Source organism: Acinetobacter gyllenbergii (assembly GCF_001682515.1).
Lineage (GTDB): Bacteria > Pseudomonadota > Gammaproteobacteria > Pseudomonadales > Moraxellaceae > Acinetobacter > Acinetobacter gyllenbergii.
This window is the reverse complement of record NZ_KV575271.1, coordinates 1-57,671: the sequence shown is the minus strand read 5'-3', so window position 1 is coordinate 57,671 and position 57,671 is coordinate 1. Positions and strand designations below refer to the sequence as shown.

The 57,671-nt window shown below is 40.9% G+C and carries 56 protein-coding genes and 1 pseudogene (1 of these 57 running past the window's edge); 31 read left to right on the top strand and 26 right to left on the bottom strand.

The window, feature by feature from the left end; all coding sequences use genetic code 11:
• The 14 genes from pgi to pseB all read right to left on the bottom strand — a co-directional run.
• A protein-coding gene (pgi, locus tag NG55_RS19000) for a glucose-6-phosphate isomerase (RefSeq protein ID WP_016542516.1) crosses the window boundary here: on the bottom strand, positions 1-1,662 show its 5' portion. The gene continues 12 nt to the left of window position 1, outside the view; the window shows 1,662 of its 1,674 coding nt (coding positions 1-1,662); it begins with the start codon at positions 1,660-1,662; its stop codon lies beyond the left edge, outside the window.
• Positions 1,663-1,664: 2 nt separating this feature from the next.
• Positions 1,665-2,924, bottom strand: coding sequence for a nucleotide sugar dehydrogenase (locus tag NG55_RS18995; RefSeq protein WP_023271027.1), 1,260 nt, complete (start codon positions 2,922-2,924; stop codon positions 1,665-1,667).
• A gap of 17 nt (positions 2,925-2,941) precedes the next feature.
• On the bottom strand, positions 2,942-3,817 hold the full coding sequence (galU, locus tag NG55_RS18990) for a UTP--glucose-1-phosphate uridylyltransferase GalU (protein WP_032861086.1): 876 nt from the start codon (positions 3,815-3,817) through the stop codon (positions 2,942-2,944).
• Positions 3,818-3,844: 27 nt separating this feature from the next.
• Positions 3,845-4,465 carry a sugar transferase gene (locus NG55_RS18985; RefSeq protein ID WP_065344122.1) on the bottom strand — a complete coding sequence of 207 codons (621 nt, stop codon included), beginning with the start codon at positions 4,463-4,465 and terminating at the stop codon, positions 3,845-3,847.
• A 12-nt stretch (positions 4,466-4,477) separates the two neighbouring features.
• Positions 4,478-5,308: a glycosyltransferase gene (locus NG55_RS18980; RefSeq protein ID WP_065344121.1), complete on the bottom strand. Its 831-nt coding sequence runs from the start codon at positions 5,306-5,308 to the stop codon at positions 4,478-4,480.
• Positions 5,309-5,379: 71 nt separating this feature from the next.
• Entirely contained in the window at positions 5,380-6,363 is a 984-nt protein-coding gene (locus NG55_RS18975) for an EpsG family protein (protein ID WP_228704202.1), read from the bottom strand.
• Between the two features lie 48 nt (positions 6,364-6,411).
• On the bottom strand, positions 6,412-7,842 hold the full coding sequence (locus NG55_RS18970) for a capsular polysaccharide export protein, LipB/KpsS family (protein WP_065344120.1): 1,431 nt from the start codon (positions 7,840-7,842) through the stop codon (positions 6,412-6,414).
• On the bottom strand, positions 7,820-9,073 hold the full coding sequence (locus NG55_RS18965; protein ID WP_016542509.1) for a lipopolysaccharide biosynthesis protein: 1,254 nt from the start codon (positions 9,071-9,073) through the stop codon (positions 7,820-7,822). Before NG55_RS18965 ends, NG55_RS18970 begins: the two co-directional genes overlap by 23 nt.
• The gene (gene pseI / locus NG55_RS18960; protein ID WP_065344119.1) at positions 9,070-10,122 is read right to left on the bottom strand and encodes a pseudaminic acid synthase; all 1,053 of its coding nucleotides are present in this window, start codon (positions 10,120-10,122) and stop codon (positions 9,070-9,072) included. Before pseI ends, NG55_RS18965 begins: the two co-directional genes overlap by 4 nt.
• Position 10,123: 1 nt before the next feature.
• Positions 10,124-10,639 carry a UDP-4-amino-4,6-dideoxy-N-acetyl-beta-L-altrosamine N-acetyltransferase gene (gene pseH / locus NG55_RS18955; RefSeq protein ID WP_065344118.1) on the bottom strand — a complete coding sequence of 172 codons (516 nt, stop codon included), beginning with the start codon at positions 10,637-10,639 and terminating at the stop codon, positions 10,124-10,126.
• Positions 10,633-11,730, bottom strand: a complete 1,098-nt coding sequence (gene pseG / locus NG55_RS18950; protein WP_065344117.1) for a UDP-2,4-diacetamido-2,4,6-trideoxy-beta-L-altropyranose hydrolase — start codon at positions 11,728-11,730, stop codon at positions 10,633-10,635. The genes pseH and pseG overlap by 7 nt, the downstream gene beginning before the upstream one ends.
• A gap of 3 nt (positions 11,731-11,733) precedes the next feature.
• On the bottom strand, positions 11,734-12,426 hold the full coding sequence (gene pseF / locus NG55_RS18945) for a pseudaminic acid cytidylyltransferase (RefSeq protein ID WP_065344116.1): 693 nt from the start codon (positions 12,424-12,426) through the stop codon (positions 11,734-11,736).
• A 2-nt stretch (positions 12,427-12,428) separates the two neighbouring features.
• The gene (pseC, locus tag NG55_RS18940; protein WP_016542504.1) at positions 12,429-13,589 is read right to left on the bottom strand and encodes a UDP-4-amino-4,6-dideoxy-N-acetyl-beta-L-altrosamine transaminase; all 1,161 of its coding nucleotides are present in this window, start codon (positions 13,587-13,589) and stop codon (positions 12,429-12,431) included.
• Position 13,590: 1 nt separating this feature from the next.
• Positions 13,591-14,589, bottom strand: coding sequence for a UDP-N-acetylglucosamine 4,6-dehydratase (inverting) (pseB, locus tag NG55_RS18935; protein WP_016542503.1), 999 nt, complete (start codon positions 14,587-14,589; stop codon positions 13,591-13,593).
• A 633-nt stretch (positions 14,590-15,222) separates the two neighbouring features.
• Between pseB and NG55_RS18930 the strand changes: the two genes are divergently transcribed.
• The 6 genes and pseudogenes from NG55_RS18930 to NG55_RS18905 all read left to right on the top strand — a co-directional run bounded on the left by NG55_RS18930 (position 15,223) and on the right by NG55_RS18905 (position 21,259).
• Positions 15,223-16,323: a polysaccharide biosynthesis/export family protein gene (locus NG55_RS18930; protein ID WP_065344115.1), complete on the top strand. Its 1,101-nt coding sequence runs from the start codon at positions 15,223-15,225 to the stop codon at positions 16,321-16,323.
• A gap of 5 nt (positions 16,324-16,328) precedes the next feature.
• Positions 16,329-16,757 (top strand): low molecular weight protein-tyrosine-phosphatase, encoded by a 429-nt coding sequence (locus NG55_RS18925; protein ID WP_065344114.1) that lies wholly within the window; start codon positions 16,329-16,331, stop codon positions 16,755-16,757.
• Between the two features lie 17 nt (positions 16,758-16,774).
• On the top strand, positions 16,775-18,961 hold the full coding sequence (locus tag NG55_RS18920) for a polysaccharide biosynthesis tyrosine autokinase (protein WP_065344113.1): 2,187 nt from the start codon (positions 16,775-16,777) through the stop codon (positions 18,959-18,961).
• A 177-nt stretch (positions 18,962-19,138) separates the two neighbouring features.
• Complete coding sequence (locus NG55_RS18915; protein WP_016542499.1) at positions 19,139-19,846, top strand: BamJ family beta-barrel-assembly machinery protein; 708 nt, start codon at positions 19,139-19,141, stop codon at positions 19,844-19,846.
• A gap of 96 nt (positions 19,847-19,942) precedes the next feature.
• A pseudogene (locus tag NG55_RS18910) lies at positions 19,943-20,533 on the top strand (FKBP-type peptidyl-prolyl cis-trans isomerase); the annotation flags it as partial.
• Positions 20,534-20,575: 42 nt separating this feature from the next.
• Positions 20,576-21,259 carry a BamJ family beta-barrel-assembly machinery protein gene (locus NG55_RS18905; protein ID WP_016542497.1) on the top strand — a complete coding sequence of 228 codons (684 nt, stop codon included), beginning with the start codon at positions 20,576-20,578 and terminating at the stop codon, positions 21,257-21,259.
• A gap of 47 nt (positions 21,260-21,306) precedes the next feature.
• Here NG55_RS18905 and murJ read toward each other — a convergent pair whose 3' ends face one another.
• Both murJ and ampD read right to left on the bottom strand, forming a co-directional pair.
• The gene (gene murJ / locus NG55_RS18900; protein ID WP_171258009.1) at positions 21,307-22,857 is read right to left on the bottom strand and encodes a murein biosynthesis integral membrane protein MurJ; all 1,551 of its coding nucleotides are present in this window, start codon (positions 22,855-22,857) and stop codon (positions 21,307-21,309) included.
• A 62-nt stretch (positions 22,858-22,919) separates the two neighbouring features.
• Complete coding sequence (gene ampD / locus NG55_RS18895; protein WP_065344167.1) at positions 22,920-23,513, bottom strand: 1,6-anhydro-N-acetylmuramyl-L-alanine amidase AmpD; 594 nt, start codon at positions 23,511-23,513, stop codon at positions 22,920-22,922.
• A 145-nt stretch (positions 23,514-23,658) separates the two neighbouring features.
• Here ampD and nadC point away from each other — a divergent pair, with 145 nt between their 5' ends.
• Entirely contained in the window at positions 23,659-24,504 is an 846-nt protein-coding gene (nadC, locus tag NG55_RS18890) for a carboxylating nicotinate-nucleotide diphosphorylase (protein WP_065344110.1), read from the top strand.
• Here the strand turns inward: nadC and NG55_RS18885 are convergent.
• A complete protein-coding gene (locus NG55_RS18885; protein WP_065344109.1) occupies positions 24,501-24,692 on the bottom strand; it encodes an ABZJ_00068 family colistin stress protein in 192 nt (63 codons plus the stop codon). The genes nadC and NG55_RS18885 overlap by 4 nt on opposite strands.
• 195 nt (positions 24,693-24,887) lie before the next feature.
• On the opposite strand from NG55_RS18885, the gene NG55_RS18880 reads away from it, so the two are divergent.
• On the top strand, positions 24,888-25,124 hold the full coding sequence (locus NG55_RS18880; protein ID WP_065344108.1) for a hypothetical protein: 237 nt from the start codon (positions 24,888-24,890) through the stop codon (positions 25,122-25,124).
• Positions 25,125-25,192: 68 nt separating this feature from the next.
• Here NG55_RS18880 and NG55_RS18875 read toward each other — a convergent pair whose 3' ends face one another.
• The 4 genes from NG55_RS18875 to NG55_RS18860 all read right to left on the bottom strand — a co-directional run bounded on the left by NG55_RS18875 (position 25,193) and on the right by NG55_RS18860 (position 30,696).
• Positions 25,193-27,373, bottom strand: a complete 2,181-nt coding sequence (locus NG55_RS18875; protein ID WP_065344107.1) for a phosphocholine-specific phospholipase C — start codon at positions 27,371-27,373, stop codon at positions 25,193-25,195.
• 307 nt (positions 27,374-27,680) lie between these two features.
• Positions 27,681-28,397, bottom strand: a complete 717-nt coding sequence (rph, locus tag NG55_RS18870) for a ribonuclease PH (RefSeq protein WP_005277792.1) — start codon at positions 28,395-28,397, stop codon at positions 27,681-27,683.
• Positions 28,398-28,494: 97 nt separating this feature from the next.
• Positions 28,495-29,637 (bottom strand): fatty acid desaturase family protein, encoded by a 1,143-nt coding sequence (locus NG55_RS18865; protein WP_171068325.1) that lies wholly within the window; start codon positions 29,635-29,637, stop codon positions 28,495-28,497.
• A gap of 33 nt (positions 29,638-29,670) precedes the next feature.
• Complete coding sequence (locus tag NG55_RS18860; protein ID WP_065344106.1) at positions 29,671-30,696, bottom strand: flavin reductase family protein; 1,026 nt, start codon at positions 30,694-30,696, stop codon at positions 29,671-29,673.
• 312 nt (positions 30,697-31,008) lie between these two features.
• Here NG55_RS18860 and NG55_RS18855 point away from each other — a divergent pair, with 312 nt between their 5' ends.
• Together NG55_RS18855 and NG55_RS18850 are read left to right on the top strand one after the other, a co-directional pair.
• A complete protein-coding gene (locus NG55_RS18855; protein ID WP_004656756.1) occupies positions 31,009-31,659 on the top strand; it encodes a TetR family transcriptional regulator in 651 nt (216 codons plus the stop codon).
• Between the two features lie 107 nt (positions 31,660-31,766).
• The gene (locus tag NG55_RS18850; protein WP_016542488.1) at positions 31,767-32,402 is read left to right on the top strand and encodes a TetR/AcrR family transcriptional regulator; all 636 of its coding nucleotides are present in this window, start codon (positions 31,767-31,769) and stop codon (positions 32,400-32,402) included.
• A gap of 51 nt (positions 32,403-32,453) precedes the next feature.
• Here the strand turns inward: NG55_RS18850 and NG55_RS18845 are convergent, their stop codons facing one another.
• On the bottom strand, positions 32,454-33,074 hold the full coding sequence (locus NG55_RS18845; RefSeq protein WP_016542487.1) for a thiol:disulfide interchange protein DsbA/DsbL: 621 nt from the start codon (positions 33,072-33,074) through the stop codon (positions 32,454-32,456).
• Between the two features lie 178 nt (positions 33,075-33,252).
• Between NG55_RS18845 and ubiG the strand changes: the two genes are divergently transcribed.
• The 16 genes from ubiG to NG55_RS18765 all read left to right on the top strand — a co-directional run bounded on the left by ubiG (position 33,253) and on the right by NG55_RS18765 (position 48,046).
• Positions 33,253-33,969 (top strand): bifunctional 2-polyprenyl-6-hydroxyphenol methylase/3-demethylubiquinol 3-O-methyltransferase UbiG, encoded by a 717-nt coding sequence (ubiG, locus tag NG55_RS18840; protein WP_016542486.1) that lies wholly within the window; start codon positions 33,253-33,255, stop codon positions 33,967-33,969.
• Positions 33,966-34,664 carry an HAD family hydrolase gene (locus NG55_RS18835; RefSeq protein WP_016542485.1) on the top strand — a complete coding sequence of 233 codons (699 nt, stop codon included), beginning with the start codon at positions 33,966-33,968 and terminating at the stop codon, positions 34,662-34,664. Before ubiG ends, NG55_RS18835 begins: the two co-directional genes overlap by 4 nt.
• Positions 34,665-34,701: 37 nt before the next feature.
• Positions 34,702-35,448: a YciK family oxidoreductase gene (locus NG55_RS18830; RefSeq protein WP_016542484.1), complete on the top strand. Its 747-nt coding sequence runs from the start codon at positions 34,702-34,704 to the stop codon at positions 35,446-35,448.
• A gap of 181 nt (positions 35,449-35,629) precedes the next feature.
• Positions 35,630-36,013, top strand: coding sequence for an RcnB family protein (locus tag NG55_RS18825; protein WP_016542483.1), 384 nt, complete (start codon positions 35,630-35,632; stop codon positions 36,011-36,013).
• Between the two features lie 111 nt (positions 36,014-36,124).
• Complete coding sequence (argA, locus tag NG55_RS18820) at positions 36,125-37,480, top strand: amino-acid N-acetyltransferase (protein ID WP_065344105.1); 1,356 nt, start codon at positions 36,125-36,127, stop codon at positions 37,478-37,480.
• A gap of 313 nt (positions 37,481-37,793) precedes the next feature.
• Complete coding sequence (locus tag NG55_RS18815; RefSeq protein WP_065344104.1) at positions 37,794-38,786, top strand: sulfonate ABC transporter substrate-binding protein; 993 nt, start codon at positions 37,794-37,796, stop codon at positions 38,784-38,786.
• Between the two features lie 13 nt (positions 38,787-38,799).
• Positions 38,800-39,789, top strand: coding sequence for an aliphatic sulfonate ABC transporter substrate-binding protein (locus NG55_RS18810; RefSeq protein ID WP_065344103.1), 990 nt, complete (start codon positions 38,800-38,802; stop codon positions 39,787-39,789).
• 32 nt (positions 39,790-39,821) lie between these two features.
• On the top strand, positions 39,822-40,997 hold the full coding sequence (ssuD, locus tag NG55_RS18805) for an FMNH2-dependent alkanesulfonate monooxygenase (RefSeq protein ID WP_065344102.1): 1,176 nt from the start codon (positions 39,822-39,824) through the stop codon (positions 40,995-40,997).
• A complete protein-coding gene (ssuC, locus tag NG55_RS18800; protein ID WP_065344101.1) occupies positions 40,994-41,797 on the top strand; it encodes an aliphatic sulfonate ABC transporter permease SsuC in 804 nt (267 codons plus the stop codon). Before ssuD ends, ssuC begins: the two co-directional genes overlap by 4 nt.
• A 13-nt stretch (positions 41,798-41,810) precedes the next feature.
• The gene (locus NG55_RS18795; protein ID WP_016542477.1) at positions 41,811-42,611 is read left to right on the top strand and encodes an ABC transporter ATP-binding protein; all 801 of its coding nucleotides are present in this window, start codon (positions 41,811-41,813) and stop codon (positions 42,609-42,611) included.
• A 232-nt stretch (positions 42,612-42,843) separates the two neighbouring features.
• Positions 42,844-43,455 (top strand): TetR/AcrR family transcriptional regulator, encoded by a 612-nt coding sequence (locus NG55_RS18790; protein ID WP_004907340.1) that lies wholly within the window; start codon positions 42,844-42,846, stop codon positions 43,453-43,455.
• 497 nt (positions 43,456-43,952) lie between these two features.
• Positions 43,953-44,729: an SDR family NAD(P)-dependent oxidoreductase gene (locus tag NG55_RS18785; RefSeq protein WP_065344100.1), complete on the top strand. Its 777-nt coding sequence runs from the start codon at positions 43,953-43,955 to the stop codon at positions 44,727-44,729.
• 108 nt (positions 44,730-44,837) lie between these two features.
• Positions 44,838-46,238, top strand: coding sequence for a GntP family permease (locus NG55_RS18780; protein WP_065344099.1), 1,401 nt, complete (start codon positions 44,838-44,840; stop codon positions 46,236-46,238).
• Positions 46,239-46,371: 133 nt separating this feature from the next.
• The gene (locus NG55_RS18775; RefSeq protein WP_081409018.1) at positions 46,372-46,821 is read left to right on the top strand and encodes a cupin domain-containing protein; all 450 of its coding nucleotides are present in this window, start codon (positions 46,372-46,374) and stop codon (positions 46,819-46,821) included.
• An 87-nt stretch (positions 46,822-46,908) separates the two neighbouring features.
• The gene (locus tag NG55_RS18770) at positions 46,909-47,205 is read left to right on the top strand and encodes a DUF1330 domain-containing protein (RefSeq protein ID WP_065344098.1); all 297 of its coding nucleotides are present in this window, start codon (positions 46,909-46,911) and stop codon (positions 47,203-47,205) included.
• Positions 47,206-47,452: 247 nt separating this feature from the next.
• Positions 47,453-48,046 (top strand): LuxR C-terminal-related transcriptional regulator, encoded by a 594-nt coding sequence (locus NG55_RS18765; RefSeq protein ID WP_065344097.1) that lies wholly within the window; start codon positions 47,453-47,455, stop codon positions 48,044-48,046.
• Between the two features lie 211 nt (positions 48,047-48,257).
• Here NG55_RS18765 and NG55_RS18760 read toward each other — a convergent pair whose 3' ends face one another.
• The gene (locus NG55_RS18760) at positions 48,258-48,824 is read right to left on the bottom strand and encodes a phosphorylase family protein (protein WP_065344096.1); all 567 of its coding nucleotides are present in this window, start codon (positions 48,822-48,824) and stop codon (positions 48,258-48,260) included.
• A 63-nt stretch (positions 48,825-48,887) separates the two neighbouring features.
• The gene (locus tag NG55_RS18755) at positions 48,888-50,021 is read right to left on the bottom strand and encodes a TDT family transporter (protein ID WP_065344095.1); all 1,134 of its coding nucleotides are present in this window, start codon (positions 50,019-50,021) and stop codon (positions 48,888-48,890) included.
• A gap of 206 nt (positions 50,022-50,227) precedes the next feature.
• Between NG55_RS18755 and ribF the strand changes: the two genes are divergently transcribed.
• The 5 genes from ribF to NG55_RS18730 all read left to right on the top strand — a co-directional run bounded on the left by ribF (position 50,228) and on the right by NG55_RS18730 (position 55,822).
• Positions 50,228-51,229, top strand: coding sequence for a riboflavin biosynthesis protein RibF (gene ribF / locus NG55_RS18750; protein ID WP_065344094.1), 1,002 nt, complete (start codon positions 50,228-50,230; stop codon positions 51,227-51,229).
• Between the two features lie 88 nt (positions 51,230-51,317).
• The gene (gene ileS, locus NG55_RS18745; protein WP_065344093.1) at positions 51,318-54,155 is read left to right on the top strand and encodes an isoleucine--tRNA ligase; all 2,838 of its coding nucleotides are present in this window, start codon (positions 51,318-51,320) and stop codon (positions 54,153-54,155) included.
• A 4-nt stretch (positions 54,156-54,159) separates the two neighbouring features.
• On the top strand, positions 54,160-54,690 hold the full coding sequence (gene lspA / locus NG55_RS18740) for a signal peptidase II (protein WP_101236801.1): 531 nt from the start codon (positions 54,160-54,162) through the stop codon (positions 54,688-54,690).
• A gap of 1 nt (position 54,691) precedes the next feature.
• Positions 54,692-55,174: an FKBP-type peptidyl-prolyl cis-trans isomerase gene (locus tag NG55_RS18735; RefSeq protein ID WP_065344092.1), complete on the top strand. Its 483-nt coding sequence runs from the start codon at positions 54,692-54,694 to the stop codon at positions 55,172-55,174.
• 105 nt (positions 55,175-55,279) lie between these two features.
• Complete coding sequence (locus tag NG55_RS18730) at positions 55,280-55,822, top strand: NADPH-dependent FMN reductase (RefSeq protein ID WP_016542468.1); 543 nt, start codon at positions 55,280-55,282, stop codon at positions 55,820-55,822.
• A gap of 198 nt (positions 55,823-56,020) precedes the next feature.
• On the opposite strand, the gene NG55_RS18725 is transcribed toward NG55_RS18730, so the two are convergent.
• Together NG55_RS18725 and NG55_RS18720 are read right to left on the bottom strand one after the other, a co-directional pair.
• Complete coding sequence (locus NG55_RS18725; protein WP_065344091.1) at positions 56,021-56,746, bottom strand: AAA family ATPase; 726 nt, start codon at positions 56,744-56,746, stop codon at positions 56,021-56,023.
• Positions 56,747-56,865: 119 nt separating this feature from the next.
• The gene (locus NG55_RS18720; RefSeq protein ID WP_065344090.1) at positions 56,866-57,549 is read right to left on the bottom strand and encodes a dihydrodipicolinate reductase C-terminal domain-containing protein; all 684 of its coding nucleotides are present in this window, start codon (positions 57,547-57,549) and stop codon (positions 56,866-56,868) included.
• Positions 57,550-57,671: the final 122 nt, after the last annotated feature.

Below are 57,671 nucleotides of genomic sequence, written 5' to 3'. Positions count from 1 at the left end.
TTTTCCTAATAATATTTTCAACAAACCTTGTGTTGATGCATCAAATTTAGAGAGATCATCCTGTTCACGGTTCAAAATCGGTAACAGTTGATTGGCAATTTCTTTGCCTTTCTCAACGCCCCATTGATCAAAGGGATTAATATTCCACAACACCGACTGCACAAAAACCTTATGTTCATACATCGCAATCAGCATCCCTAAGCTATAAGGATTCAGCTCTTTGAGTAAAATAGTGGAGCTGGGTTGATTGCCTTCATATTGTTTATACGTTGGTAAATCTTCCAGTTCATCTGCTGCCAAGGCTTGATTCCCAAAAGCCAACAGGCGTGACTGTGCCAAACAGTTGGATAAAGCCAAATGATGCTGCTCAGCCAAGGCCTCTGCACTTTCAGCATAGGTAAACTGATTGGCATTATAGCGTTTCACAGGGGCAATAAAGTCACAACTGACGGAGTGCGTGCCTTGATGCAGCAACTGATAAAAGGCATGCTGTGCATTGGGCCCAACCTCGCCCCACACAATTGGGCAAGTGGCTGAACTGACCTTTTCTCCATTGCGTTGAATCGATTTACCATTAGATTCCATTTCAAGCTGCTGCAAATAAGCTGCAAAATATTTGAGACGGCCATCATACGGTAAAACTGCATGGGTCTGGATATCCAGAAAATTGTTATTCCACGCACCTAAAAGCCCCATCAAAACAGGAATATTCTGCTGAAATGGTGCGGATTGAAAATGCTGGTCAATCGCATAAGCACCTGCTAACAGTTGCTTAAATCCCTCAACGCCAATGGTCAGGGCAATTGGTAAACCAATACATGACCACAGTGAATAACGACCGCCGACCCAATCCCATAACAACAGCTGTTTATCAGCAGCAATGCCCCATTCTGTCATCTTGTCAGGCTTAGTCGAAACCCCGATAAAATGATTTTGCAGAATCTTGTCATTATGCCCCAATGCCTTTTCTAACCATTGACGCACGGTTTGTGCATTGGAAAGTGTATCAATGGTGCCAAAGGATTTTGACGAGATAATAAATAAGGTTGTTTCAGGACGAAGTTGATGCAATAACTCAGATAGCTGGCTGCCATCCATGGTCGAAACAAAATGCACATCTAAAGCTTTTGTGGTCGCGACCTTAAAGTCGGAGAGTGCATGCGTCACCATGAGTGGGCCGAGATCAGAGCCACCCACACCAATATTGACTACATCTTGAATCACCTCACCCGTCGCACCACGATACTGCCCTGCATGGATTTTATCCACCAAAGCATACATACGTTCTAGCTGCTGCTGTACCTGATGATTCACTTCAGTAAAATCTGAACTCGATTGTGGTAAGCGTAAAGCCCAATGCATCGCTGCGCGGTGTTCAGTATAGTTAATCGGTTCAGATGAAAAGAGCTTTTTGATCCAGCCTTTTAAATCTTGCGCCTGAGCCAAATCCACCAAACCATTTAAAATCGTCTGGTCTATACGATGCTTACTAAAATCTAAAACGATTTGATCATATTCAACTGAAAAACGTTTAAATCGTGTTGAGTCTTCTGCAAATAATGCTTTTAGATGGATCTCTTTAAATTGCTGTTTTAAAGATGACAAATGCTCAAGCACTGAAACCTGCTCCTTGACTGCAAAGGGCTGAATCTGCTTTACCATCATTAACGTCCCACCCCCATATATGCAAAACCTTGTGCTTTAACATAGTCCGGATTATAAATATTACGACCATCCAAAATTAAAGGATGCGCCATGAGCTGCTCAAGTTGTTTAAACTCTGGGCTCCAATACTGTTTCCATGCGGTCAGCACGCAAAGACCATGCACATTTTTGACCGCATCATATTGATCTTCACAAAGAATCAAATTCTCGCGTTGTCCATACATCTGTTTTATTTCATCTAAAGCTTGCGGATCATGCAGATGAACCGTTACGCCTTGAGCCCAAAGTGCTGCAAGCATTTGATGAATTGGGGACTGCTGAATACTTGAGGTATTTTCCTTAAAAGAAGCTCCCCAAATCGCAACAGATTTCCCTTGTAAATCACCATGGTAATAATTCCATAGCTTACGAAATAGGATTTCTTTCTGTTGCTCATTAATTTCCCAGACCTGACCCAGCAACTGGCTTTTTACCCCAGTATTTGCAACGGTATTGGAAAGTGTCAAAATATCATGAGAAAAATTTTCACCACCAAAACCCGCACCTGGCGCCAAGTAAGCTGAACCAATCCGGTTATCCGCTGCCATGCCTTGTCGAACAGAAGCAATATCAATTCCGAGTTTCTCAGCGACCACGGCCAAGTCATTGATATAGCTAATTCGTGTCGCCAACATGCCCGAGATACTAAGTTTGGTAAACTCGGCATCTAAAATTGGCATAAACAGATATTGCTGCGCTAAAGGGAAAAAAGGGCGAAGCAGTTCTTTGACTTTAATCTGAACATCGGTTTGAGTACATCCCACAATCAGCTGTTTGGCCTGAGTCAAACTATGTAAAGCATTCCCTTCCTGAATCGTATCTGGCAAATACACCCAGTCATCTTCAGAAAGAATTTGCTTAAAGCGCTCAGTACCCTGCAAACCAAAAGTTGAAGCATTGATCATTAACTTCGGATGAATAATTGGGCGCTGTTTTAAAGATTGCAGTAGTTGAAAAACTTGCTGTTCTTGAGTCTGATTAAAACTAAATAAATAGGCATCAATATCAAGCGGAATACCATCCAACTCACGATAACTTAAGAAACCGCTGTTCCGCTGTTTTTCCAGAAGATGGCTGACATTTTCATCATGAAATGAATATTGCTGCCCCTCCACATTCCCATCAAGTTGAGAACACCAATATACAAAGTGCCCAGATTCGGACAATAATGCAGACATGACGCCTGCATATAAAGTATTACCAAAAATTGCAACTTTCATAAACATTTGCCCCCAATCTAGAGAGCCAGCTCTTTGATTAAGCTTTTAAAATCTTCGCCAAGTTTTGGATGTTCAATGCCATAGTGTAATACAGCTTTTAGATAACCCAGCTTACTACCACAGTCAAAGGTCTGCCCCTTCATACGATACGCTTCAACCGCTTCCGATTGCTGTAATGCTGCAATCGCATCAGTCAGTTGAATTTCATTGCCCGCTCCACGTGGGGTATGTGCTAGAAGCTCCATAATCTGAGCAGGTAGGATATAACGACCGACAACAGACAAGTTTGAAGGCGCGGTACCTACTGCAGGTTTCTCTACAATACCCTGCATGACGATACTTTCACCTTCATTTGGAGAAACAGCTACATCTACAATGCCATACTGGTCAACCAAGTGATCTGGCACGGCCTCAACCATAATCTGTGCAGCCTGAGATTGATCAAACCGTTGAATCATCAGAGATAAATCATTCTCAGCAGTCTGATTTTTAACTAAAACATCAGGTAATAACACGGCAAAAGCCTCATCACCTACAATATCTTTAGCACACAATACCGCATGCCCAAGACCTAAAGGCTGTGGTTGGCGCACACTGATAACACTGACATGTTTTGGTAAAATATCAGTGATCTCTTTCAGCAGATCAAACTTCTTTTTCTGCTCTAAGGTTGTTTCTAACTCAAAATTACGATCAAAATAATTTTCAATTGATGCCTTTGATGAGTGCGTCACTAAAATAATTTGTTCAATACCTGCTTCAACAGCCTCTCGAACTACATATTCAATTGCGGGACGGTCAACAACGGTCACCATTTCCTTTGGAATAGATTTGCTTGCTGGTAGGAATCGGGTACCTAAACCTGCGACGGGTAAAATTGCTTTTTTGATCATCATCATTATTACTTAAAAAATAAATCGTTACTTCACAGATTGGTCAACATTATCTTGAGATCCATTTCCCTTAAACAGTGAGGGTCCAACATGACCAGGAGCATTAATTCCCTCTCTCCTCAACATCACTTTAACGGTCTGGAACATCAATTTAAAGTCAACCCAAGTATTGTGATTATCAACATACCACACATCACATTTGAATCGTTCTTCATAATCCAGTTCATTACGCCCACTCACTTGAGCCAGTCCTGTCATTCCAGGACGGACTTCTAAGCGACGAGCTTGTTCTGGGGAATATAGTTCAACAAAATCTTTGAGCATTGGACGAGGTCCGACCACACTCATGTCGCCTTTTAATACATTCAGTAGCTGCGGCATTTCATCTAGACTGGTTGAACGTAGTTTTTGACCAAACGGTGTTATACGAGCTTCGTCAGGTAATGGATTTCCTTCTGCATCAAAAGCATCCTTCATTGAACGGAACTTGATCATTTTAAATAATTTTCCGTCCTTCCCAGGTCTTTCTTGATAAAAGAATATTGGAGATCCTAGATTCTTACGTACCTTAAAAGCTACAATTATAAATATTGGCGACAACACTACTAAAGCTATTAAAGAGATAACTATGTCGACTAAGCGCTTCATATTTTCATTCACTCATTTTTTAATATCTTTACGAAGAAAGCTATTATAAATTTTCCCTAGCATATTTGCTGGCAACAGCCTAAATGCAGACCTTACCAAGAACAGCATGTTAGCATATAGAGGATTTTGTAACTTTAGCTGTTTCTTTAAATCTAGTAACTGTTTTTCACTTTTAATATATTCGAAACCTTTACGACGTGCATGCATACCATTGCCAACACGAGCATATAGCAGAACATCTGGCAAGTTCGCCACCTTATGGTTGTTACCGATCACACGCAACCATAAATTATAGTCTTCCATGAACAAATGATGTTGGTATCCACCAAGAGCTAAAATAACTTCACGTTTGTAAGCGACGGTCATATGGTTAAAAGGGCATCGTTTTTTTGCAAATTCTTTAATTTCTTCATAAGTTAGTGGTACAGCTTTCAAGACATTGGCATCAGAGATATCCTGATCAAATTCCATCACCTGCCCACTAAACAATACTACATCTGGATGCTGTTGTATGAAAGCAGCCTGCTTTTCAAAACGATCAGCGGTACAGATGTCGTCCGTATCCATACGAAAGACCCAATCGTAACTACAATGTTTTAAACCTTCATTTAATGCTTTTCCAAGTCCAACATTTTGAGGGAGTGCGATAATTTTTAGCGTCTCACCAATTTTTGACTGCCAATTTTGTACGCAAGCAGTAAGTTCTCCACCTATGGGACCATCAAGTACTAATACAATTTCTGTAGGCTTCTGTACCTGTTGAGTCCAAATGCTTTCAAAACATTGATCAAAGTATTCACTTTTTTCCTTATGATATAAGGATAATAAGATAGAAAAAAACACATCAGCACCTCTCAAAAAGAAAATTTATATACTTGGACAATCTCTTACTCAAAAAATTATTTTCACTAATATCACGCTGTTTTATTTAGCAGCATTAAGAATGCAGAAGAAAAAATAAAGGTTGGTATTAAAGAAAAAATCACCAATATGATGCGAAATAATAGAATATTTTTCCTATTATCCTCAATAAACCAATAAATAGAATACAATAAAAATGAGAGTGCTATCATGCAAATTCTTTTTGCTGGTGCACCAGCAAGAAACAAAGACGAAAAAGCTGAAACGAGAACACAATAAAAATTAATATAATATAAATCTATGTTCTTTTTATATAAAACAAGCTTATTTAAAAACAAAAAGATAGTTACGATTACACAAATTACAGCAAGGAATAAAAATGGAGAAACCTCTCCTGTGTCCACTTCGGATTTCGACCCTGAAAATAGAACCATTAAAGCAATAGATATAAAAGAAAAAACTATAAACAAGAATTGAAAGAAAGTTTTTTTAATAAATAGAATCGGTAAAAAAACAATACTCACATTATGTATAAAAAGTGAAATCAAGTATATTAGCCTTGAACCATTGCGATTATGGTACAGCATAAAAAAACAAACAAACAAAGCTATGGTAGCTAAAAATTGACGATAAACATTCAAAAAACCCATCAGATTAGGAAAGAACAGAATAAACAACAAAATAAAATATGGCTTAATTTTATACTTATATCCTGCAAAAACCAAAGCCGATAAAAACACAGTATCTAAAACAATAAATACCAGTACATTGCTATGTAAAAGTTCAAACAAATATTTACTAGAGAGCCAATAGACTGGCTCTCTTAAAGTGTAAAAAGTTTTATAAAAGCTCCAGTCATATGTCATTGCTTCAGAATAAACAAGCATATCTTGTTGCAATACAGCATTTCGAGATACTATAGACCAAGTGATTAGACATGCCCACAAAAACACATAAAGTAATTTTTGCCTACTATCAAAAAAAGTCAATATAATCGTTATTATACACAATACACAATATGCAAATAAAATCACCATCAACCTCTTTTAATATAGTTTAAATAGAAAATAAACATAAGTTAGGTTTTAAACTCGCATATTTTCTTGAATATTCATAGCAAGCTTGTCAAAAAAAACTTTATTAGGCTCATATTCAACCATATTAAAGTTAAGAATCCCCTCATAGGTTACACGTCTATAAGCAACAATATCTGCCACGTTCTCTGTAAAAGCAGTGGGGTTTTCTAAGCAAGATTTAAGACTATCAAAATTTTCTAGACGAACAACATTAGAAAAATTTTGATAGAAAACATTTCCTAATAAATATACAGGCTTACCTAAGATAAGAGCTTCATAACCAGCAGTACTATTAACCGTAATCACACCAGCAGAATATTTTATTAAATCCTTAATGTTATACTCTGCGGGAATTAATCTAACTGCAGGCAATGCTGAAATTTTTCGATAAAACTCATCGGAGTTTAAGCCTATAGCACTTCTATGATCTTTCACATACAAATATTGCCCAAACGGCAAATTATTAGAAATATTTAATATATTGTGATACTCATTCGTATATTGAGGGGCTAATACTGACGTTGATGATTCAGGATGATAGTGCATAGGATAGACATAAAACCTATGTTGCTGTTTAATCTCATTAACCTCACTCACCTTCAAAAAGTATTTTTTTGTTTTTTTATGGTTTAATCTTCTATTTATAGCAACTTTCAAAGCCGACAAAATTCTCAAAAACAGAAGCCCACTAGCATAATCTGAGCTTGCTCCATATTTAATATCAGCTTTTATAGACCTGAGAATTTTATAAAAAATATTAGAACTCACCTTATTCAACAAAGAAACATTATCTAAACCATTTTGTTTCATATAGTCGGGTTCGATTTTATTAATATTAGATTTATAATCTTTATACCAACTTATTTCTTCTTCTGTAAGCGGCTTTTTCTTCACCTGCTCTAAATCTACTAATAAATCATCAATAATAGAAGTTTGAATTTCATAACGTCCAGGTATACGTGATGCAATTAAACCAAAATACTTTTTACCTAACGTTTGAGCTACTCTATATGCTGAGTACTCAAAACTATTGGAAATATTTTCATACAACACGAGGTCGATATTTTTTTCTGTTATAATTTTATAAAAAAAACTATCCATCTTTTTACGGATCTTTACCCACTCTTCAGCATCTTTTTCCAAATTATAACCATGAGTTAAAAATCGATCAAAATCTGAATAAAAATACTCCCCCCAAGTACAATCAAAAAGAAACTCACCATTAGATTGAAAGCTTTCTTCTTGACTATTTTTAAAAAAAACGTCGAAAAAGTAACTATTAGAGGATTCATCTATTTCAGGAATTGGAAATAAAATTTTATTTTTTTCCGTATCATATGCGTAATATACACTATGACCTAAATCCACCAACGATTTAGCAACATTATAGAAAAAATATTTATAATTTTTCGCGGGATTAACTAGAATAAGAATGTTCATATCTCTTTAACAATCTCCAAGAATAGATATATTTCGACAAAAACAAGAAAGAGAATGAAACTAATAGTGCAACAAATATCCCATAATCTTCCCGCAACAATCCAATCAGACCAAAACAGAATAAAAGAAAGATAACTAAACTAGATATTTGAGTTACAATAATAGGCTTATCTGCATCCAAGGCATATAGAATATAATGAGGGATCATGCTAAAAGCATATAAGACCTGCACTAACATTAACAAATAAAAGTAATTTAGATAAGAATTAAAAATATCTTTTCCAATTAGCTTCAACAATAAATCAATAAAAATATATGCGCTAAAATTAATCAAAACCAATAAAAACGCTACTTTTTTATATAGTTTCTTTATAAGTTCCCTATGCTTATTGTCTCGTGTATTCATTGATCTCACTAGTTCAGGGTAATCAAATGAAAAAACTGCTGCATCCATAAAACTCATTGTTGCAGCAGCTAACGAAGCAAAAAAGACATACGCTGCTAAAATATTAGCGTCATAAAAATATTCTAGTATGTAGCGATCACCAGTAAATATTGCGCGTACAGCCAAAGTACCTAGCATAAAAGGCAAGCAAATTTTTAGCCCCTTCCAGATCCAGCTCCAATTCACTTGTTGAAATAAGTAAAGACGAACCTGCTCTCGATAAAGCAGAATAATGCTTAATACAAAACATAATACTTCAGCAATTATCCAAACATTTAAAACATCCATTAAAGTTAAATTAACATGCAAAAAATGCATGAGAATTATAATAAAACTCCAACCACCAGAGCGTACAAACAACAGCAAATTAGAACTAATTGGTTTTTTCAACACAATTAATAAACGCGTAAACTCTTGATTTAAATGCTCAAGTATAATTAGCCCATAAAATGGAATAAGGTATTCCAGTGACAAAAAATCTTTAAAGAAAATAATAGACAAAGTAGGTAAAGCAAATAGATAAGCAAAACATAGCAGTTGTGCATGACTACTCACAATAGTATTTCTTTGAGTATCTGAACTTTTCAGTAGTTCTCGATTGCTGTAAACATAAAAATCAAGCCCGATAAAATACATAGCAAAATTAATTGTCGCAGCAATCAACCCATATAATCCTAGCTCTGCAACTGTTAAAAATTTAGCCAGAAAAACAATTAAAATAAATTTACTGGCTAAATTTAATCCTCGTACTGCTAGATTAAATATGGATAATAAATGTTTTTTCATCTATCAATACAATCAAAACTTGTAGCTGTATTTTTTGAAATATCTTGATTAACTCTTTTTCCTAAAAGTTCATCATAAAATTTTGGTGGTAAACCATAACCAGGTCGTACACTACGAATGCAAGATTCATCAATAATATCGCCAGCTTTTAAATCTTTGACAAAATAAAGTGAACGTCTAAATTGAGCATTTCCTTGTTCACTAGACTTTCTACCGTAATCTACATTGCCCAGTGCTTGCCAAGCCGTTTTAGCACCTTGACACAACTGCTGTAGTTCTTTTGGCTCTAAAGAGAAACTATCATCTGGCCCGCCCCCTTTACGATCTAGCGTAAAATGCTTTTCGATGAGACATGCACCCAAAGCAACAGACGTAATTGCAGTCGTATTATCTAGTGTATGATCAGAAAGTCCGACTGGCACATTAAAAGATTTTGCCATATCAACCATGGTGTATAGATTATAATCTTCTGCAGGTGCAGGATAACCGCTTACACAGTGTAGAACCACAAGCTCCTGACAACCACCATCATAAGCAGCTTGAATTGCCTCACCGATCTCATCTTTGTCTGCCATTCCAGTCGAAATAATCATTGGCTTCCCTGTCGAAGCCACATATTTAATTAATGGCAAGTCTACCGCTTCAAAAGAAGCAATTTTATATGCAGGGGCATTCAGATCTTCAAGTAAATCTACTGCTGTTTTATCAAATGGGGAACTAAAAATCGTGATATCTAAAGCACGTGCATGCTCAAAAAGTGGCTTGTGCCATTCCCATGGCATTTGAGCTTTTTGATAAAGTTCATATAAAGACTGGCCGTCCCATAGACCACCACGAATCATAAACTCTTCAGTTTGGCTATTTAGTGTGATGGTATCTGCACTATAAGTTTGTAATTTAATCGCATCGGCACCACAGCGCTTAGCTTCTTCAATAATTTTAAGTGCCGTATCTAAGCTGCCGTTATGATTTGCAGAAAGCTCAGCAATAATATACGGTGGAAAGCCTGTACCAATATCACGATTATTAATTGTAATTTTTTTGCTCATTTCATTTATCCTCTAACCATTCTGCTTGTAGCAAACCAAACTGATATATATCAAATGTGCCTCGATGATCTTTGAAATGCTTTCTCAACAAACCCTCTTGGACAAAACCCATTTTTTTATGGAAACTTAATGATTTTTCATTAAATGCCAAAACCTGACCAAAAATCTTATCGAGTCCAAGCTCCTCAAATGCAAGGGTTAATGCAGCGCTCCCTAATAAATGCCCCATTCCCTTTTCTGCATCAGGTTTCACATAGAAGCCCCACTCATATGCCGTACTATTTGGAATAGCAACAAAAGAGATGTAGCCTTGCGGTCGCTGCTGATATTCAAAAATATAGAACAAGCGGTCAGCTCTATTCTTATTTCTCTCAAACCAAGCAAGATGGTCACTTAAAGCAATTACATCCGAGTTAACCATCCACTTGCGAATATCATCATGGTTACGCCATTGCAGTACCATTTCCAGATCATCATCACTCAATACTCTGAGCTGTGCATCTTTTAGATCTAACATGCATTAAATTCCTCAGAAAAAATGATTTGCAACAATAAATCTGCACCAATACCATCCGTAATAGCTAAGGCCTTTTGATGCATGAGTTGCAATCGTTCTTGATCAAGCTGTTGTAATATCTGTAATAGCTTTGCATCAATTTCTGTTTGATCTAGGGAGATCGTTACCCCCAGATCATGTAAATATTTTGCTATCATTTTCTGATTATCTGCCATACAAATCATAATTGTAGGCAGGCCTAAACAGCTTCGCTCCCAAGCTGTACTACCGGCAGCACCTATTGCTAAATCATGCTCAAGCATTAAATCTGCCATATTATTGGCATTAATCAAAATATGATTGCTGAATGGTAAATTCTTTGATTGCTCCAGAATAGACTCTTTCCAAGGTGCATTTACCCCCATGACGACAGTAATAGATAAATGCTGTTGCTGTGGACTACGTGATAAAACGTCCAACACGCTGCCTGTTAAGTTATCTTTATCTATTCCACCTAAATTCACCAAAATTTTTAACTTATCATGGTGATAGGTTTTTGGATGCTGCTCTAGCCATAATCGTTTGCTACGAAATTCGGGGCGCAATAAAGCATAGCGTGGCCCCATTAAATAATGGCCTTTACGGTTATTTAATTTCTCATAATCTGAAGATGTATGTGCTAAGCCACAATCCAAAATGATATCAGCATCATGTAAACGATTTGCCAAATCATCAATAACGACAATGCGTTTAGCTAACGGACGAACAACTTGTTGCCATACTGCGGACAAAGCATAATGATCAACAATAATCCAATCTACAGGCTGTTCAGTTAAAATTGCTAATGTTTCTTGAGCATCTTTTTGTTCTGTTACCCCTAACCAGCGTTGGTATTCGGACAACTCAGAACTGGTATTAAGCACAGGCTCAGGTAAGGTATAGACGGCATAACCACGTTGTCTAACAAACTCAATTAAATTACCGTGATGCTCGCGACATATAAAATAGGCCTCGTGTCCATGTCTAGCCAAAGCGTCTGCTATCGTTAAACAACGTACCACATGCCCTGAACCTATTTGTAAAGATGCATCAGCTCGAAAACAAAACTTCATCGTTTATACGTCTAATAATAATTGTGCCATCAACTCTGCACGATGCCAGTCATCTGGAGTATCAATATCCTGAACTCGTGTTCTAGATAATTCAACAATTCTTGATCTATTAGAGAAAATTACAGACTTATCTAACCATGCCTGTGCAGTTCCCCAATAAAACTGGCCAGCATCATGCCATGCCTCTTCCAAATCTTGAGAGCGTTTATTAAAGTTTTCAGGCTGGAACATTTCAACATTTCCATCTTGATTTAATTTAATTGCTCTTTGAATCGGAAACGCAAATGTTGTTGCACTAAATGCATAATCTAGCGGATGGTTTTGCAACAACTTGAGCCCAGTTTTCAAATCATCTGTTTGTACAAATGGTGCTGTTGCATATAGGCAACAGACATAATCTGGTCGTTGTCCCTGCAATTGTGCAAAAGCGTGTGTTGCATGCTGCATGACATCAGCAGTTGTTGCAAAATCATCGGACAAATGAGCAGGCCGCATGAATGGAATTTTTGCTCCATATTCTCTTGCAATATCTGCAATTTCCTCATCATCAGTTGAAACCCACACCTCATCAAAACATTCACTTTTCAGTGCAGCCTCTATAGACCATGCGATCATCGGCTTACCATAAAAGTCTTTAATGTTTTTACGAGGGATTCTTTTGCTTCCTCCTCGTGCAGGAATAACAGCCAGTTGCATTGTTATACCAAAACCTCTTTTAGTGTTTGGTAGATATACTGGATTTGCTCATCATTCAAATCAGGAAACATCGGTAAACTAATTGCTGTTTCATAATAAGCTTCTGCTTCTGGGAAATCGCCTTGCTTAAAGCCTAACTGCGCATAATAAGGTTGAACATGGACAGGAATATAATGCACATTTACGCCGATACCCTTTTCTCGCAATGCTTCAAAGATTTCTTTACGGCCTTTACTTAACTCTGTTTGCTTTAAACGAATTACATATAAATGCAATCCAGAATATGTGTCTGGTAATTGATACGGTGTGATTAAAGGTAAATCTTTAAATAATTCATTGTATTTTTTAGCAATCTCGTGTCGCTTAGCAACAAACGTTTCTAAGCGAGCCAACTGTGTAACGCCCAACGCTGCCTGTAATTCAGTCATGCGATAATTGTAACCCAGCTCAACCTGTTGATAGTACCAAGGACCTTCTGAAGGCTTCGTCATAAACTCAGTGTTTCTTGTAACACCGTGGCTTCGCAACAAGTCAATTTTCTTCGCCAATTCGTCATTATTGGTCAGTGCCATTCCACCTTCTGCAGTTGTAATAATTTTAACTGGATGGAAGCTGAAAATCGTAATATCAGAATATTGATTAGAACCAATATACTGGTCTTTATACTTACCACCAATCGCATGAGAGGCATCTTCAATAATGCTAAATCCATACTCTAACGAGAGCGCATGAATCTTTTCCATATCACAAGATTGCCCACACAAATGCACAGGCACTACGATTTTGGGTAGTTTATTATTTTGTTTTGCAAGCTCCAGCTTTGCTTTTAAAGCAGTCACTGAAAGATTATACGTATCTGGGTCTATATCTACAAAATCAACATCGGCTCCACAGTACAAAGCACAATTTGCCGATGCAACAAAAGTAATAGGAGATGTCCAAAGGACATCTCCTTGTTTTAATCCCAAAGCCAAACAAGCCACATGCAAAGCTGATGTCGCACTATTCATAGCAAAGGCATGTTTCGCCCCAACTAATTCTGCGATTGACTTTTCAAACAAAGGAACTTGTGGTCCTTGTGTTAAGAAATCAGATTGAAGAACCTGAACAACTGCATCAACATCAGCCTGATTTATATTTTGTCTGCCATAAGGGATAAACATATTAGATATTTCCTACTTTCTCAGCATTTTGAACTAACCAGTTTTGCAAATCTTCTGGGCTCATCCATTCAGTATTGTTATCGCTAGAATAATGGAAACCTTCTGGAACGCGTTTACCGTCTTTAATACGCTCTTGTGTTTCAGCCCAGTCATTAATCACTGGTAAGATTTTATAATGTTCTGGATACTCATAAGTATAATAAGCGTCTTCAACACTAATCATTTGCTCATGTAGTTTTTCACCAGGTCGAATGCCAACAACTTCTTGTTTCGCTTCTGGTGCAACAACGCTAGCAAGTTCAGTGACTTTCATTGAAGGAATTTTTTTCACATAAATCTCTCCCCCAACCATGTCTTCAAATGCGTGCCAAACAAGCTCTACACCCTGCTCTAACGAGATCATAAAGCGCGTCATACGATCATCAGTAATTGGCAATACACCCTTATCTTTAATTGACATAAAGAAAGGAATCACAGACCCACGAGAGCCCATGACATTCCCATAACGAACCACTGAAAATTTCGTGCCATGTTCACCAGAATATGCATTACCAGCAACAAATAGTTTGTCAGATGCAAGTTTTGTTGCACCATACAAGTTAATTGGGCTACTTGCCTTATCTGTTGAAAGAGCCACGACACCTTTTACATTTTTATCAATACAAGCATCAATAAGGTTCATGGCACCATTGATGTTTGTTTTAATACATTCGAAAGGATTATATTCAGCCGTAGGGACGATCTTTGTAGCAGCAGCATGCACAACATAGTCCACACCATCTAATGCACGATATAAACGCTCTTTATCGCGAACATCGCCAATGAAAAAACGAACACGGCTATCATCTTTGAATTTCTTCGCCATTTCCCATTGCTTCATTTCATCGCGAGAAAAAATAATTATTTTTTTAGGGTTATACTTCGCCAATGTCATTGGGATAAATGTATTACCAAAAGAACCTGTTCCACCTGTTACCAGTATTGTTGAATCTTGTAACATCTCTTCCTCATTTTCAAACAATTGAATTATTAATTAACTAAATCAGAACCGAGCATATGTTTCAAACCCGTTTAAAACACGCTTCAAGTTCAATTCACAGAATATATCGCTTTTTTACCCATCTCTGTTTGTGTACAGGCTTTTACAAATCGTACAATCAACTTATAGCCAGTAATATTACTTTTTAATCACCTGTCATCATCCCTAGTGAGTATATAACTTGCTTTTTTAAGGGCAGAAAAATCCATATTTTGATGTCGTCATAGTAAAAATAGCTTGGCAACCCTATATGCCATAAAAGCAATAATTACTATATCTTCATAATCTCAACATGCTGTATGTTAAGTAGTCACTACTCTAATACAGCTTTTCTCTGGATCAAAATAATTGTTTCAGCCTTTAATGTCGCATATTCATCATCGTGCGTACTATAGCAAATTTTTTATGAATGCCGCATTTCAATTGTATGATGAATGTGTTTCTACTTATAGCTATCAGTTTAGTAATACTAAACCTACAAACCGAAATGATTCTTCTGTGCTTTTTTAAACTTTTTCAGCTAGAATGAGCCGAATTCTAAGTCCAAAGATATGTTGTTGTGTGACAACAGATATAACTATTCAAGGGTCGAGTGTGAAGCATTATCAACTTTTTTCCATTCTTGCGATTAGTCTTAGTGCGACAGCTTGTGCTGTGACTTCAGGCTTGCAAACATATGATATTCCGAGTGAAGGCGTATACACTACCGACCAAGGAACCAATGTTAATGTTATAAAAATTACCCAAGACAATCTACCAGCGATTCAACCCGCTCAAATTGATTATCGAAATAATTACTCGACGCTTTTTAAACAACAACAACTCGCCTATCGCCTGAGCCCTGGTGATGTACTTTCGATTCAACTGTGGGCTTATCCTGAAATTACACCTCTTGTAAATAATCTGAGCAATGATCAATCGATTCAAGCCAATGGTTATCCAATTGACTATAACGGTTTTGTACAAATCCCCTTAGTGGGTCGCTATAAAGCATCAGGAAAAACATTGGCTCAGTTGAATAATGACTTGCGCAGCCAATTTGCTCAGTACCTTAAAAATCCCGATGTGATTGTACGTGTACTGTCTTATCAAGGACAACGCTATTCGGTACAAGGCAGTGTACTTAAAGGCGGCCAATACTTTTTAAATGATCGGCCAGTGAGTATTTATACGGCTTTAGGTATGGCGGGTGGCGTCACGGATAAAGGCGATAATACCTTTATTCAACTGATTCGTGATGGTATCACCTATGACCTCAATACCATTGCACTCGAAAAATCGGGCTATTCTCTACACAAATTACTGGTGCAACCGAATGATACGATTTACGTCAGTCCGAAAGAAAATCAAAAAATCTATGTGATGGGTGAATCAGGTAAAAATCAGGCTTTACCAATGCGCGATCAGGGCATGACCCTCAGTGATGCTTTAGGTGAAAGCTTGGGCTTAAATCCAAACTCTGCTAGTGCTAGCCGCATCTATGTGTTAAGAACCAATCCTAATGATCGTCATACCGAACTCTATCATTTAAATTTAATGAGTCTGGGCGACTTTGGTCTAGCCAATCAATTTAGACTGCGTAGTAATGATATTGTTTATGTCGATGCAACAGGCCTAACTCGCTGGCAGCGTATCATCAATCAAATTATTCCGTTCTCAAATGCTTTATATAACATAGACCGTTTGGGACAATAATTAAAATGGATATTAAAACAATTCTGGTTGTTTGTGTCGGTAACATTTGCCGCAGCCCGATGGCGGAATATCTACTCAAACAACAACACCCAGAGCTGCAGATTGAATCTGCAGGTATTTCTGGGTTGATTGGACATGCTGCCGATGATAAGGCACAACTGTGTATGCAACGCTTAAATATTGATATGAGTCTGCATATTGCAAAAAGACTCAATGCAGAACTGCTGAAACAGGCCGATCTGATTTTAGTGATGAGCAACAATCAACAAAAGCATATTGAGCAAACATGGCCATTTGCAAAAGGGAAAGTATTTCGTCTCGGGCATTGGCAAAATAAAAACGTCCCTGACCCCTACCAACACGATCAAGTTTTTTTTGATAATACCTGTCAACTAATTCAACAGTGCGTTACTGACTGGAAAAATTATATTTAACTTTTTAGATTAAGATTATGAGCCAAAATACCAATACTGAAGATACCATTGACCTCAAAGAGCTGTTCTTTGCCCTCATCGCGCAGTGGAAGCTCGTTGCATTGTGTATTATTCTAAGCTTAGTCATTGCTTTACTGTATCTTCGTGTTACACCAGACACCTATTCTGTTGATGCTTTAGTGCAGGTTGAAGACAGTAAAGGAGCATCTGCTGCTCTTTTAGGTGACTTATCGAATATGATTGAGCAGAAATCACCGGCTCAAGCTGAAATTGAAATTTTAAAATCTCGTTTGGTTTTAGGTTCGGTTATTAAAGATTTACATCTAAATATACAGGTTTCCAGTACCGAAGACACTCTTAGTCATCGTTTATTAAACGATACGAATTATCAAACGAACTATACAAAAAACTCAGTGATATTTAAAGATGGCCTCAAAAGTTTTGAGATTCGTCAATTTGAAGTGCCTTCTTATTACCTCGACAAGCAACTCTCTCTTAATTTTGACAAACAGTCCTTACATTTAACTGATCCAGAAACTGATGAGGTTGTTCTAACAGTGCCCCTTAATCAGTTAAATCAAGTTATGGGAGCCAAAGGCATATGGAAAGTTGGCATTTTTACAAAGGATCAATTATTAGATACAGCCTATAATATTAAAAATTTATCTATGCCTGCAGCTGTTGATGCACTGAGTTCTAACTATTCTGTTGCAGAAAGAGGAAAACTCACTGGTATTTTAGGTCTTGGCTATCAAGGTGAAGATCAAGAACATATTACCAAAGTCTTAAATGCAATATTAGCGACCTATAGCGCACAAAATATTGAGCGTCGCTCAGCCGAGTCAGCGCAAACTTTAAAATTCCTTGATGAACAACTCCCTGAGCTTAAAAAACAACTGGATGATGCAGAGCGTGTCTTCAATAAATTCCGTCAACAATATAATACTGTCGATGTCACCAAAGAGTCTGAACTGTATCTGACCCAAAGTATTACCTTAGAAACCAAAAAAATTGAATTACAACAACAACAAGCAGACCTCGCAGCCAAGTACACTGCTGAGCATCCGGCAATGCGTGAAATCAATGCTCAAATTACCGCATTAAACAAGCAAATCGCTGAATTAAACAATACTTTAAAACAATTGCCAGATGTGCAAAGACAGTACCTACAACTGTATCGTGAAGTTGAAGTCAAAACCCAGCTCTACACTGCGTTATTAAACTCCTACCAACAACTGCGTATTGCCAAAGCAGGTGAGATTGGCAATGTCCGTATTGTGGATACAGCTATAGAGCCTGTAAAACCCATTAAGCCAAGAAAACTCCTGGTTTTGATTCTTGCCATTTTGGCTGGTGGTTTTATTGGGGTCTTAATTGCTCTAATACGTAATATGTTGCGCACAGGCGTAAAAGATTCAACTCAAATTGAGAGTGAGTTTGATCTTCCAGTTTATGCCACTGTACCGCGTTCACCAGTTCAAGAAACACGTATCAACATTTTAAAGAAAAAGAAATCTATTCCTATTCTTGCTGTTAAACATAGTGATGATATTGCTGTTGAAAGCTTACGTAGTATTCGAACCGCGATTCATTTCGCCTTAGCAAGTGCTAAAAATAATATCATTATGATTGCAGGCCCTTCGCCTGAAGTTGGTAAATCGTTTATCTCAACCAACCTAGCCACAATTTTTGCTCAAAGTAATAAAAAAGTCTTACTGATCGATGCGGATATGCGTCGTGGCTATATGCATAAATATTTTAATATAGATGTAAAACCAGGTTTGTCTGAGTATTTAAGTCATCTTGCTGATTTAAACCAAGTCATCCACCAAACGGATGTGGTTGGTTTAAATGTGATTACACGAGGTAAAAGCCCAACCAATCCATCTGAAATGCTCGGTTCAGAACAATTTAAAGCCTTATTGGAACAACTCAGCCAACAATATGATCATATCATTATTGATACTCCACCTGTGTTAGCAGTCACAGATGGTATTATTATTTCTCAATATGCAGGTGTGAATTTACTTGTTGCGCGTTATGCCAAGTCACAAATGAAGGAACTTGAACTGAGTTTGAATCGCTTTGAGCAAGCCAATGTGAAAGTCAATGGCTTTATCCTGAATGATATCCAGCGTTCAAGTGCAGGATATGGTTACGGTTATAACTATTCATATGCGTATAAAGCGCATAAAGAGGATTAAGCCAATCACCATTTGCTTGTTAGAAAACCAGATCACATGATCTGGTTTTTTTATACTTAAACACATAAATCTTATAAAAAACTCACGCATTTTTGCTGTTAATTATTCAATGCCTAAGCTTATACATGCTAAGATCAAGAGTATATTTTTTATTAAAATCTCACTTTGGGACATCTCATGAGTAAAGCTTTACCTTTCGTTGTCGCAGCCGTTTTAGGCGGTGCAGCGCTAGTTCCTGTTTACTATGCTACTAAAAACCCAACAACTGAACTTGGTGCTAAAGCTGACAAAAATGCTGCACCTGTTGCAAAAATCAGTTATGCATTAGGCTATGAAGTCGCAAAACAAACCCCACCTGAATTAGAAACCAGTGCGTTTATTACTGGCTTCCGTGATGCACATGCTCAAAAACCTGCGGCATACACAGAAGAAGAGTTACAAGCGGCTTATGTCGAATTCCAAAAAGAGCTCCAACAAAAGCAAGCCAATGAGACTAAAAAAGCAGAAGCGACCAACAATAGTTTCTTAGCAGAAAATGCTAAAAAAGAAGGCGTGAAAACCACAGCTTCTGGCTTACAATATAAAATCACCAAAGAAGGCACAGGTAAGCAACCTGCTGCAACGTCTGTTGTAAAAGTCCATTACAAAGGCCAACTCACTGATGGTAAAGTGTTTGATAGCTCTTATGACCGTGGTGAGCCCGTTGAATTCCCACTCAATCAAGTGATTCCGGGTTGGACGGAAGGCTTACAACTGATGAAAGAAGGTGGTAAGGCAACATTCTATATTCCAGCAAACTTAGGCTACGGTGAACAAGGCGTTCCTGGTTCGATCCCACCAAATAGCACGCTAATTTTTGATGTTGAATTAATCGCTGTTAAGTAAATGATTTAAGGAGAGCTTGTGCTCTCCTTATTTTTGGAAAAAATAATGAAAAGATTAGTGCTCATTTTAATTAGTACAGCCATCGGAACCGTTCAGGCAGCACCTGTTGATAAAATTAGCTATGCTTTAGGTTATGAGATTAAACAACAAATACCATCTGAAATAAATGTAGAATCCTTTATTCAAGGGATACGCGATGCCTATGCCAAAAAGCCTGCAACTTATACCGATGAGGAATTAAAAGTCGCTTATTCTGAATTCCAAAAAACCCTAGAACAACAACAACGCCAAGCTTCTAAGCAGGCAGAAGTCGTTAGCCAACGGTTTTTTGCAGAAAATGCTAAAAAAGAAGGCGTCAAAACGACAGCATCAGGCTTACAGTATAAAATGACGCAAATGGGTAAAGGCCAGTCTCCTCAGCTAAGCTCTACTGTCAAAGTAAATTATAAAGGTCAACTGATCGATGGAACTGTCTTTGATAGTTCTTATGAGCGAGGTGAACCGATTGAATTTCCACTGAATCAAGTCATTGCTGGTTGGACCGAAGGCTTACAGTTGATGAAAGAAGGTGGCAAGGCAACACTTTATATTCCTGCGAACTTAGGTTACGGTGAGCAAGGGGTTGCTTCGATCCCACCCAATAGCATCTTAATTTTTGATGTAGAATTAATCGCTGTTCGTCAGTGATTCAAGTAGAGCCTGTGCTCTCCTTTATTTTTGGAAGAAATAATGAAAAGATTAGCGCTCATTTTAATTACTGCAACCCTCGGAACGGTTCAGGCTGCACCCATTACACAAAAGAGTTCACAAAAAGATCAATTGGGCTATAGCTACGGTTATCTTATGGGGCGTGGCAATGCCGAAACCTTAAAAGATTTAAATATCGAAACCTTTGTACAAGGTTTGCAAGAAGCCATTCAAGGGAAGGCAGCGTCATTAACCGATGAAGAAATGGCGACAGTTCTAAATCAATATAAAAAGCGCCTAGAGGCCAAACAACTGGTTGAGTTTCAAGAACAAGCACAAATAAATGATCAAGCAGGCAAAGCCTTCTTAGCTGAAAATGGCAAGAAAGCAGATATTGTCACAACCAAATCAGGTTTGCAGTATCAAGTGTTACAGCAAGGTCAAGGTAAATCACCCAAAGCGACGTCAACGGTTAAAGTAAACTATGAAGGCCGTTTACTGGATGGCACCGTGTTCGACAGTTCAATTGCACGTAACCATCCACTTGAGTTCAAGCTGAGTCAGGTCATTTCAGGTTGGACTGAGGGTGTTCAAACCATGAAGGAAGGTGGCAAAAGCCGTTTCTTTATTCCCGCAAATCTCGCTTATGGTGATGTCGGTTCTGGCGATGCGATTGGGCCCAACAGCACCTTAATTTTTGATATTGAATTACTTGAAGTGAAATAATAAAAAACCCTCCACATGGAGGGTTTAATTTTTTAAATCAATCTAGTTTAAGGTTTTAAGTGTCTTGGTCGGAAACCCGTAGCCAATAATCCTAGTGCATAAGCAACGACACCAATGACACACAAACCAATCACTTCAGCAATACGTAGCCATTGAGAAATCTCGCCCTGATACCAGGTTAAACCGTACCACAGGGCTGCAATCATAGCGATGTTGGCAACCGCATATTGAAATACCAATTTCTTCCAATGCGCACCAAAACGATAAATATTACGTTTATGCAAATAGAAATATAGCATCCCCGCATTGACCAAGGCAGAACCAGAAGATGCCAGTGCCAATGCCATATGCTCGGCATGCCAATCAATCAACTTAAACAAGCCAATAAACACCACGTTTAAAATGGCATTGGCTGCAACCGCCATTAAGCCAACACGGACAGGTGTTTTGGTATCTTGCTGTGCATAAAAACCTGGTGCGAAGACTTTAATCAACATAAATGAGATCACCCCTGCACTCATACATTGCAGCGCCAAGGCTGTCATTCGCGTATCTTCCACGGTAAATGCACCGCGCTGGAACAAGGCTTGAATAATTGGGGTTGAGAGCATAAATAGCGCGATACTGGCAGGGATACCGACCAGCATAATCACCTTGGCTGCCCAATCAATCATACTTCTAAATTTGGCTTGGTCCTGTTCAGCATGACGCGCCGACAATGAAGGTAAAATCACGGTACCAATCGCCACACCAATCAGTCCTAGTGGTAACTCGGTCATACGCTCAGCACTGTATAACCATGATACCGAACCATCCTGCATAAACGATGCCCAGATGGTGTTTAATAATAAATTAATCTGAGTCACTGACACCCCAAACAAAGCGGGTAACATCAGTTTTAAAATACGATCCACCCCTTCATGTTTGAAATCGACTTTAGGTGGAATCAGTAAATTCTTTTTCCATAATTCAGGGATCTGAATCGCCAACTGTAGAACACCCGCCGCGACCACCGCCCAGCCCAGCGCCATAATCGGTTCCGCCATATACGGCGTTAACCACCACGCCCCTGCGATCATCGCCACATTCAGCAATACAGGCGAAAATGCGGGTGAAGCAAATGAGCCATAACTGTTTAAGATACTGCTGGCAAAAGCCGTCAATGACATAAACATTAAGTAGGGAATGGTCAAGCGAAACATATCGACCGCGAGCTCAAATTTCTCAGGATCGTTATGGAAGCCCGGCGCATATAAATAAATAATCGCCGGCGCAGCCACCATCGCCACAAAGGTCAATAAAGACATGGCCGTGAGCAAACAGCCAAACACCCGACTAATGAGAATCTGGACTTCGGCATGGGCACGGCTGGTCTTATATTCAGTCAGAACTGGAATAAAGGCTTGGGAAAAAGCCCCTTCTGCAAATAAGCGTCGAAAAAAGTTGGGAATACGAAAGGCAACAACGAAGGTATCAAAGTCCTTGCCTGCACCAAATACATTGAGTAGCACCACATCACGGACTAAACCCAACACTCGAGATAACATCGTCATTGCACTGACAATTACAGTCGATCGCCACAATGCCATCGCATTCACCTACGGCTTATCTTTTAAAAAGCGTTATTGTAATGAAAGTCCGAACAGATTTCGTTGTGAAATTATAAATCCGACACTGTTTTTTCGGCTAATTTTTGTTGAGCCAGTAAATTTCGGAATAATTGCCAATCAAAGTGTTCCCCTGGATCGGTTTTACGTTTTGGCGCAATGTCAGAATGACCTGCAATATGATGTTGAATCTTTGGATAAGCCTGTTGCAAAGTACAGACCACTTCAACTAAAGCTTGATATTGTTCAGGCTCAAAAGGTAAATCATCACTCCCTTCCAGCTCAATTCCAATCGAATAATCATTACATTCTTTTTGTGCAAGGTAACTGGAACGACCAGCATGCCACGAACGATCATTAAAATTCACAAACTGAATCACTTCGCCTGTGCGCAAAATTAACAGATGTGCTGAGACCTGCATCCCTTCAATGGTTTGAAAATAAGGATGTACCGACCAATCCAGTTGATTCTGAAAGAATTGCTGGATATAGCCGCCACCAAACTGTGAGGGTGGCAAACTAATATTATGAATAACAATTAGTTGAATATCGGTATCTGTAGGTCGGGCATTAAAATTAGGCGAGGCAATTTGAGTTGCACCCTCTAAGATTCCATCTTGTACTTGAGCAAATCTAGCGTGTTGCATGGTGACTCGAATCAGCAATTGAATATTTATCTCACTCATTCTGACATGCTTTATCACGAATAATCGAGATCAAATACTTATTTTTTATGGGGAGGGTGTTAATATATGGCACACGTTTTTTAGTCAAACATATACTGGAACTGGTATGAGTATTCCTCAATCTTTGCTTGAACAATCTATTCAAATCAATATTCAACAAGCATTACAGGAAGATATTGGCGAGGGCGATATCACCGCCCTGCTCACACCAGCTGATGAAAAAGCCACAGCCACCATTATTAGCCGTGAAGAGATGGTATTGGCGGGTCAACCTTGGGTTAATGCCTTGATTCAAGCCTATGACAGCTCAGTTCAAGTGACTTGGTTAAAACAAGAAGGTGATGTAATTGCGGCAAATGAAGCCTTTTTAAAACTGGCAGGTTCAGCACGTAGTTTACTTACCGTAGAGCGCCCTGCACTGAATTTCATCCAAACGCTGTCTGCAGTTGCAACAAAAACAGCAAGCTATGTGCAACAACTCGAGGGTCTACACACCAAACTGCTGGATACCCGTAAAACCTTGCCTGGTCTACGCATTGCACAAAAATATGCAGTTGCCATCGGTGGCGGACAAAATCACCGTTTAGGTTTGTTTGATGCTTTCTTAATTAAAGAAAATCACATCATGGCCGCAGGTGGCATTGCTCAAGCGATTCGTAAAGCACATGAAATTGCACTTGGTAAACCGGTCGAAGTGGAAGTCGAAACTTGGGATGAGCTCAATCAAGCACTTGAAGCAGGTGCGGATATTGTGATGCTGGATAACTTTAGCCAGCAACAGATGATTGATGCAGTCAAACATGTTGCAGGTCGCTGTAAATTAGAGGCTTCAGGTAACATTACCATCGACAATTTACGTGAAGTGGCAACGACTGGCGTGGATTACATTTCAATGGGCGTATTGACCAAAGACGTGTGTGCCGTTGATTTATCGATGCGTTTTAACGCTTAAGCCTGATCAAGGTCTTTTTGCTGCTTTATAGGCTGTTGCTGAGCAGCCGTCTCTGTCTGAATTGGTTGCGTTGTTGCAACTCGCTCACTCCACGCTGATTTGGCTTCGGTCGAATCAGCCGGTCGTGGATCTGCCGCCATCAGCACAAACGTTACTGCGGTCAGTAAAACTAGAAAAACTTGTAACATCGTTATCCCCTAAAAATACTTCATTTCAATTTGTGTTCAATCTATCAAAGCAACATGAGCCAAATCTGAGGGCTTTGTTACAACATGCAAATGCTCAGTGCGCTATTTGTTGACGATGATGTGTTTGTGTCTACTTTCATTTCGCTCTATGTAAGCTTAAAATGCTAAGCAGCTCAATTTATTAAAATAATAACGATGGATAGCCTGTTCGAAGCTGTGTTTCATGTGCTGTTTAAGCTGTTCCGTTTTCTCATCATTGATCTGATTTTTGAGATTATTTTGGAAGGCTGCATTCGTAGCATTGGCTATGGGGTGGTTCGCTGTTATCGTCTGGGGCAACGGGTAGATTTTGACAGTACTGAAGTATTTGTGGTGGGTTTTTTCAGTGTGTTGCTGCTGCTTGCACTGTGTCTTTATGTCTTACTGCGCTAATTTTCAGCTCATAAAAAGCAGTTTAAGCATTTGCTTAAACTGCTGATTTAACATGTGCCCTAACAGCTTTAGCTGCCCGAAAAGCCCATATAAGGATCAGAAATTGAGTCCTCATTGGTTTCAATCCGACCCGCAAAACGGCGACTATAGCTCGGATCATTTTCAATCGTGACGGTAAAATCATACCAACCACCAAACTCAGTCATGTCCCAGCTCAGTTCTTTTTCAGTCGTGGCCGTTTCAATTTGCCAAGTTTTATTGACCAGGTAGGCATTGGCTTTGACCACCAGTTTCACTGTTTTTGCAGCATCGTTACGCACTTTTAAAAACAGTTTAGGGTCACATTCTTCCATACAGACGCGAATTTCAGGGAGTGCCTGAATTTGAGCTGTCTGCGTCAGATTACCCTTAAAGCTACGGTGAAAACCATTTGGTCCCAACACCCACAAATCATACTGATTGTCTTTAGTCTGCCAAATATCATCCAGTTGCTTACCTGCTTCCACCATATAACGGCGTGGAACGGCATCCAGATTCAATTTGTCATAGACATGGAACACGGCCGCATGTGTGCCGGTATTCGAGAACATCAGTTTGACTGTTTTGGCTGTGGCATCAACTTTGGCACTACTATGCAGTATATAAGGCAATGCCCGTGATGGACGAATCCCCATCTCCTGCACTGGATCGGTCTGGCTGAGCGGACGGCTGACCGGCGCCAAACTTTCCTGTGCTTTACGAATCGCATCGGCCTCAGCTTTGCTCTTCTTCCCAGATAAATCAGGCATAGGCAGTAAGTTTGGTGTTTTAAAGTTAAATGCTGAGGTTAAATCACCACACACTGCACGACGATAAGGACTGATATTCGGCTCTTTCACATCAAAACATTGTTCCAAGAAGCGAATCACCGAGGAGTGATCAAACACTTGTGAATTGACCCAGCCCCCCCGACTCCACGGTGAAATGATATACATCGGCACACGAATACCTGGTCCATAGACCCCGACCCCATTACTGACGTTCGGGTCGGTGAAATCAGGCTGTCCATCAGAGGCTTTGGCATGTGTCGCATATTCATAAGACATCTGTTCTTTGCTCAGTGTCGACTTACCATAGACCGTACCTGCTGTATCCATTGACGGTGCGCTTGGTGAAGGCATATGGTCAAAAAAACCATCATTTTCATCAAAGTTAATCAGAAAAACGGTCTGACTCCACAACTCAGGACGCTCGGTGAGTGCATTCAATACTTCTTGGATATACCATGCTCCTTGCACGGGGCTTGATGGCCCTGGATGTTCACTATAGGTGGCAGGCGCCACCAACCAACTCACTTGCGGTAATTGTCCCTTGGCAATGTCTTCCTTGAATGTCCCCAAGAAACCACCATCGGGCATGGTATTGGCAATGCCTTTGTACAAGGGTTGCTGAGCATCAATTGCTGGATCATAAGGCGGGCAAATGCTGTTGTTATTGACAGGTTTGCCAGATAACTCATTGGCACGGCGATACTGTTTAAACCCGGCCAATGGATTATCAGTAAAGTTATCGGGCATGTTTTGATACACCTTCCAGCTGACCCCTGCTTGCTGTAAACGCTCAGGATAAGTGGTCCAGTCATAACCTGTGGTCGATGGGCCAATGGCATCGAGATCATTGACCACACTGGCGACATTGGCACCTGTTGGGCCATTGGTTCCCGTCCAGATAAACATACGGTTCGAGTTAGTGCCGGTATGCATGGCACAGTGATAAGCATCACACAGGGTAAAGGCATTGGCTAAGGCAAACTGAAATTCGACTTCTTGTTGTTTGTAATAACCCATCGATTGCGGTTGCTTATACTGCACCCAACTGCCCATACGGCCGTGATCCCAAGCAAATTGACCATCAGTCCAAGAATGTGGCGTACCACGGACGCGCTGTGCATTGCCACGACTGCTGTCGAGATGATACGGATAGACGGTATTCTTATTGGCATCGTACTGTGCCCAAACTTTACGACCTTGGCTTAAAGGAATGGTGAAGCGGTCACCAAAACCGCGTACCCCTTTCAAAGTGCCAAAATAATTATCAAAAGAGCGGTTTTCTTGGGTCAAGATCACCACATGTTTGACATCTTTAATCGTCCCTGTCTCGACCTTGGCATCAATCGCAAGGGCTTTTTGAATACTCATGGGAAAACTGGTCAGTGCGGCTGTTCCAAATAAAGCTTTGGTTGAATTTAATAAAAAATCACGACGATTCATGAACTCATTTCCTTATTTTTATTGTTAGGGTGCACAGTGGATTTTGCAGCTTGGCTGTGGCGGCTGCGGATTTGACGTTGAGTTATTATTGTCGTCACTGTCGTTACAAGCGCTGAGTAACACGCAGCTGCCAGCAAGTAACGCTAAAAAGAAATTTCGCATTTGACTATCCGTTAAATATCAGTGCAGATAGTCAATACAATCTAAATGACAGTTCGATGATGATTTGATCGCAATTCGATGACAAAAAACAGATAAAAAAAAGGCGGTCTAAAAAAACCAGACCGCCCGCACTATCAACTGGAATTTACCAACCGAGTGCCTGCTGTTGCTTCTGAATCAATTCCGCGATTCCTTTTTCTGCAAGCTCTAACATGGCATTGCACTGTTGGCGCGTAAACGGTTTGTCTTCTGCCGTTCCCTGAATTTCAATAAATTCGCCCGCCTGAGTCATCACCACGTTTAAATCGGTTTGGCAATTTGAATCTTCTTCGTAGCATAAATCGAGTAGCACTTCGTCTTGATACATCCCGACTGAAATTGCTGCGACTAAGCTTTTTAATGGATCTTGTTTAATTTTTTTGTTGCTGAGCAATACGTTCATCGCATCAACCAAAGCCACGGCTGCGCCGGTAATTGCTGCAGTACGTGTGCCGCCATCGGCTTGGATTACATCACAGTCGATGGTAATGGTGTTCTCACCCAATTTCTTCAAATCCACCATAGCACGTAAGCTACGACCAATCAGGCGTTGAATTTCTTGGGTACGACCTGTTTGCTTACCACGCGCCGCTTCACGATCGCTACGGGTATGGGTAGAACGCGGTAACATGCCATATTCCGCAGTGACCCAACCTTGGCCCTGACCTTTGAGGAAACGAGGGACTGAGTTCTCAATGCTTGCGGTACACAACACTTTGGTATGACCAAACTCAACCAAAACTGAGCCTTCTGCGTAACGAGTATAGTTACGGGTAATTTTGACCTCACGTAATTGGTCTAATGTTCTTTGGTCAATACGCATAACGTTTCCTTAAAACTATGGCTCAAATATCATTGCGCCATAGTATAGCTCAATTACGTATGCTTTCAGTTTTACTTATTGGTTACAATTCACCGAATTAAGCAAACTTAAACTTTGACTTAAGGGTGCTCCACCCTTGTGCCAACTGTGCTGACAGATCATTGGGCAATGAACATTTGGCTAAACGTACCCATACCGTCCAGAACTGTTTCATGAAGTTGGCTTCGTTATAGTTCACCCCATACTCAGCACATAAGGCTCTGATTTGTGGTGCAACTTGCTCATAACGATTGGCTGGCATATCTGGGAATAAATGATGTTCAATCTGATGGCTCAAGTTTCCACTCATAAAGTGCATCCATTTGCCACCCGTGAAGTTACTTGAACCCCGAATCTGGCGAAGGTACCACTGCGCCTTGGTTTCGTTCTCGGTATTATCCGCTTCAAAGGTTTCAGCATCTTCGGTAAAGTGACCATTAAAAATCACCGCAGATGACCATAAGTTACGCATGATATTCGCAACGGCATTGCCTGCTAATACTGGAATAAAGTTGATGGTGGCAATCGCTGGGAAGAATACATAGTCTTTCAACACTTGGCGTCTGGCTTTTTTACGGAACTCGGCCGCATCCGCCCAGACCTGTTTCCAAGTTTTGGTTTTATAGACCAGCGCATCTTCTAAATGCAGATTTTGCACACCGACATACCACTGGAAAAAGAACATCAGCTGTAAGGCCAATGGGATATTGGCCAAATGACGAACTTCCCATTTTTGATCTTCAGTCACGCGTAAAATGCCATAACCCACGTCATGATCTTTACCGACAATATTGGTATAGGTATGGTGCATGTAGTTATGGGTGTAGCGCCAGTCATTACCTGAGCAGGTGTTATCCCAATCGTAGTCTTCGCCACGCAAGCTTGGATCATTGAGCCAGTCAAACTGACCATGCATCACATTATGGCCCAACTCCATGTTCTCGACGATTTTAGACACACCCAGCATCGCTGTTCCCAACAACCATACCGGTGGAATCCAGCCACCGAACATTAACATGCCACGTGACGCGATTTCGGTATAACGCACAAAATTACGCACTTTATAGATATATTTTGAATCCTGCTCGCCGAGATTTTGCATCACCTCTAAGCGAATTTCCTCAACACGGCGACCAAACTCTTCTACTTGTTCAGGGGTTAAATGCGCTGACTTTGATACAGTCTTAAATTCTAATGCCATATTCATGGTATTCATCCTCAAATATCTTTGTTTTTATAGATCAATCGTGACTGGGCTAAGCGCCTGGCTTACACATAACTTGATCGGACGATTCGGTTGATCATCAATTTCACCCGTGATGACGTTCTGGGTAACGCCACTGACTTTGGTACAGCTACAGCGGTTACATACACCCATGCGGCAACCATGCTGTGGGCGTAACCCTGCTTGCTCTGCACTACTCAGCAGATTGGTCGTGGCAATAAAATTCTGTTGCGCACGACGGAAACTAATCGGTTGAGCCTCACTTGAATGCTCGATTTGTACAGGTTGGAAAAATTCTTGATGGAAGTTTTCCGCAGCACCCTGCTGTGTATAAATGTCTTGTGCTTGGCGCATCATGCTGTGATGACCACAGGCATAGGCTTTTACATCTTTAAAATTCGGAACTAAGGTTTCTAGCAATGCAGCATCTAAATGTTGTTTCTGTAGCGATGTATTAAAGAAGTGATAGTGCAACTGTGGATATTGCTCAGCCAAGGCCAAGATGTCCTGATGAAACACTTCAGCACGGTTAAAATACAACACATGAATGTCTTCGAGTTGCTGTTGTAATGCTTGTTGCAATAAAGAATAAATCGCGGTAATGCCTGAACCCGATGCAATCAGCACGGCGGGCTGCTGACCTTGGTGCAAGACAAAATCACCTTGTGCTTGCGAAATCTCAAAGTGATCGCCAACACGAAGTTGCTGAGCAGCTTTAGACACCACCCCTTGGACTTTGATGCCCAGACGGATTTCACCCTGTGCAGTTACATCAATAATCGAATAACTACGTTGCTGATATACCCCATTAATCATCAGGGTAATCAATACACTTTGACCTGCTTGAACTTGGCGAATATCAAAATTATGATTTGGCTTTAAGGTCAATAACACCATATCCGAACTGAGTGGCTGTACCGCAGTGACTTCTGCAAGTGTCCGCTTCCAAGCAAAAGTTGGCTTTATCTTTTGCAAAATAAAATCAACAAAATCTTCTCGAATCCAATGTGGCTGATAACTTAACTCTGCGTTCATACGTTCCTCGTTTTGTATCTGGCTATTTATATTGAGTGAACAAATGTTCATGTAGTGAACATGTGTACACTATATTTATTTGTGTTCACTGAGTCAACACTTGTTCACTAATTTTTTGGATATTTTTTATACTTTTTGATAAGCCTTTTAAAATAAGGAAAAAAATTAAAAATTACGCATGCTTTGAGCTCACACCAAATGGGGCTTGATCAGAGAAAGATCAAAAACATTGGCATTTAGCAATGGACAAGGACTAAAAAGTTTCTGTTTTTTTTGCTAGACTCTGCTGTACGGTTTCAATGAGTCTTATTCATGTCGATTAGAGATGAACGAAAACAACAGAGTCGGCAGGCTTTACTCGATGCAGCACTTCATCTCAGCACTGCTGGGCGCTCATTTAGTAGCATTAGTTTGCGCGAAGTTGCTCGCGAAGTGGGTTTAGTGCCGACTGCGTTTTATCGTCATTTCCAAGATATGGATGCGCTTGGACAAGAGCTAGTTGATCAGGTCTCATTACATTTAAAAAGCCTGATTCACCAATTGGGACAGAGCTATTTACAACATAGCGGTTCGGCCAAAACCCGGACCAGCATTGAATTGTTTGTACAAGCAGTCAATCACAGCCCACAACAATGGCAGTTTATGATTGCAGAGCGTTGGGGCGGTTCAGAGACGGTGCGTATCGCGATTGCCCGTGAAATTGAGTTTTTGATTGAAGACCTCGCCATTGATCTGTGCAAACTGGAAACCTTTAAACATATTAAAGAAGCCAAGGACTTGCAGGTACTCTCGACCATTTTGATTAATATGTCGTTTACATGGGCCATGACCTGGATCAATCTGCCGAAACAATTCAGCATTGATCATTTACTCGAACAACAAAACCTGTTTATTGACAATGCAGCGACGCAAGTCCGTTTACTCTTCAGTGGTATCTCCAACTGGGAACCCCAAAACGCTTGACCGGATACAAACCAAAGTTTGATATATAAAAGCATTGCTTAGCGTTATGATGCATTAGACACTAATGTAAACGCAGTGTAGAACACTATGAGGAGCTTATAAGCATCATGAATCCTGATCGTCATACTCAGTTCTTAATTCGTAAAGAAAAAATTTTGCAGGTTGCGGAAAAGCTGTTATTAGAAAACAACCAAGAAATGACCCTAGATGAACTGGTTGCTGAACTGGATATTGCCAAGGGCACCTTATACAAACATTTCCGTAGCAAAAATGAGTTGCTGCTGGAGCTCATTATTCAAAATGAAAAAGAAATTTTAAAAATTTCAGACAAATACAATACCGATGTCAAAGAGTATGCGCCACGCTATATGCTTTATCATTTAACCTCACCGAGTCGTACCATTTTGCTGCATCAGTTAGAAGAGCATCTGACCATGACTGAGTCGAAGTTAAAGCATTTGTTTGATGAGCTGTATGCCATTCGCCAACAGCGCATTGTCTCGTTGAAAGATATGACGGAAAAATATTTAAAATCACAAAACTACGATATGTCGATTCGGGATTACCTGTCTTATATCTGGTCACTGACTTACGGCGCAGCGTTGTTATTGAACTCAAGCTATTACCAGCGTTCAATCGGCTCACGTGAGAAATTGATTAATCTATACGTCAATCAGGCCTTGTCGCTACCGACACAGAAAGTTCAGATCGACTTAAAAGATCTGCAAATGGATCAAATCTAAATAAAAAAGGACTGCAATTGCAGTCCTTTTTTGATTGAACATGGGCGTAAATTATTTAGCTTTACGCTCTTTTTCCAACAAATAATCAACAACCTGTGTCACTTTCGCATCTTCACCCTGCACCACATATTTACCATTCACCACAACTGCTGGTACACCCGTCAACTGATACTGCTGCGCCAATTTATTCGACTCAGCAATTTTTGCCGTGATTGGGAAGGAATTAAACATGCTGTTAAATTTCTGCTCAGGTACGCCATAACGTGCAAAGAATTTTGCTTGCGATGCTTGGTCAAAAATCTGCTGATTGCCGTCATGAATGGCATGGAACAATGGAATATGGGTTTTCTTGCGTACACCCAGTGCTTCAGACACATAGTAACCGCGTGCCCCTTGTTCCCAGACTTTATTCATCGCCGCAGGCGTACGTAAGAAATAAACGTCTTTTGGAATTTGCTTTAACCATGTTTGCATATGTGGTTCAAGCTTGAAGCAGTGCGGGCAGCCATACCAGAAGAACTCACGTACTTCGAGTTGTCCAGCAGGTGCTGAGGTTTTGCCTGGATTGGCAATCACGGTATAGTCTTTACCAGCCACAAAATCTGCTGCCATCGCATTCATTGAGAATGCCAACGCAACTGCACTTAAACCACCTAATACTAACTTTTTCATTGGCTTTGCTTTTCCTCTAAGCATTTTTCGTAAGTTTATATGCTAAATATAAAACAAACACGAGCAATTCGTTTTGCTTGTGTGAAGTTTTTTATTGGATTTATCGCTTTTTTTACCAGAATCGCTACACTACCAACAGATTAAACCGAAATAATCATCCTAAGATAGAGGTGACACCATGTCGCAATTGAATGTTGACCCGCAAGAAATCGCAAAATTTGAAGCATTGGCTGCCAAATGGTGGGATCAACATTCAGAATTCCGCCCACTTCATCAAATCAATCCCTTACGTTTAAACTGGGTAGATGAACGTGTCGGTGGCTTGGCGGGCAAAAAAGTACTTGATGTCGGCTGTGGTGGTGGCATCTTGGCTGAAAGCATGGCACGCCGTGGTGCCGATGTCCTCGGTATTGATATGGGCGAAGCACCCCTTGCTGTCGGTCGTTTGCATGCACAACAAGACAATGTGCAAAACATTGAATATCGTCAAATCCCCGTTGAACAATTGGCACAAGAGCAAGCAGGTCAATACGATGTGGTGACCTGTATGGAAATGATGGAGCATGTGCCAGATCCTGCTTCAATTGTGAAAGCATGCCAAACGCTGGTCAAGCCAGGCGGTCATGTGTTCTTCTCAACCATTAACCGTAACCCTAAATCATATTTATTTGCGATTATTGGCGCGGAATATGTACTGCGTTTATTGCCTAAAGGCACACATGACTATCATAAATTCATTCGCCCGTCAGAAATGGCGCATGATATTCGTAATGCAGGGCTTAGCCTCAAAGAAATGACTGGTTTGCACTACAACCCGATTACCAAACACTACTGGTTAGCGCCGAATGTGGATGTGAATTACATGGTGCATACCACCAATGCAGGTGCCGAATGAAAGCGGTTTTATTTGACCTAGATGGTACGCTGATCGATACCGCTGCGGACTTTATTCGTATCATCCAGCAAATGTGTCGTGATGAACAACGCCCTGTGGTGGATGCCGATACCATCCGCACTCAGGTGTCAGAAGGCGCACGTGCCATGGTGAAATTGGTCTATCCTGAATTAGAAGTCACAGACCCGGTATTTTTAGCGCATCGGCAACGCTTTTTAGATGTGTATGGTGACAATATTGTGGTCGATACCGACCTGTTTTCAGGGATGTATCCGTTGCTTGAAGAGCTTGAAGCACATCAAATTCCGTGGGGCATTGTCACCAACAAGCCGCGTGGTTTAAGTGAATCGTTATTGGCTAAACTGGATCTGACTGAGCGTTGTGCGGTCTTGGTCTGCCCAGAAGATGTCAGCAAGACCAAACCTGATCCTGAGCCAATGTATTTGGCTGCCAAACAGCTGGAGATCGATGCCCAAGACATTATCTATGTCGGTGATCATCCACGCGATATTGATGCCGGTCGTCATGCAGACATGTATACCATCTTGGCAGCCTACGGCTATTTACCAGTAGAATCCCGCGATGATCTTGATGCTTGGCAGGCTGATGCGATTATTCATACCGTTGCTGAACTGCACCAACTGCTTAAACAGAAAATCACGGTGTTGTCAGAAAATCAGGGTATGATGGGTTAAATTTAAATTTTTGCAGATAAGAACAGGAGGCATAACAATGAAATATTCAGAATATCAACCTCGTCCAGATTTACTGAAAGATCGTATTATCCTGATCACTGGTGCTGGTGATGGGATTGGTCGCGCTGCGGCGATGAGTTATGCCCTACACGGCGCAACGGTGGTCTTGCACGGTCGCACGTTAAATAAACTTGAAGTGATCTATGATGAAATTGAGGGCTTAGGTGCGCCACAGCCTGCGATTTTACCCTTACAGCTTTCAACCGCATCAACCCATGATTATGAGCTGTTGGTGAGCACGCTAGAGCAGCAATTCGGTCGTCTGGATGGTATCTTGCATAATGCAGGGATGCTTGGTGATCGGGTTGAACTGGCTGATTATCCTGTCGATGTTTGGGATGATGTACTGGCTGTGAATTTACGCGCCCCTTTTGCCCTGACTCAGGCTTTGTTGCCTTTGCTGGAAAAATCTGAACATGCTTCGGTGGTATTTACCAGTTCAAGTGTTGGTCGTGAAGCACGTGCCTTGTGGGGTGCTTATTCAGTCTCTAAAGTGGCCACCGAAGCCATGAGCAAAATCTTTGCCGCAGAAAACACCTATCCGAACATTCGTTTTAACTGCATCAATCCAGGTGGAACCCGTACAGCGATGCGTGCCAAAGCTTATCCAGAGGAAGATCCAAAAGTGCTCCCGACTCCAGATAGCATTATGCCCGCCTATCTGTACCTCATGGGCGATGACAGTTTAGATATGAATGGCCAAAGTATTGACGCTCAAGCTTAATTTCATCCTAACAATAATTCTAAATAGCATTGGACACTGACGTTAAAACTGCTTTTTTCAGAGAAATGGGTGAAAAATCTTCATTGTTTTAAAGCAATAATGAATCGATCTTCACAGTTTCTCTGCATTTTTAACGTACAGTAGTTCACATGAGAGACATCCGAAGTCCATAAGGTGCATCATGAAAAAATTTTTCATTATCTTGGTTTTAGGTTCGACAACCCTGTTCAGTAGTCTGGGGGCTTTTGCAGGTCCGCATGATCGTGATGATGATTCGCGTGGTGGCGGTTGGCAAAATGGTCGTGGCTTTGATCGTCCAGATGGTGAAAATCGTCAACGTGAACGTCGCATGCGTGAAGAACGCGGGGTCGAGCGTTTAAAACAACATCGTTGGCAGGAAGGCTATGTGATGCCTCAGCATTATCGTGGTAACGGTTATAAAGTCGACTACAAAGACAGTAATCTACCGCGCCCGGGTCGTAACGAACAATGGTACAAGATTAATAATGACTATATTTTAGTCAATTCCGATGATAATAGCATTATTCGAATCATGGGTTTCTAAGCCCCTTTGAGTCACTCGATTCAATAAAGTTGAATGCTCGCTTTAGGAATAGATTTATCTTTTGATTTTTTTCGTTAAAATCAGATCTAGTGCTGCATATCTGAGATCGACATGGCGAACCAAATGACTGAAAATTCACATAGTACCCCCCAAGATTATGTGCATTGGTTCCGCCATTCCGCCCCATATATCAACGCGCATCGCGATAAAACCTTTGTACTGATGTTTGCTGGCGAAGCGGTTCAGCACGAAAATTTCCAACATATTATCCATGATATTGCCCTGCTGCACTCTTTGGGCATTCGTCTTATCTTGGTCTATGGCGCGCGTCCACAGATCAATCAAAATCTTCTTGATCGTGATATTGAAACCCCTTTTCATCAAAATCGTCGTGTGACGACACGTGAATCCTTACGTGGGGTGATGAATGCAGTTGGCTCTATTCGCCTCGAAATTGAAGCCCTGCTTTCCATGGGATTGGCCAACTCGCCGATGTATGGCGCTCGGATTGATGTGGTCTCTGGCAATTTTGTCACGGCCAAACCCTATGGAATTCGCGATGGCATTGATTTCCAGCTCACTGGAGAAGTCCGTTCGGTTGATACCGATGCGATTCAGCGCCATTTAGACAATCATAATATTGTTCTGCTTGGTCCAACTGGCTATTCCAGCACGGGTGAAGTGTTTAATTTACTGGCAGAAGAAGTCGCCACTAAAACCGCGACGGCACTCAAAGCCGATAAATTGATTTTCTTGGGTGAAAAACAAGGACTGATGAATGAGCAACAACAGTTATTACGTGAATTGAGCCCGCGTCAGCTTGAACCCTATATTCAACAAAATCAGCAGCAATATCCAGAATTTGCATTACACCTAAAGCAAGCACAACAAGCGTCCTTATCTGGTGTACATCGTGTGCATTTGATTTCTTATGCCTATGATGGCGCGTTGATTGAAGAATTATTTACCCGAGACGGTGTCGGGACATTGATCACCGATGCGCACTATGAAGAAGTCCGGATTGCCAATATTCAGGATGTCGGTGGTTTAATCAATCTACTCCGCCCATTAGAGCAAGAAGGCATTCTGGTGTATCGCTCACGTGAACGTCTTGAAAGTGAGATTGAACAGTTTGCAGTGATTGAACGAGATGGCATGATCTTGGCCTGTGCTGCGCTGTACCCGATTCCGGCAGGATCAGATGAAATTCGTTCTGCGGAAATCGCCTGTGTTGCAGTCGATTCAAGCTACCGTAAATCTAATCGTGGTAGCCAGATTTTGCAATTTCTGGAAAGTAAAGCCAAACAACAAGGGATTCAGCAACTGTTTGTACTGACTACTCGAACCGCTCACTGGTTCCTTGAACAGGGCTTTGTCCCTGCCAGCGTGGATGATTTACCCAATGCACGTCAGGCCCTATATAACTATCAACGCAATTCTTTGGTGTTTAAAAAGAGACTGCGCTAAGCCCCTCACCTGATGAAGAGATATGTTTATTTTTGATAAAGATCTCTCTTCATCATCATTATCTTTGCTTAAGTCTGAATGAAGAATAAATTCACCACAGCGTAAAATAATAAAAATTATATTAAAAACAATAATTTAATAAAATTTATTTTTTAACACTTATTCCATTTAGCGATAAGATTATGCAATCTTCTATTTTGCACTTTTCATCATAAGCAAAGCCCGATTATTTATTTTTTATGCAATAAAAAAAGTTTTAGCTTAGTTGCTCATCTTATTTAAATCTTTTGATTTTTCGGGGAGCACAACCAACATGGCTATTTCACTCCATCGCTCATGGGCAACATCGACCCTCATTGCGGCAAGCCTTGCCAGTGTGATGGGTGTTGCAGGTTGTGCAAAAAAACCTGAGCAGCAAGAGACCACAAAACAACAAACCACAACATTAAATATCGGCTTTCAAAAGTATGGCATCTTGCCGATTCTCAAAGCAAAAGGTGAATTAGAAAAAAATCTTGCTGCTCAAGGTGTCACGGTGAAATGGGTGGAATTCCCAGCGGGGCCACAGCTGTTAGAAGGACTAAATGTCGGTAGTGTGGTCTTTGGTGAAGCAGGTGAAGCACCACCGATCTTTGCTCAAGCAGCCAATCCCAATCTGGTCTATGTGGCCAACCAACCGCCTGCACCTAAGGCCGAAGCCCTGATTGTACAAAAAGACTCGCCGATTCAATCGATCCAAGATCTGAAAGGTAAACGAGTTGCGCTGAATAAAGGCTCAAATGTTCATTACCTGTTACTCAAACTATTAGAAGCAAACAATCTCAGCTTAAAAGATATTCAACCTGTTTACCTGCCACCCTCCGATGCCCGTGCGGCATTTGAAAAAGGTGCAGTCGATGCTTGGGTGATCTGGGATCCATTCTTTGCCGCAGCAGAACATCAAATTCATGCGCGAGTGATCGCTACAGGCGAGCATTTGGTCAGCAATCACCAGTTTTATTTGGCAGACCGTCAATTTGCCGAAAGCCATCCTGAAGCACTTAAAACGCTGGTCAGTACACTGAACCAGACCACAGATTGGGTGCAAACCCATCCAGATGATGCAGCTAAATTACTAGAAAAACCAACAGGGCTCGAGTTTGATGTTTTAAAAAGCTCAATTTCGCGCATGGGCTTCGGAGTTCAACCGATCTCCGACAAAGTCGCCAAAGAACAACAATATGTGGCCGATGCCTTCTTTGCACAAAAACTGATTCCGAAGCAATTGCTGATTCAAGATGCCGTTTTAAAGAACGAGCTTAAATAATAAGGGGATAATGATGAGGTTATTATTGAAGGTTTCTGTTCTCGGCGTGCTGATTTCTACATTTTCACTCAGCGGTTGCCAAAAAAGCGCCCCCCAAAATACTGAAAAAACAGCTTCAAGCAATGAAAACACGGCGGTCAAAACCCTGTCGATTGGCTTCCAGAAATCATCGCTCAATTTATTGGTAGCCAGACAACAACAACTGTTTGAGCAAGCCTTCCCGAATGCAAAAATTGAATGGCGTGAGTTTCCCGCTGGCCCGCAAATGTTAGAAGCACTTGCTGTTGGTGCAGTCGACTTTGGTTATGTCGGCAATACGCCACCGATCTTTGCGCAAGCCGCAGCAAAGCCGCTAAGCTACGTGGCTTATGAGGTGGTTGCACCGACAGGCCAAGCTGTGCTGGTCCATGCCAACGATAAGATCAATACCCTGCAAGATTTAAAAGGTAAGCGTGTCGCCGTACAAAAAGGGTCAAGTGCACATGAACTACTCGCCAAAACTTTGCAAAAAGCAGGGTTATCTTGGCAAGACATTCAACCCATCTGGTTACCGCCTGCCGATGCACGTGCAGCCTTTGATAAACAGGCCGTAGATGCTTGGGCAATTTGGGAACCCTATCTTGGAACTGCGGAGTTACAAGGCCACACCAAAACCTTGGTCGATGGCTCAGCCTTTCCAACCACCTATTCCTTTTATATCGGCAATCCAGACTTCATTCAAAAGCATCCCGATTCAGCACAGAAATTCATTCATAGCGTGAACAGTGCCGATCAATGGATTGTGCAACATCAAGATCAAGCCTTACAGATTTATGCACAAAGTACTGGACTCAGTACGCCTGTCGCTCAACAAGTCCTTAACAAACGACCAAAACCTTCACCTGTCTATGCGCTCAATAGTGAAGTGATCAAGAGCCAGCAGCAAATCGCCGATTTATTTAAACAAGAGCAACTGATTCCTGTGCAGATCGATATTCAGCACAGTGTCTGGTCTGCCCAATAAACATACATTTCATTTTCATAAGGAACATCGACATGAATATTTTCTGGTTTATTCCCACTCATGGTGACAGTCGTTATTTAGGCACCAGCAAGGGTGCTCGTCAGGTCGATCATGCTTATATGAAACAGATTGCCGTTGCCGTAGATAATCTCGGTTATGCAGGGGTATTGATTCCGACTGGCCGTTCTTGTGAAGATCCATGGATCACCGCAGCCAGTTTAATTGATGCCACCAAGCAACTTAAATTTTTGGTGGCGCTGCGTCCAGGCATTACCACACCTGCGCTTGCGGCACGCATGGCAGCGACCTTTGACCGCCTCTCCAATGGCCGTATTTTATTGAATCTGGTCACAGGTGGCGACGAGCAAGAGTTGAAAGGTGATGGTCTATATGAAGATCACAGCACCCGTTATCAGACCGCATCCGAATATGTCAAAATCTGGCGTGAAATCTTGACCCGATCACATACAGGTGAATCTTTTACTTTTCATGGTGAGCGCCTGAGTGTGGATGATGCCAAATTACTCTACCCACCTGTCCAACAGCCTTATCCACCGCTTTGGTTTGGTGGTTCTTCAGAGGCGGCAACTGAGTTGGCAGCAGAGCAAGTTGACACCTATCTAACCTGGGGCGAACCCCCTGCGGCAGTGAAAGAAAAGATTGAGTATTTACGTACTAAAGCAGCAGCCAAAGGCCGTACACTCACTTATGGCATTCGCTTGCATGTGATTGTACGCGAGACCAATGAACAAGCATGGGCCGCTGCCGATGAACTGATCCAATATCTGGATGATGCGACCATTGCCGCAGCACAGAAAAAATTTGCACAAATGGACTCAGTCGGTCAGCAACGTATGGCTGCACTACACGGCGGACGTAAAGATCAATTGGAAGTGTCTCCAAATCTATGGGCGGGTATCGGCTTAGTCCGTGGTGGTGCAGGGACCGCTCTAGTGGGTGATCCTGAAACCGTTGCCGCACGTATTCAAGAATATGCCGACTTGGGGATTGATACCTTTATTTTTTCAGGTTACCCGCATTTAGAAGAATCGATCCGTTTTGCAGAATTGGTATTCCCATTACTACCACTCAAAACCCGTGAAAAACTGGCACAACCGCATTTAACTGGGCCTTTCGGAGAAATCATTGCCAATAACTATGTCCCTGAGACCAAGGAAGCAAAAACCTTGATCAAGGAGGACGCATGAGTGCGAAACCTTTTTTGAAGGATGTTTCACGTGGAACACAAAAAATAGGCAAAGGTTTACTGCCCTGGTTGTTTCCGATTTTACTGATCCTGATTTGGCAAGCAGCTTCTAGCTCTGGTGTGTTGCAAAGTCGAGTCTTACCTGCTCCAACTGCTGTCGTAAGTGCATTCTGGCACTTACTGCTCAGTGGTGAACTTTGGCAGCATGTTAAAGTCAGTGCGGGTCGTGCCTTACTCGGTTTATTGATTGGTGGTGGCTTAGGGTTAGTTTTGGGGCTATTGAATGGTTCGTCCCGTATCGCATCGACTTTACTAGATACCACCTTGCAAATGATCCGTAATATCCCTGCGCTAGCCCTGATTCCACTGGTGATTTTATGGTTTGGGATTGATGAAACTGCCAAGCTATTTTTAGTGGCTGTCGGCGTATTTTTTCCAATGTATATCAACACTTATCACGGTATTCGCTCGGTTGATCCACAACTGATCGAAATGGGAAAAAGTTACGGACTCAATCGTTGGCAACTTTATAAAGACATTATTTTACCTGGTGCGATGCCCTCGATTTTAGTTGGGCTACGTTTCTCTTTAGGTCTGGTTTGGGTCCTGCTCATCGTGGCTGAAACCATTTCTGCACAAGCAGGAATTGGCTATATGACCATGAATGCACGAGAGTTTTTACAAACAGATATCGTCTTGGTCGGGATTTTACTGTATGCCCTACTTGGAAAATTAGCTGATGTATTGGCTCAAGTCTTGGAGCGCTATTTATTGCGTTGGCATGCAGGCTATCAAAAATAAAAGGAATGAAAAGATGAGTAATCTTAATTTAAATTTTTACGATAACAATCTCATTCAGCCAATTGCCGAGCCAGAAACTACCACCGCACCTGCCAATGGTGCTGATATTCTGATTGAGCAACTGTATAAATTCTATGGTGAGGTTAAAGTCCTTGAGGATTTAGATCTCAAGATTGAAGCTGGTGAGTTCGTTGCCATCGTCGGACGCAGTGGTTGCGGTAAAAGTACCCTACTGCGTTTAATTGCCCAATTGGAAAAAGCCAGTTACGGTGAAATCAAATTCCAGTCCGCTCGCAATTTCCGCGAAGGCATTACCAGCGCTGATATTCGGGTCATGTTCCAAGACCCGCGATTATTGCCGTGGAAAAGCATTTTGCAAAATGCTCAGCTCGGCTTAGCGAAAGATCAACATCAACTTGCAGCCACATTATTGGAAAAAGTGGGTTTAAAAGATAAAGCCAGCCAATGGCCTGCCCAGCTTTCAGGTGGACAACGACAACGTGCTGCCCTTGCACGCGCATTATCACATTCGCCACGAATTTTACTGTTGGATGAACCACTCGGTGCACTCGATGCATTGACTCGTCTAGAAATGCAGAATCTGATTGAACGTCTCTGGAAAGAACAAGGTTTTACCGCGATTCTGGTCACCCATGATGTCAGTGAAGCAGTACAGTTAGCAGATCGAATTATTTTGCTGGATCAAGGGCATATCGCACAAAGTTTTGAGGTTAATTTACCTCGTCCACGGAAAAAAAGTATTGCTTTCGCACAACTTGAACAACAAGTCCTTGATGCGGTTTTAGCCACCTAAAACCGTGCTTTTTTGCACTTTTCTGGGGCGATATTTAGCATATGCCGCTTCAATCTCAAACGAATTTTTTACAAAATATGTATGCGCTTTTTTAGATTTCAATAATTATCAAATACATCGTTAGCATCGCGATAAAGTCGGCAATTTTTTCGATAAAAAATCTGGGTTATTGTGCACAAATCCGACAATTTATCTTACAATGTCAATGACATTTTTTGAATTAAGCTCGCAGATGGAACAGAAAAAAAGTACACAAAAGCGCAATCAACTGCTGAATGCTGCCCTAGATGTTTTTTCCGTCTATGGGTTTAGTGGTGCCAGTCTGGATGAGATTGCGCAACTGGCAAATATGCATAAATCGAATATTTTCTATTACTATGAAAATAAAGAGTCGCTATATGTCGAAGTGCTCACCACGGTATTACAAAAGTGGCTTGCACCCTTGCAAACTCTGGAGTCTGAGCTTGAGCCTACTGAAGCCCTCACTCACTATTTAATTCAAAAAATTGAAAGCTCACGTGATCAGCCTAAAGCCTCACGTTTATTTGCGCTTGAGATTATTCAAGGTGCCCCGCATATTTTACCGATCTTAAAAGGGCCGTTAAAAAAACTGTTTAAGCGTAAAACTAAAGTGATTCAAACTTGGCAAGAACAAGGTAAATTGTCTGCAGAGATTGATCCTGAATTGTTGATTCTCAATATCTGGGCAATCACCCAAAACTATGCTGATTTTTCGACACAAATGGAAATGGTCACGGGTAAAACTTTGCGTAACCGTAGCATGTTTCAACGCACGGTTGAGCATACCGTGCATATGATGTTATACGGCGTATTGCCACGTTAAATTTTCTTCAATGAAAAGGTTTAATTTTAGCGATTGACGTACACTAAAAAGCGACTGTGTAAGTCGCTTTTTTATTCAGTGCATGAGAATGTTATTAAGTTTGTCAAAACAAAATTATGGAACATGAAAAGTCACGGAAAAGCCTGTTCCAGTGTGCAGAACATAAAAGCGGCACCAACTAAAGCATTGATACTAAATACAAAATCTAAAGGATTTCGTATCAAGTCTATTATTTAAAAAAAATCGAATAACTATTAAAACTATCATCCATTTTTCTAAGACTATTAGTCGCAAAAGCCCTAAATTTGTGTACGCCTATACGTAGTTGCACTAATGGTCAATGCAATAATATTCGTGCAAAATTTTTAAACTCTAATCAAGTGGTATGAATATACACCTTAAAGCAAGCTTGTCTTTTAAAGAATATAGCCTCGATTTATCACAATCATCAACAATTCGCTTGATTAATTTTTGGAAATAAAAAGGATATATAGAACATGGATTTTAAAAACAAAACAGCCTTTATAACAGGTGGAGGTTCAGGAATTGGAGAGTCAGCAGCAATTGCATTGGCAGCAAGAGGAGCATACGTTGTCGTTGGAGACTTAAACTTCGAAAATGCATCTCAGGTTGCAAATGAGATTCTTTCTCAAGGTGGAAAGGCTATAGCCCTAGAAATTGATGTATCCGATGCAAACTCTGTCGATTCAGCTTTTAAAAAAGCCGAAGATTGGTATGGAGATACGACAAACTTATTACTTAATAGTGCAGGAATCTTAGGAATTCATGCATTCATTGACTATCCAGTAGACCTTTTTAATAAAGTGATGACAGTAAACGTGACAGGTACATTCCTCTGTTCACAGCGTGCAAGCCAGAGCATGGTGAAAGCAGAATTTGGTCGGATCGTTAATGTGGCCTCGGTGAGCGCGGAGCGAGCAGGGATAGGCCGTACAGCTTATGGAACTTCCAAAGCAGCGATGGTGGGGCTCACCAAACAACTGACAATGGAGCTTGGACCTTATGGCATTACTGCTAATGCAATTGCACCAGGTCCTGTACTGACGCCTCTAACTGAAGCTAGCTATACCCCCGAAACAATCGAAGCATACACTTCCATGATCCCTGCCCATCGCCTTGGTTTACTGGATGATATGACCTCAACAATCCTTTTTCTTTTATCAGACGGTGCCGCATACATTAACGGTGCATATTTACCCGTAGATGGTGGATACCTTGCCAGCGGTGTGAGCAAGACAGGAAAGCTAACTTAGTTGCTGATATATCCCTCCCTTAGCTATTTAAATGGCTTAAATGGGACGCTAAAGCGCTTTTCTATCTTGATTAAACAAGAGTAAATCTAACCGTATGTGAGATATACTATGTCTGTGTTCATTGCTTTGGCAGCATTAGCTTTTTTAATGATAATGGCTTATCGAGGCCACAGTGTAATACTCGTAGCACCAGTTGCAGCGCTCGGTGCTGTTTTCTTTATTGATCCCTCTTCTGTCGCTCCAATTTTCTCTGAGGTTTTTCTAGAGAAGATGGCGACATTTCTAAAACTTTACCTGCCTGTTTTTTTGTTAGGTGCAGTATTTGGTAAGGTTGTTGAGATATCTGGGTTCTCAGCAGCGATTGTCGCCGCCGCAATCCGTTATTTTGGACGTTCTCAAGCTAACTTAATTGTTATAGCGGCCTGCGCGCTGATGACATATGGTGGAGTATCTGTTTTTGTTGTTGTCTTTGCTGTTTATCCATTTGCAGCAGAGCTATATAGACAGAACAATATCCCAAAGCGATTAATGCCTGGAGCTCTTGCTCTCGGATCGTTCTCGTTCACGATGGATTCGCTTCCTGGCACGCCACAAATTCAAAATATAATTCCGACTACTTTCTTTAATACTACCTCTTGGGCATCTCCAATTCTCGGGATCTCAGGATCTATTTTTGTAGTGGTCATCGGTATCATGTACTTGGAACTACGTCGGAAATCAGCAATGGCGGCAGGTGAAGGCTACGGAGAGGGGCATACCAATGAACCTGAGCGTGTCCAATCAGCTAACCTCCCCAACCCTCTATTAGCTTTAGCTACATTATTTTTGGTGGGGATAGTCAACTACTTCCTCACTGCGAATATCCCTACTTGGTACAGCGCTCTCTACTCGATCAGTCCTGATTTATTCCCTGGTTTGACAGCAGAGATGACGGCCAAAACGTCCAGTACGGCAGCTATTTGGGCCGTACAAGGTGCACTGCTATGCGGGATACTGTTCGTAGTAGCGGTGTCTTTTAAGCAGATTCATAAACGCTTCATCGTGGGTGCTAAGCAGGCAGTATCTGGTGCATCTATGGCAGCACTAAACACGGCATCTGAGTATGGCTTTGGTAGCGTCATTGCCATTTTGCCTGGCTTCCTTGTAGTCAGCAGCGCTTTGCAATACCTCCCCGACCCATTGATTAAGGCTGCAGTCTCAGTAAGTACCCTCGCTGGAATAACTGGCTCTGCATCTGGCGGACTTAGCATTGCACTTGCAGCAATGAGTGAACAGCTTATTGTTGCAGCTAATGCCGCAGATATTCCATTAGAAGTAATGCATCGAGTCGTATCCATGGCAAGCGGTGGTATGGATACCCTCCCGCACAATGGTGCAGTAATTACATTGCTTGCAGTTACAGGACTGACACATAGGCAGTCATATAAAGAGATATTTGGAATAACAATTATCAAAACCTTAGCAGTCTTCTTTGTAATTGGACTGTTCTATACAACTGGCCTGATTTGATTGAGTACCGTAGCCTGAGTTTATGTATATAAACTTTTCGTAGAGCTAAAGCGGTACCTTCGTTTGCAATCAAAGGCGAACATACAACCAACTATTAAACGTTTAACGTCAAATAAATGAAGGATGATTTAAAATGCAAACTGAACTCAAAAATGCACTAGAGCTCCCAGAGTCTGTTGCAGAACTCGCTAAGAATTTAACCTATGCCACACTAGAAACAGCACCATACGTTTCAGGAAGGAGAGCTTTTTTCAAGTACCGTGACCTCGGCCTAACCACCGCAACTGAAGGTGTTGCAAGAGCACAAGTAACATGTGCTACAGATGTGATGGAACAGACAGGTTGGCACTATCATATCTGCGATGTGCACTTTGTCTATGCATTACGTGGCTGGATTGAGCTTCAATTTGAAGATGGGCGAACTATCCGTGTTGAAACAGGTGAATCACTTTTCATTCCACCAGGTCTTAAACATAATGAAACTGCTATATCCTCAGATTTGGAACTTTTCGAGATGTCTGTTCCAGCAAAAATGCAAACGGTAGCTTGCGAGCGTCCAAGCCACTTGCCTATTGACTTCTAACATCTTTAGGCCAATTAGACTAAAATGTGGAGTTGTTGCAGCTTCACTTTGAATTCGTACATAACTTAATCTAGTGAGACACATTCTTTGAGTAAAAAAGGTTATCTTTTCGCAGAACTTACTATTAACGACCCAAATATTTTCTTTAACGAATACATGACCAAGGTCAAGCCTATCCTTAAAGAATACGATGCTAAATTCTTAGTTGCGACTGAATCTCCGGAAGTAATCGAAGGAGAACGTGTAGTGCCGCGCATTATTTTTCTTGAATTTTCATCTGTCGAAAAGGCACAAGAGTTCTATTACTCTAAAGAGTATCAGGATATTATTGATTTTCGGTATAGGTCTTCTTCAGCACATTTGTACATTTTAGAAGGAACTTAGTCGTTCTTATCAAGTCAGCTTGATGTTATAAAGTGAGCTGACTTGTCAATTTTTACTCCCTATTTCTCTCTATAAATAAAATAAACTTGTCCTTAAAGTAGTAAATAAAATAAACTTCTTATCTATTATCTAAACAGTACTGAGTCATACCAAAAACTGGATATCTATCCGTAGTTATTGAAATGTATCACCAATTGTTTTGAATATATGAAACCACCTTCAAAGTCTGTGAGGAAAGTAGATCGTAATGACTGATTTTACATGCTCAAAACAGAAAGACCTTGAGTGTCTAGCCTTCCGTTTTTCTCCTGCAGCTCAGGTTATCACTAAAAATCGGCGAATTTTGGCTCTTAATGAAGCATTTAAAACCCTGTTTGGATTTAAAAGTGAAGATCTAGTTGGTGAACTTATTCTAAAACTTTATCCATCTAAAGCGGACTACCTTACTATTGGAGATCGTAGCTTAAACTGGCTAAGACATGCCAGTAATGGTGCATATTCAGATGAACGTTTCATGCAACACAAGGATGGTGAGGTTTTCTGGGCGAGGGCAAACGGTTATACATTGACTCCCCAAAAACCGTTTCAATTGATGATCTGGCATTTTGAGCGCATTGAACAAATTATTAGTCCCACTGTGAACCTAACGCCAAGGGAGCGAGAGATCGCCACTTACGTTGTCAATGGAATGACTTGTAAAGAAATCGGATATAAACTCGATATTTCTTATCGCACTGTCGAAGTACACCGAGGTAGACTTATGAAAAAATTGAAAGCAAAAAACAGTGCTGAGCTTGCTTCAAAAATTATTGTTTTGAAACAGGTACCCCAACACAATTAGGGACCTAGCTATACAAAACTTTGTTGTACAACCCCTATTTCTAAAAGATCATTCAACAATAAAATTAAGCTTTTATTCGACGAAATTTACAAAGTAAACATTTTCGCTAATTCCTAGTTCATTTAACGTAATAGGCCTTATGCAAATTCCAAAAACAATTATTTAATTTCAGTAGCTTATTAACTTTCACTACTGTATTAAACCTTTACATTTAAAAATGCGCCTGATACAGCGCCAATAATTTTTGTGCACCGAGCAACAGATTTTCTTCCCAATCTAAATGAGCCGTCTCATTGGCGCCATCAGTAATATATTTGACTGAAATCAAACGTACTCCGAGCTTTTGACAGACTTTGGCTAAAGCATAGGCTTCCATATCGACGAGGTTACAACTGACTTTAGGAATCCCTGTTTCAAAAGAATCACCCGTACCACAGATCCCTTTAGGCAAAAGCTCAAAATGGGCTTGGGTATGAATCTCCGCAGGAATTTCGTCATCCATCGGTGTCACGCCCACAGCAAAACCTAAGGGAGACACATCCATATCACGTTGTACGAAAGTGATGACTTCAACCAAACTGTGCGCGTCGAAATGTGAACTGCCTGCACTGCCTAGATTGATCAGCGTCTTACAGCCTGTCTTTTGAATCACCTCAAATGCCTTGAATGCTGCATTAATTTTGCCGATGCCACTGTAATGAACGTCAATGCCTGCTTGTTCAAACAAGCCTTTAGATTCATTCGGTAAGGCCATAATCAGAGCAATATCAGCATTCATAAAAAAGACTCGTTCAAATCAAAATAGAGACACAAAAAAGGTGTGCTAAAGCACACCTTGATATTATTGCATCTTCTGCTGTAAGGCGACCAAACAAGGAGAGAAAAATAATTGACCGCTATAGGCCCCTACCAACGTTTTCTTCATCACCAATACCCATAGGCCAACCAACAACAGACTTAAAACCACAGCCGTATACTGTAAGAAGTCGATATGTAACTGATGCGCCAAGTTAAAGATCGCCAAGATAAACACACCAAATGGGAAAGTCAGTCCCCACCAACCCAAGTTAAATGGAATGCCAGTACGCATATGACGCAGTGTGGTCAAAATCGCAATCCCAAACCACCATAAGCCAAAACCTAATAGTACCAAACTTGCCACAATACCCAAGGCTGGCAGTAATGTCGCTAAGCCTTCAAAGCCCATTGCCTGCATGATACGTGGCGCTTGTTCACCCAATAATAATAACGCTAATGCCCCTGTTCCTATCGGCCCTAAACATAACCAGCTAGAAATCGCGACCTCTTTTTCAGGTAACTGGTGCAAAGCCAAACGTAACATCAAAATGGTTAAGATCGCAAAAGCAGGTAAGACAGAAATGCCCCACAACACATAGCCTGTGATCAAGATGGTTAACGCATGTTGATCGGCAGCTAAATGCTGTAGCAACAAGCCTGCTGAGCTGGCAGCGACTTCACAGGCCACGATCGGGAGTAACCATACCGCAGTCATCCGTTGTAATTGATGATCTTGGCAGCTAAACATACAAAATGGCACCACCCACGCAATCACTACTGCAAGAACAACATCGATATACCAAAGGTAAGTCGCAATTTGAATGGCGATATCGCCATATAGATGGATACCAAAGCTCAGAAAACCATTGGCAATCGTCGCTAAGCCCATCGGAATCGCACCGAGGAATAAGCTCATATTGGGGTGAGTAAAAATCTGCTTGGCTTCAGCCGGAAATAAAATCCAGCGTAAAATATAAAGCACACTAAAAGTGCTAAATAACAGAATATTAAACTGCCATAATTTGGTCGCAAGCATAAATAAGACAGATGAAGCGAAAGGCAGCTGTGCTAAAATCATCGCCACCACACCTGTTCCCATGGTTGCAGTAAACCAGTTCGGGGTAAAATGGCGAATTACATCGGTACTCTGCTCTAGCTGATAAAACGGCTTTTTCATCTCTTTCTCAATATCAAGCGACTATGCAGTTATTTTAGGTCAATCCATAAATAAGAAAAATTGATTTATTTTTATTTAATGAATAAATTTAACTGATAACAAAACTTTAAATATTGAAATTTTTCTGTGTAAAAACACAACAACAAGACGAAACGCTGAGAATATGGCAATATATAGCCTTTGCAAAATCACTGTATTTAACGCCCATGAAGTTGCTTCGTCTCAACGCTTTATCGCCAGATTTTCAGTTACCTCCGACTGCGGTAACGATTGGCAATTTTGATGGTGTCCATCTCGGCCATCAAGCGATGATTGCTCAACTCAAAAGCTTGGCTGAAGCCCAAGGCTTAAAAACATTAGTGATGATTTTTGAGCCGCAACCGCTTGAATTTTTTAAAGGTTATGAAGCACCTCCTCGCATCAGCTCGCTCAGAGAAAAAGTAGAATATTTAACTGAGCTCGGTGTGGACTACATTGCTGTTGCGAAATTTGACCAATATTTTAGAAGTCTAAATGCCACAGAATTTGCTGAACTACTTAAATTAAAACTCAATGCACAAAGCCTAGTCCTCGGTGATGACTTCCATTTTGGTAAAGACCGTCAAGGTAACAGTGAATTCTTGCGTGACTACGGCTTTGACGTGACCAATTTAAATACCGTGGCTTTAAATGGTGAACGTGTCAGTTCAACCCGTATTCGTCAGGTCCTTCAAGAGGGTGATTTGGCATTAGCAGCAAAATTATTGGGTCGTCCGTATAGCATTACAGGCCGAGTGCAATATGGTGACCAGATTGGTCGCACCCTTGATTTTCCAACCATTAATGTACGTTTAAACCGCCATAAACCCTGTTTAAACGGCATTTATGCAGTGGATGTGGTGTGTGAAAATGCATCATTGAACGCAAAAGTAAAACATCCAGATCCTGCCCTGAACGGGATTGCAGGCTATCAAGCCGACAGTCTGTTTGGTGCAGGTCATGTGGGGACACGCCCAGCCATCAAACAAGACCAGCCAGAATGGCGATTAGAGGTACATTTCCCTGATGTTTCTGCTAATCTGTATGGCTTATTGATGCGGGTCACTTTCCTTCACTATTTACATGGTGAGCTGAATTACCCTTCGCTTGAAGCCCTCAAAGCCGGAATTGATGATGATGTGCAAAAGTTACGAGACTATCGTAACCACACACCAGAATTTCCTTTTTAAATTTAATTAGTAGGGTTTGTTAATACTTCACAAATCCTAAAGTAATACATGTCAGTTTACAAACTGATCAAACTGGAAGAAAACTTGCATGAGCGATAAGCAAACTCCTGAAAATGCAGTGGATTATAAAGCCACACTCAATTTGCCAGCGACTGAATTTGCCATGAAGGCAAACTTGGCTGTGCGTGAAGCCAAATGGTTAGAAGAGTGGTATGCCGACAACATTTATCAGCAGATTCGTGAAGCGCGTATTGGCAAGAAAAAATATGTACTGCATGACGGCCCTCCATATGCCAATGGTCAAATCCATTTAGGTCATGCCGTCAATAAAGTCTTAAAAGATATCATTATTAAAAGCCGCGTTTTAGATGGCTTCGATGCACCGTATGTACCAGGTTGGGACTGTCACGGCCTACCAATCGAACTAAAAGTCGAAGAAAAAGTCGGTAAAGTAGGCGTTAAAGTTGATGCCTCAACTTTCCGTAAAGCTTGCCGTGAATATGCCTACACCCAAGTCGAATTACAGAAGAAAGACTTTGTGCGTATGGGCGTGTTTGGTGATTGGGACAATCCATACCTGACCATGAACTTCAAGCAAGAAGCGGATATCGTGCGTGCATTGGGCGCCATTGCCAAAGCAGGCCATATCGAACCAGGTCTAAAACCAGTGAACTGGTGTATGGACTGTGGTTCATCACTGGCTGAAGCCGAAGTTGAATACGAAGATAAAAAATCAGATGCGATTGATGTTGGCTTTACCGTTGTTGATCTTAAAGAGCTCAGCACACGTTTGAATGTCGAGGTTCAAGATGCCACGGATATCGTGATCTGGACCACTACCCCATGGACTTTGCCTGCCAACCAAGCGGTCGCGCTACACGCTGAAATCGACTATCAATTGGTTCAAGTGACCACTGACCGTGGTACGCAAAACTTTATTCTTGCCAAAGACTTGGTTGAATCAGCAATCGAACGTTACAAACTGGAAAATCCAGTGGTACTCGCTGATTTCAAAGGTGCTGCAATTGAGAACCTTCTTTTACAACATCCATTACTGGCAGATCGTCAAGTCCCTGTGATTTTAGGCGAGCACGTGATTGCGACCAGCGGTACAGGTGCAGTGCATACTGCACCTGGCCATGGTGTGGACGATTATAAAGTCGGTTTGCTATATCAATTAAAAGTTGAAAACCCTGTCGGTGGTAATGGTGTTTATTTACCAACATCGCCAATCTTTGCAGGGGAACACATCTATAAAGCCAATCCTCAAATCATTGAGGCATTGGGTGCAGTTGGTCGTCTGTGGGCACATCAGCCAATCAAACACAGCTACCCACACTGCTGGCGTCATAAAACCCCGATTATCTTCCGTGCGACCCCACAATGGTTTATCAGCATGGATGCCAATGGTCTGCGTCAAAATGCCTTGAATGCGATTGAAAATGATATCGAATTTGTACCTGATTGGGGCCAAAGCCGTATTCAGTCGATGATTGAAGGCCGTCCAGACTGGTGTATCTCACGTCAACGGACTTGGGGTGTACCAATCCCATTCTTCGTGCACAAAGATACCAATGCCCTGCACCCGCGTACACCTGAATTGATCGAAGAAGTGGCAAAACTGATCGAGCAAGAAGGCATTGATGGCTGGTATAACCGTGAAGCAAGTGAGTTCATTGGTGCCGATGCAGAACAATATAATGCGGTACGCGATACTCTGGACGTTTGGTTTGACTCTGGAACTACACACTACGCTGTGCTGCGTGAACGTGATGATTTACAAGATCCAGCAGACCTCTATCTTGAAGGTTCAGATCAACACCGTGGCTGGTTCCAATCGTCATTGTTAACCTCAATCGCGATCAATGAACGTGCCCCATATAAAGGCTTACTCACCCACGGTTTTGTGGTCGATGAGAAAGGCCGTAAGATGTCTAAATCATTAGGCAACATCATTACCCCACAAGACATTATCAAAGATATGGGTGCTGATGGCTTACGTTTCTGGATCGCATCTGCTGACTATCGTTACGAAATGACAGCTGGTAAAGAAATCTTTAGCCGCGCATCAGATGGTTATCGTCGTATTCGTAATACCTTACGTTTCTTGTTGGCCAACTTGAATGGTTTCAAACCATCAACAGATGCGCTACCAGTTGACCAGTTGATTGCATTGGATCAATACATCTTGCAACGCGCTGCTGAAGTTCAAAAAACCATTCAGCAAGCCTATGAAGAGATGAACTTCCATATCGTCACTAATGCGCTAACAAGCTTCTGTATTAATGACTTGGGTGGTTTCTACCTCGATATCATCAAAGATCGTCAGTACACCACCAAAGCAGATTCACAGGCACGTCATTCTGCGCAAACTGCGCTATATCATATCGTGCAAGCTTTTGTTCGTTGGATGTCACCGATCCTCAGCTTTACCGCACAAGAAGCGTGGCCATTGATTCCTGAACAAACTGGTAAATATGTATTCACGGCTGAATGGTATGACATTCCAACCGCATCAACAGCTAACTTACTGTCTGAAGCAGATTGGCAAACATTGATTAGCGTAAAATCAGCAGTAAATAAACAGATTGAAGCAGCACGTAACGCTAAACTCATCGGCAGTAACTTATCTGCAAAAGTTGAACTTTGGGCAGATGAAGCATTACAGACATTGTTAAACCAATTGGCTGATGAATTACGTTTTGTCTTGATCACCTCTCAAGTCATCGTTCACCCTTATGCTGAACAAGGTGAAAGCACGGATCTTGCAGGATTACGTGTCCAAGTCTCCGCAGCAGATGGTGAAAAATGTGTACGTTGCTGGCATGTACTGCCAGATGTAAATACACATGTTGGCCATTCTGGTTTATGCGCTCGTTGTATTATCAACGTCACTGGCAGTGGCGAAGTGAGAAAATATGCATAATTCTGTGCAAACTAGCCCAGCAAAAAAAGGCTTATTCCAATTTTATCCGCATAACCTGCTTTGGCTTGGACTTTCTGTCCTTGCCATTGTGCTGGACCAATGGACCAAATGGATTGCCAGTTCACATTTAAATTATGCAGATCCTGTTCCTGTACTGCCCTTTTTAAATTGGACGCTGTTGCATAACTATGGTGCAGCATTCAGCTTTTTGTCTGACGCAGGTGGCTGGCAACGCTACTTCTTCACCTCTTTAGCAGGTGTGGTATCGCTTATTTTCATTTTCTGGCTGATGCGTATGCCAAAGAAAATGATTGTATTACCGATGGCGATTGCGTTGATTCTCGGTGGTGCAATTGGCAATTTGATTGATCGTGTTAGCTTGGGCTATGTGGTCGATTTTATTCATGTTTATTATCAAAACAGCCATTTCCCAGCCTTCAACCTTGCGGATAGCTCAATTACCCTAGGCACGATTTTACTGCTGATTGATACCTTCTTCCTTGAGAAGAAACGCAACCAAAATGCGGATGCATAAGATGAACGAAATTATTCAACCAAACGAAGAAATTCGTATTCAAGACGGCTCAAAAGTTGAATTACACTTTTCAGTTTCAATTGAAAATGGTGTTGAAATCGATAGTACTCGCGGTCGTGAAGAGCCTGTCAGCCTCGTGATTGGCGATGGTAATCTACTGCCAGGATTTGAAAAGGCACTCTTTGGTTTACGTGCAGGCGACCGTCGTACCGTACATTTACCACCAGAAGATTCTTTTGGTCCTTGGAATCCTGAAAATATTCAGACCTTCGATACAGTTAAATTTGAGCAACGCCCAATTGTGGGTCATATGATTGAATTTGAAGATAAGGCCAAAGCAACCTTGTTTGGCATCGTAAAATCAGTCAATGATGACATCACAGAGATTGATTTTAATCATCCACTGGCAGGCAAAAATATTACTTTTGAAGTGGAAATCTTCAAAGTTACCCCAGCAGGCCAGCAAGGCATCAAATTGATGTAACAAAAAAGCTCTCAAATGAGAGCTTTTTTTTACGCTGAAGAAAAGTATAAGATCATTTAAAGGCATTCATTTTTAAAATCAAAGCAATAACACAGGAATTTAAATATGCTGATTTATATTATTGTTGGTAGTGTTCGTGAAGGCCGTACCGCGATTAAAGTCGCCAATTGGGTAGAGCAAGCAACAGCAGAACTCGCATTAAAAGATATTCAAACAGAAATCGTCGATCTTAAGGAATGGGACTTACCGCTCTTTGCTGGTTCTCACCCACCTGCGACAGGCATCTATGATCAGCCGAAACAACAACAATGGGCAGATAAAATTGCACAGGCACAGGCCTTTATCTTCATTAGCCCTGAATATAACCATGGCTATAGTCCAGCACTGAAGAATGCCTTGGATTATGTAGGTAAAGAATGGCAAGGCAAACCTGCAGCCTTTATCGGCTATGGTTCAACCAATGGCTCACGCTCAATTAGCCAAATTCGCCAAGTGACCTCAAGCTTAGGTCTAGTTGATCCCAATGCCGTAATTGAAATTCGAGATATCTTTAAACGCAATAAAGACGAGAACTTTGAAGCCAACGAGTTTGAAGTGAAAGGCTTAGCAGCACTGATTGCCAAACTACAGAAGTATAATATCGCTTAGTTGTAAGCCTAAGCGTACGTTGATTAGGTTGATTGACGTCTGTTCCACTGCCAACTTGATCGCTAATATATAAAGCATAGAGAGACAGGAAGTCTCATTGAGAATAAGAACAGACACAGGACGTGGTCGTTAATAGGATATCAACGACATAAACTGAATATGAAGAAGCCCCGTCAGGATGATGGGGCTTCTTTTTGTCTATTCTTTCTCTAGCAACTGCTGAATTCTCTTTTGATAATTATTTAAAAAATCCTTTGTTACCCGAAAATGCTCTGTTTCTTCATAAGATATCTCTCTAATCCCAGTGTCGGAAAACTGATAAATTTTGGCATTTGGATAAGCCAATAAAATAGGAGAATGGGTGGCAATAATAAATTGAGATTGCTGCTGACATAAACGATCTAAAACCGATAAGGTTGTCATCAACATCGTTGGAGACAACGCTGCTTCAGGTTCATCTAAAAGGTATAAACCTTTCCCTTTTAATTTCATTGTTAATAATTTTAAGAAAGCCTCCCCATGTGAGCGTAAATGTATATCTCCCCCATACTCCACCAAATAGTTCACTTGCTTCATATAGGTTGCAACGTTATAGAAGCTCTCAGCACGCAAAAAGTAATAATCCTGAGGCTTCTTATAGCTTTTGATCGTTCGAATTGCCTGATGCAAATCAGAAGCCGTTGTCGCAGTATTCAATTGTACATTACGCGTTCCACCTTCTTCTGAAAAACCCAAAGCAAGCGCCAAGGCTTCAAGAATGGTCGACTTTCCTGAACCATTCTCCCCGACAAAGAAAGTGACTTCTGGATGGAACTCAATGCTTTCTAAATCATTAACAGCAGGAACGACATAAGGATAACTGGCCCAATCCAAGGACTCAGGTGATTTAAACTTCACAGCTCTGATATAAGGTCTTTCTTGCATAAAATATTGGCAAAACGATTTGTTATAGCATGCTAGATTTTATCTTTGAAAAACAGCGCCATTTATTTCTAAACGTCTTGAGCTGTCGCCTTTCTCAAATGATCCCTTTCGTCTTTAAATTAAATCCACTGATTATCAATAAACTCCATGACATCATATAAGCGATTTTCTAAGTGATTTTTTGCTACAGCACAAATAATTTCTTTAACCCCATCAACATACGGGGAATCACCGAAAACCTTTGTCTCTAAAACAATTGAACAAGACTTATCATCTGATATTTGAATACGATGATAGGCATGCCGAGTTAGATTTTGTTCAGGAATCGCAAGTTCAACTTGTTGTCTTTTAACATCACGCACTGATTCGATTGCATTATTCTGTAGATTAAGTGACTTGGCCATCGCTACAGCTGTTCCTGGTACAGAAGTCTTATTTGCTTGATGAGATTCGATGATACTGATTTGATATTGGCTGAAAGTGTGCCCACTTTTTTCAATCATATTCATAAATTTAAGCATTAATATATTGGTATTTGGGCATAAAACAACAGGAATATCCCAATTTTCTTGCTTGTAATCCCTATCGGTTGATAACTCAATAAGACGAGAACCTGTCTTTTTACAATACAAAATCGCTTCATTGAGTTCTCTGCCAGAACCAGCATGTACAACAATAGCGCCTTCAGCTTCATGATTATTTCGGTCTGTCCAAGCAAGGACTTTATACACTTGATTCAGATCTAATCCGTTGAGTAATTCAGTTGCTAATTTACCAGAGCCAATAATATATACGTTTGTCATAAATTAATATTTTTAGAAAGTTCATTTATTTTAATCTATTCTTTTCCTATTTTCTTTTCTGCCCGCCATAAAAAACACCCCCTCAGCGTAAGCGGAGGGGGTGTTTAGTATTTAAAAGCTGG

Bases quoted from the DNA above. Each gene is read 5' to 3' on its own strand.
- NG55_RS18995 (WP_023271027.1), bottom strand. From the start codon at position 2,924: ATGAAAGTTGCAATTTTTGGTAATACTTTATATGCAGGCGTCATGTCT.
- galU (WP_032861086.1), bottom strand. From the start codon at position 3,817: ATGATCAAAAAAGCAATTTTACCCGTCGCAGGTTTAGGTACCCGATTC.
- NG55_RS18985 (WP_065344122.1), bottom strand. From the start codon at position 4,465: ATGAAGCGCTTAGTCGACATAGTTATCTCTTTAATAGCTTTAGTAGTG.
- NG55_RS18975 (WP_228704202.1), bottom strand. From the start codon at position 6,363: ATGGTGATTTTATTTGCATATTGTGTATTGTGTATAATAACGATTATA.
- NG55_RS18970 (WP_065344120.1), bottom strand. From the start codon at position 7,842: ATGAACATTCTTATTCTAGTTAATCCCGCGAAAAATTATAAATATTTT.
- NG55_RS18965 (WP_016542509.1), bottom strand. From the start codon at position 9,073: ATGAAAAAACATTTATTATCCATATTTAATCTAGCAGTACGAGGATTA.
- pseI (WP_065344119.1), bottom strand. From the start codon at position 10,122: ATGAGCAAAAAAATTACAATTAATAATCGTGATATTGGTACAGGCTTT.
- pseH (WP_065344118.1), bottom strand. From the start codon at position 10,639: ATGTTAGATCTAAAAGATGCACAGCTCAGAGTATTGAGTGATGATGAT.
- pseG (WP_065344117.1), bottom strand. From the start codon at position 11,730: ATGAAGTTTTGTTTTCGAGCTGATGCATCTTTACAAATAGGTTCAGGG.
- pseF (WP_065344116.1), bottom strand. From the start codon at position 12,426: ATGCAACTGGCTGTTATTCCTGCACGAGGAGGAAGCAAAAGAATCCCT.
- pseC (WP_016542504.1), bottom strand. From the start codon at position 13,589: ATGTTTATCCCTTATGGCAGACAAAATATAAATCAGGCTGATGTTGAT.
- pseB (WP_016542503.1), bottom strand. From the start codon at position 14,589: ATGTTACAAGATTCAACAATACTGGTAACAGGTGGAACAGGTTCTTTT.
- NG55_RS18925 (WP_065344114.1), top strand. From the start codon at position 16,329: ATGGATATTAAAACAATTCTGGTTGTTTGTGTCGGTAACATTTGCCGC.
- NG55_RS18920 (WP_065344113.1), top strand. From the start codon at position 16,775: ATGAGCCAAAATACCAATACTGAAGATACCATTGACCTCAAAGAGCTG.
- NG55_RS18915 (WP_016542499.1), top strand. From the start codon at position 19,139: ATGAGTAAAGCTTTACCTTTCGTTGTCGCAGCCGTTTTAGGCGGTGCA.
- NG55_RS18905 (WP_016542497.1), top strand. From the start codon at position 20,576: ATGAAAAGATTAGCGCTCATTTTAATTACTGCAACCCTCGGAACGGTT.
- ampD (WP_065344167.1), bottom strand. From the start codon at position 23,513: ATGCAACACGCTAGATTTGCTCAAGTACAAGATGGAATCTTAGAGGGT.
- nadC (WP_065344110.1), top strand. From the start codon at position 23,659: ATGAGTATTCCTCAATCTTTGCTTGAACAATCTATTCAAATCAATATT.
- NG55_RS18885 (WP_065344109.1), bottom strand. From the start codon at position 24,692: ATGTTACAAGTTTTTCTAGTTTTACTGACCGCAGTAACGTTTGTGCTG.
- NG55_RS18880 (WP_065344108.1), top strand. From the start codon at position 24,888: ATGGATAGCCTGTTCGAAGCTGTGTTTCATGTGCTGTTTAAGCTGTTC.
- NG55_RS18875 (WP_065344107.1), bottom strand. From the start codon at position 27,373: ATGAATCGTCGTGATTTTTTATTAAATTCAACCAAAGCTTTATTTGGA.
- rph (WP_005277792.1), bottom strand. From the start codon at position 28,397: ATGCGTATTGACCAAAGAACATTAGACCAATTACGTGAGGTCAAAATT.
- NG55_RS18865 (WP_171068325.1), bottom strand. From the start codon at position 29,637: ATGGCATTAGAATTTAAGACTGTATCAAAGTCAGCGCATTTAACCCCT.
- NG55_RS18860 (WP_065344106.1), bottom strand. From the start codon at position 30,696: ATGAACGCAGAGTTAAGTTATCAGCCACATTGGATTCGAGAAGATTTT.
- NG55_RS18855 (WP_004656756.1), top strand. From the start codon at position 31,009: ATGTCGATTAGAGATGAACGAAAACAACAGAGTCGGCAGGCTTTACTC.
- NG55_RS18850 (WP_016542488.1), top strand. From the start codon at position 31,767: ATGAATCCTGATCGTCATACTCAGTTCTTAATTCGTAAAGAAAAAATT.
- NG55_RS18845 (WP_016542487.1), bottom strand. From the start codon at position 33,074: ATGAAAAAGTTAGTATTAGGTGGTTTAAGTGCAGTTGCGTTGGCATTC.
- ubiG (WP_016542486.1), top strand. From the start codon at position 33,253: ATGTCGCAATTGAATGTTGACCCGCAAGAAATCGCAAAATTTGAAGCA.
- NG55_RS18835 (WP_016542485.1), top strand. From the start codon at position 33,966: ATGAAAGCGGTTTTATTTGACCTAGATGGTACGCTGATCGATACCGCT.
- NG55_RS18830 (WP_016542484.1), top strand. From the start codon at position 34,702: ATGAAATATTCAGAATATCAACCTCGTCCAGATTTACTGAAAGATCGT.
- NG55_RS18825 (WP_016542483.1), top strand. From the start codon at position 35,630: ATGAAAAAATTTTTCATTATCTTGGTTTTAGGTTCGACAACCCTGTTC.
- argA (WP_065344105.1), top strand. From the start codon at position 36,125: ATGGCGAACCAAATGACTGAAAATTCACATAGTACCCCCCAAGATTAT.
- NG55_RS18815 (WP_065344104.1), top strand. From the start codon at position 37,794: ATGGCTATTTCACTCCATCGCTCATGGGCAACATCGACCCTCATTGCG.
- NG55_RS18810 (WP_065344103.1), top strand. From the start codon at position 38,800: ATGAGGTTATTATTGAAGGTTTCTGTTCTCGGCGTGCTGATTTCTACA.
- ssuD (WP_065344102.1), top strand. From the start codon at position 39,822: ATGAATATTTTCTGGTTTATTCCCACTCATGGTGACAGTCGTTATTTA.
- ssuC (WP_065344101.1), top strand. From the start codon at position 40,994: ATGAGTGCGAAACCTTTTTTGAAGGATGTTTCACGTGGAACACAAAAA.
- NG55_RS18795 (WP_016542477.1), top strand. From the start codon at position 41,811: ATGAGTAATCTTAATTTAAATTTTTACGATAACAATCTCATTCAGCCA.
- NG55_RS18790 (WP_004907340.1), top strand. From the start codon at position 42,844: ATGGAACAGAAAAAAAGTACACAAAAGCGCAATCAACTGCTGAATGCT.
- NG55_RS18785 (WP_065344100.1), top strand. From the start codon at position 43,953: ATGGATTTTAAAAACAAAACAGCCTTTATAACAGGTGGAGGTTCAGGA.
- NG55_RS18780 (WP_065344099.1), top strand. From the start codon at position 44,838: ATGTCTGTGTTCATTGCTTTGGCAGCATTAGCTTTTTTAATGATAATG.
- NG55_RS18775 (WP_081409018.1), top strand. From the start codon at position 46,372: ATGCAAACTGAACTCAAAAATGCACTAGAGCTCCCAGAGTCTGTTGCA.
- NG55_RS18765 (WP_065344097.1), top strand. From the start codon at position 47,453: ATGACTGATTTTACATGCTCAAAACAGAAAGACCTTGAGTGTCTAGCC.
- NG55_RS18760 (WP_065344096.1), bottom strand. From the start codon at position 48,824: ATGAATGCTGATATTGCTCTGATTATGGCCTTACCGAATGAATCTAAA.
- NG55_RS18755 (WP_065344095.1), bottom strand. From the start codon at position 50,021: ATGAAAAAGCCGTTTTATCAGCTAGAGCAGAGTACCGATGTAATTCGC.
- ribF (WP_065344094.1), top strand. From the start codon at position 50,228: ATGAAGTTGCTTCGTCTCAACGCTTTATCGCCAGATTTTCAGTTACCT.
- ileS (WP_065344093.1), top strand. From the start codon at position 51,318: ATGAGCGATAAGCAAACTCCTGAAAATGCAGTGGATTATAAAGCCACA.
- NG55_RS18735 (WP_065344092.1), top strand. From the start codon at position 54,692: ATGAACGAAATTATTCAACCAAACGAAGAAATTCGTATTCAAGACGGC.
- NG55_RS18730 (WP_016542468.1), top strand. From the start codon at position 55,280: ATGCTGATTTATATTATTGTTGGTAGTGTTCGTGAAGGCCGTACCGCG.
- NG55_RS18725 (WP_065344091.1), bottom strand. From the start codon at position 56,746: ATGCAAGAAAGACCTTATATCAGAGCTGTGAAGTTTAAATCACCTGAG.
- NG55_RS18720 (WP_065344090.1), bottom strand. From the start codon at position 57,549: ATGACAAACGTATATATTATTGGCTCTGGTAAATTAGCAACTGAATTA.